The 48,895-nt window shown below is 46.0% G+C and carries 46 protein-coding genes; 34 read left to right on the forward strand and 12 right to left on the reverse strand.

Annotated elements, in window-relative coordinates; all coding sequences use genetic code 11:
- Positions 1-695: 695 nt before the first annotated feature.
- On the reverse strand, positions 696-1,823 hold the full coding sequence (gene queG / locus R7093_RS22120) for a tRNA epoxyqueuosine(34) reductase QueG (RefSeq protein ID WP_005381370.1): 1,128 nt from the start codon (positions 1,821-1,823) through the stop codon (positions 696-698).
- Positions 1,824-2,099: 276 nt separating this feature from the next.
- On the opposite strand from queG, the gene tsaE reads away from it, so the two are divergent.
- From tsaE to hflC, 8 genes are all read left to right on the forward strand, one after another.
- Positions 2,100-2,564 carry a tRNA (adenosine(37)-N6)-threonylcarbamoyltransferase complex ATPase subunit type 1 TsaE gene (tsaE, locus tag R7093_RS22125; RefSeq protein ID WP_005381372.1) on the forward strand — a complete coding sequence of 155 codons (465 nt, stop codon included), beginning with the start codon at positions 2,100-2,102 and terminating at the stop codon, positions 2,562-2,564.
- Positions 2,558-4,267: an N-acetylmuramoyl-L-alanine amidase gene (locus R7093_RS22130; RefSeq protein ID WP_005381374.1), complete on the forward strand. Its 1,710-nt coding sequence runs from the start codon at positions 2,558-2,560 to the stop codon at positions 4,265-4,267. The genes tsaE and R7093_RS22130 overlap by 7 nt, the downstream gene beginning before the upstream one ends.
- Positions 4,268-4,285: 18 nt before the next feature.
- Positions 4,286-6,298: a DNA mismatch repair endonuclease MutL gene (mutL, locus tag R7093_RS22135; protein ID WP_005381376.1), complete on the forward strand. Its 2,013-nt coding sequence runs from the start codon at positions 4,286-4,288 to the stop codon at positions 6,296-6,298.
- On the forward strand, positions 6,295-7,227 hold the full coding sequence (gene miaA / locus R7093_RS22140; protein ID WP_005381378.1) for a tRNA (adenosine(37)-N6)-dimethylallyltransferase MiaA: 933 nt from the start codon (positions 6,295-6,297) through the stop codon (positions 7,225-7,227). The genes mutL and miaA overlap by 4 nt, the downstream gene beginning before the upstream one ends.
- 194 nt (positions 7,228-7,421) lie before the next feature.
- Positions 7,422-7,685, forward strand: coding sequence for an RNA chaperone Hfq (gene hfq / locus R7093_RS22145; RefSeq protein ID WP_005381379.1), 264 nt, complete (start codon positions 7,422-7,424; stop codon positions 7,683-7,685).
- 38 nt (positions 7,686-7,723) lie between these two features.
- Positions 7,724-9,013, forward strand: coding sequence for a ribosome rescue GTPase HflX (hflX, locus tag R7093_RS22150; protein ID WP_005381380.1), 1,290 nt, complete (start codon positions 7,724-7,726; stop codon positions 9,011-9,013).
- Positions 9,014-9,058: 45 nt separating this feature from the next.
- Positions 9,059-10,264 (forward strand): FtsH protease activity modulator HflK, encoded by a 1,206-nt coding sequence (gene hflK / locus R7093_RS22155; RefSeq protein ID WP_005381381.1) that lies wholly within the window; start codon positions 9,059-9,061, stop codon positions 10,262-10,264.
- Between the two features lie 2 nt (positions 10,265-10,266).
- Positions 10,267-11,247, forward strand: a complete 981-nt coding sequence (gene hflC, locus R7093_RS22160; protein WP_005381382.1) for a protease modulator HflC — start codon at positions 10,267-10,269, stop codon at positions 11,245-11,247.
- 63 nt (positions 11,248-11,310) lie between these two features.
- Here hflC and R7093_RS22165 read toward each other — a convergent pair whose 3' ends face one another.
- Complete coding sequence (locus R7093_RS22165; protein ID WP_005381383.1) at positions 11,311-11,496, reverse strand: DUF2065 domain-containing protein; 186 nt, start codon at positions 11,494-11,496, stop codon at positions 11,311-11,313.
- Between the two features lie 172 nt (positions 11,497-11,668).
- Here R7093_RS22165 and R7093_RS22170 point away from each other — a divergent pair, with 172 nt between their 5' ends.
- Complete coding sequence (locus R7093_RS22170; RefSeq protein ID WP_005381385.1) at positions 11,669-12,985, forward strand: adenylosuccinate synthase; 1,317 nt, start codon at positions 11,669-11,671, stop codon at positions 12,983-12,985.
- 216 nt (positions 12,986-13,201) lie between these two features.
- Positions 13,202-13,837: a flagellar protein MotX gene (gene motX / locus R7093_RS22175; RefSeq protein ID WP_005381388.1), complete on the forward strand. Its 636-nt coding sequence runs from the start codon at positions 13,202-13,204 to the stop codon at positions 13,835-13,837.
- Between the two features lie 80 nt (positions 13,838-13,917).
- Here the strand turns inward: motX and hmpA are convergent, their stop codons facing one another.
- Positions 13,918-15,102 carry an NO-inducible flavohemoprotein gene (hmpA, locus tag R7093_RS22180; protein ID WP_005381390.1) on the reverse strand — a complete coding sequence of 395 codons (1,185 nt, stop codon included), beginning with the start codon at positions 15,100-15,102 and terminating at the stop codon, positions 13,918-13,920.
- 157 nt (positions 15,103-15,259) lie between these two features.
- On the opposite strand from hmpA, the gene nsrR reads away from it, so the two are divergent.
- The 5 genes from nsrR (at position 15,260) to trpS (ending at position 21,049) form a co-directional block, all read left to right on the forward strand.
- Positions 15,260-15,685: a nitric oxide-sensing transcriptional repressor NsrR gene (gene nsrR / locus R7093_RS22185; RefSeq protein ID WP_005381392.1), complete on the forward strand. Its 426-nt coding sequence runs from the start codon at positions 15,260-15,262 to the stop codon at positions 15,683-15,685.
- A gap of 115 nt (positions 15,686-15,800) precedes the next feature.
- Entirely contained in the window at positions 15,801-18,308 is a 2,508-nt protein-coding gene (rnr, locus tag R7093_RS22190; RefSeq protein ID WP_318146809.1) for a ribonuclease R, read from the forward strand.
- A 67-nt stretch (positions 18,309-18,375) separates the two neighbouring features.
- Entirely contained in the window at positions 18,376-19,119 is a 744-nt protein-coding gene (rlmB, locus tag R7093_RS22195; protein WP_005381395.1) for a 23S rRNA (guanosine(2251)-2'-O)-methyltransferase RlmB, read from the forward strand.
- A 110-nt stretch (positions 19,120-19,229) separates the two neighbouring features.
- Positions 19,230-19,916 (forward strand): phosphoglycolate phosphatase, encoded by a 687-nt coding sequence (locus R7093_RS22200; RefSeq protein ID WP_005382834.1) that lies wholly within the window; start codon positions 19,230-19,232, stop codon positions 19,914-19,916.
- A gap of 116 nt (positions 19,917-20,032) precedes the next feature.
- Positions 20,033-21,049 carry a tryptophan--tRNA ligase gene (gene trpS / locus R7093_RS22205; RefSeq protein WP_318146810.1) on the forward strand — a complete coding sequence of 339 codons (1,017 nt, stop codon included), beginning with the start codon at positions 20,033-20,035 and terminating at the stop codon, positions 21,047-21,049.
- A 57-nt stretch (positions 21,050-21,106) separates the two neighbouring features.
- Here trpS and R7093_RS22210 read toward each other — a convergent pair whose 3' ends face one another.
- Positions 21,107-21,481 carry a hypothetical protein gene (locus tag R7093_RS22210; protein WP_005381401.1) on the reverse strand — a complete coding sequence of 125 codons (375 nt, stop codon included), beginning with the start codon at positions 21,479-21,481 and terminating at the stop codon, positions 21,107-21,109.
- Positions 21,482-22,023: 542 nt separating this feature from the next.
- Between R7093_RS22210 and R7093_RS22215 the strand changes: the two genes are divergently transcribed.
- The 6 genes from R7093_RS22215 (at position 22,024) to R7093_RS22240 (ending at position 30,983) form a co-directional block, all read left to right on the forward strand.
- Positions 22,024-24,978 carry an ExeM/NucH family extracellular endonuclease gene (locus R7093_RS22215; protein WP_047104035.1) on the forward strand — a complete coding sequence of 985 codons (2,955 nt, stop codon included), beginning with the start codon at positions 22,024-22,026 and terminating at the stop codon, positions 24,976-24,978.
- Positions 24,979-25,167: 189 nt separating this feature from the next.
- Positions 25,168-25,755, forward strand: coding sequence for an aminodeoxychorismate/anthranilate synthase component II (locus R7093_RS22220; protein WP_017821744.1), 588 nt, complete (start codon positions 25,168-25,170; stop codon positions 25,753-25,755).
- Positions 25,756-26,116: 361 nt separating this feature from the next.
- Positions 26,117-27,328 carry an aspartate aminotransferase family protein gene (locus R7093_RS22225; RefSeq protein ID WP_005381420.1) on the forward strand — a complete coding sequence of 404 codons (1,212 nt, stop codon included), beginning with the start codon at positions 26,117-26,119 and terminating at the stop codon, positions 27,326-27,328.
- A gap of 109 nt (positions 27,329-27,437) precedes the next feature.
- A complete protein-coding gene (gene astA / locus R7093_RS22230; RefSeq protein ID WP_005381422.1) occupies positions 27,438-28,457 on the forward strand; it encodes an arginine N-succinyltransferase in 1,020 nt (339 codons plus the stop codon).
- Positions 28,458-28,485: 28 nt separating this feature from the next.
- Positions 28,486-29,943 carry a succinylglutamate-semialdehyde dehydrogenase gene (gene astD / locus R7093_RS22235; RefSeq protein ID WP_005381424.1) on the forward strand — a complete coding sequence of 486 codons (1,458 nt, stop codon included), beginning with the start codon at positions 28,486-28,488 and terminating at the stop codon, positions 29,941-29,943.
- A 248-nt stretch (positions 29,944-30,191) separates the two neighbouring features.
- A complete protein-coding gene (locus R7093_RS22240) occupies positions 30,192-30,983 on the forward strand; it encodes a DUF1338 domain-containing protein (protein WP_005381426.1) in 792 nt (263 codons plus the stop codon).
- Between the two features lie 136 nt (positions 30,984-31,119).
- On the opposite strand, the gene crp is transcribed toward R7093_RS22240, so the two are convergent.
- The 6 genes from crp to R7093_RS22270 form a co-directional block, all read right to left on the reverse strand.
- On the reverse strand, positions 31,120-31,752 hold the full coding sequence (gene crp / locus R7093_RS22245) for a cAMP-activated global transcriptional regulator CRP (protein WP_005381432.1): 633 nt from the start codon (positions 31,750-31,752) through the stop codon (positions 31,120-31,122).
- Between the two features lie 240 nt (positions 31,753-31,992).
- A complete protein-coding gene (locus R7093_RS22250; RefSeq protein ID WP_005381434.1) occupies positions 31,993-32,862 on the reverse strand; it encodes a phosphoribulokinase in 870 nt (289 codons plus the stop codon).
- 125 nt (positions 32,863-32,987) lie between these two features.
- Positions 32,988-33,200 (reverse strand): YheU family protein, encoded by a 213-nt coding sequence (locus R7093_RS22255; protein WP_005381436.1) that lies wholly within the window; start codon positions 33,198-33,200, stop codon positions 32,988-32,990.
- A 33-nt stretch (positions 33,201-33,233) separates the two neighbouring features.
- A complete protein-coding gene (locus tag R7093_RS22260) occupies positions 33,234-34,241 on the reverse strand; it encodes a hydrolase (RefSeq protein WP_005381438.1) in 1,008 nt (335 codons plus the stop codon).
- 87 nt (positions 34,242-34,328) lie between these two features.
- A complete protein-coding gene (locus R7093_RS22265) occupies positions 34,329-34,817 on the reverse strand; it encodes a TIGR02444 family protein (protein ID WP_005381440.1) in 489 nt (162 codons plus the stop codon).
- Positions 34,814-36,733: an ABC transporter ATP-binding protein gene (locus R7093_RS22270; RefSeq protein ID WP_005381442.1), complete on the reverse strand. Its 1,920-nt coding sequence runs from the start codon at positions 36,731-36,733 to the stop codon at positions 34,814-34,816. Before R7093_RS22270 ends, R7093_RS22265 begins: the two co-directional genes overlap by 4 nt.
- Before the next feature lie 208 nt (positions 36,734-36,941).
- Here R7093_RS22270 and kefG point away from each other — a divergent pair, with 208 nt between their 5' ends.
- From kefG to R7093_RS22295, 5 genes are all read left to right on the forward strand, one after another.
- The gene (gene kefG, locus R7093_RS22275) at positions 36,942-37,535 is read left to right on the forward strand and encodes a glutathione-regulated potassium-efflux system ancillary protein KefG (protein WP_047104030.1); all 594 of its coding nucleotides are present in this window, start codon (positions 36,942-36,944) and stop codon (positions 37,533-37,535) included.
- Complete coding sequence (gene kefB / locus R7093_RS22280; RefSeq protein WP_005381447.1) at positions 37,519-39,315, forward strand: glutathione-regulated potassium-efflux system protein KefB; 1,797 nt, start codon at positions 37,519-37,521, stop codon at positions 39,313-39,315. The genes kefG and kefB overlap by 17 nt, the downstream gene beginning before the upstream one ends.
- A gap of 33 nt (positions 39,316-39,348) precedes the next feature.
- Complete coding sequence (locus R7093_RS22285) at positions 39,349-39,549, forward strand: YheV family putative zinc ribbon protein (protein WP_005381449.1); 201 nt, start codon at positions 39,349-39,351, stop codon at positions 39,547-39,549.
- 92 nt (positions 39,550-39,641) lie between these two features.
- Positions 39,642-40,193, forward strand: coding sequence for a peptidylprolyl isomerase (gene slyD / locus R7093_RS22290; protein WP_005381451.1), 552 nt, complete (start codon positions 39,642-39,644; stop codon positions 40,191-40,193).
- Between the two features lie 131 nt (positions 40,194-40,324).
- The gene (locus R7093_RS22295) at positions 40,325-41,266 is read left to right on the forward strand and encodes an isoaspartyl peptidase/L-asparaginase family protein (protein WP_031779066.1); all 942 of its coding nucleotides are present in this window, start codon (positions 40,325-40,327) and stop codon (positions 41,264-41,266) included.
- 83 nt (positions 41,267-41,349) lie between these two features.
- Here R7093_RS22295 and R7093_RS22300 read toward each other — a convergent pair whose 3' ends face one another.
- Positions 41,350-41,577 (reverse strand): SlyX family protein, encoded by a 228-nt coding sequence (locus tag R7093_RS22300; RefSeq protein WP_005381455.1) that lies wholly within the window; start codon positions 41,575-41,577, stop codon positions 41,350-41,352.
- The gene (locus R7093_RS22305; RefSeq protein ID WP_005381457.1) at positions 41,574-42,560 is read right to left on the reverse strand and encodes a WD40 repeat domain-containing protein; all 987 of its coding nucleotides are present in this window, start codon (positions 42,558-42,560) and stop codon (positions 41,574-41,576) included. Before R7093_RS22305 ends, R7093_RS22300 begins: the two co-directional genes overlap by 4 nt.
- Before the next feature lie 128 nt (positions 42,561-42,688).
- On the opposite strand from R7093_RS22305, the gene fkpA reads away from it, so the two are divergent.
- From fkpA to fusA, 8 genes are all read left to right on the forward strand, one after another.
- Positions 42,689-43,471 carry an FKBP-type peptidyl-prolyl cis-trans isomerase gene (fkpA, locus tag R7093_RS22310; protein WP_017821751.1) on the forward strand — a complete coding sequence of 261 codons (783 nt, stop codon included), beginning with the start codon at positions 42,689-42,691 and terminating at the stop codon, positions 43,469-43,471.
- Positions 43,472-43,614: 143 nt separating this feature from the next.
- Positions 43,615-44,337 carry a transcriptional regulator gene (locus tag R7093_RS22315; RefSeq protein WP_005382804.1) on the forward strand — a complete coding sequence of 241 codons (723 nt, stop codon included), beginning with the start codon at positions 43,615-43,617 and terminating at the stop codon, positions 44,335-44,337.
- The gene (gene tusD / locus R7093_RS22320) at positions 44,334-44,729 is read left to right on the forward strand and encodes a sulfurtransferase complex subunit TusD (protein ID WP_047104026.1); all 396 of its coding nucleotides are present in this window, start codon (positions 44,334-44,336) and stop codon (positions 44,727-44,729) included. The genes R7093_RS22315 and tusD overlap by 4 nt, the downstream gene beginning before the upstream one ends.
- Entirely contained in the window at positions 44,726-45,082 is a 357-nt protein-coding gene (gene tusC / locus R7093_RS22325; protein WP_005382801.1) for a sulfurtransferase complex subunit TusC, read from the forward strand. Before tusD ends, tusC begins: the two co-directional genes overlap by 4 nt.
- A 7-nt stretch (positions 45,083-45,089) precedes the next feature.
- A complete protein-coding gene (tusB, locus tag R7093_RS22330; RefSeq protein WP_213907345.1) occupies positions 45,090-45,365 on the forward strand; it encodes a sulfurtransferase complex subunit TusB in 276 nt (91 codons plus the stop codon).
- Positions 45,366-45,542: 177 nt separating this feature from the next.
- Positions 45,543-45,917, forward strand: a complete 375-nt coding sequence (rpsL, locus tag R7093_RS22335; protein ID WP_004399892.1) for a 30S ribosomal protein S12 — start codon at positions 45,543-45,545, stop codon at positions 45,915-45,917.
- 101 nt (positions 45,918-46,018) lie between these two features.
- Complete coding sequence (gene rpsG / locus R7093_RS22340) at positions 46,019-46,489, forward strand: 30S ribosomal protein S7 (protein WP_005382796.1); 471 nt, start codon at positions 46,019-46,021, stop codon at positions 46,487-46,489.
- Between the two features lie 75 nt (positions 46,490-46,564).
- Complete coding sequence (gene fusA / locus R7093_RS22345) at positions 46,565-48,664, forward strand: elongation factor G (protein WP_005382794.1); 2,100 nt, start codon at positions 46,565-46,567, stop codon at positions 48,662-48,664.
- Positions 48,665-48,895: the final 231 nt, after the last annotated feature.

Raw genomic sequence — 48,895 nt, forward strand, 5'->3', positions numbered from 1 at the left:
GCGGGGTGGAGCAGCTTGGTAGCTCGTCGGGCTCATAACCCGAAGGTCGTCGGTTCAAATCCGGCCCCCGCAACCAAATACAAGACGATAGATTGAGTACTTATTTAGTATACAATTGTTAAGTCGTCTACGGATGCGCCGCTTGATTCAACGCCTGCTTCTCGCAACCAATCACATCGCTCTTTTCATAATGCTGCGAAGCATGAATCCCCAAAAGCTAAACTTTTATCCGCATCATATGATGTCGGACGATTTCGTTTGTGTTTAAAACACGATATGAATCGGCTGACGTACAGTATGATGAGGCTTCGCGTGTTTTATCTACTTTAATTAACAGAGTTATCCACATACGTCGTTCTGTGGATAAGTTGGTTGATAAAGTGTTTTTAGCTTGACTTTTTATGATGGGGAAGAAAGATCTTTTCTCTAAAATGAAGTTGAAACAACAAAGAAATACCAATTAAATCTTTGTTATATAAAGAAAAAATAAGTTTTTTGTCGGATCGAGTACGTTAAAATACGATCATTAACTGGTATTTTTTTGATCCTAGTCATTTCTCCGAGCTGTGTTTAACTTTTTTCTGTTAGCTTGTTTTTCTTGAATCTCAAATTTTTTTCCACATTACAAAATTGAGAACAAGGTCATGAATTGAACATGCAAAAGTACTTTCAATCTCTTGCATATAGACTACGCTCTATGCGTCTCTCGGCAGTCCCTTCTCGACTATCCTTATTAAGCGTTGCTTTTTCGTCTCTATAGATGAATTACTCTCAGTGGGGAGTTGATTCAGTTGCTCTGTCAAAGCCCATTTAATGTGCTCATCAAGTAATTTATTTTCACCTTGCCGACTTTCCAGCGCATCTATGATTCGCTGACTATATTCTGCATTACCAAGTGCGACAGCGATGTTACGTAGCCACTGTATATGACCAATACGACGGATAGCGGAGCCTTCCATATTTTTTAGAAAAGTCGCTTCATCCCAGTTAAACATGTCGACGAGGTCAGGGTTTTTGAAACTGTCACGACGGTGGAAATCATCTTGCTCCGTTATGTCGGCGTAGCGGTTCCATGGGCAAACCAATTGACAGTCGTCACAACCATAAATGCGGTTACCCATTGGCTTTCGAAACTCTTCAGGAATCACGCCATCGAACTCGATGGTGAGATAAGAGATACAACGCCTGGCATCGACAACTTTGTCTTCAACGATGGCTTGTGTTGGGCATGATGTAATGCATGCTTTGCATTTACCGCACTGATCAACGCTTGGCTCATCTACGGGTAGTGGTAAGTCGATAAGTAGTTCACCTAAAAAGAACCACGATCCACAGTCTTGATCTAAAATCAGGGAATGTTTCCCGGTCCAACCTAAGCCCGCTTTTTGGGCGAGAGGTCGCTCTAATATTGGCGCGGAATCAACGAAAGGTCGGTAACCATATTGACCAACCTCTTGTTCAATAAGTTTGCCGAGCTTATTTAGCTGCTTTCTGACGAGCTTGTGATAATCACGCCCTAGTGCGTAGCGGCTAATATAGGCATGACTTTTATTCGCGAGGTTTGAAGCGAATTGAGCCTCTGGTGGCAGATAGTCCATCCGGACGCTGATAACACGAACGGTTCCCGGGAGTAGCTCATGGGGTCTAGCACGCATCATGCCGTGACGAGCCATCCAATCCATTGAGCCGTGATAGCCTGCATCAAGCCATTTTTGTAGTGCTGCTTCATGTTCACTCAGATCAACGTCGCAGATCCCAACTTTTTGGAAGCCGAGTTCTTTTCCCCAAACTTTGATTTGTTGTGCGAGTTGTTCGTAGTTCATGTTAACCACCGGAATAAAGGGGGGCGGATCTTAACGGATCTCTGGCTTTGGTGCTACCCAGTTAGGTACGTTTTTGATGTTGTGAATACTGCTTATTGAAGTCATTTGCATATATTCTAAATCTAGGTCGATACTAAGATGATTAAGATACCGTTTATTGGATACTTTTTTCGCACATATGACATTTGAAAGCTTGTCTCTCAAAACCAACACGGTTTACTATTCCTGTTCTTTTGATTTTTATATAGTCAACGATCATTAGTTAGAGAAGCATCAATGAGCACGAAACAATTCAATTTAAAAGATGAGCATGAAACGGTTGCACTAGGCACCGCTCTGGCTCAGCTTTGTTCCCAGCAAACCACAATTTATCTGCATGGTGATTTGGGTGCAGGTAAAACAACCTTTAGTCGTGGTTTTGTCCGTGCTCTTGGTCATCAAGGTAACGTGAAAAGTCCAACTTATACTCTAGTCGAACCGTACCAGTTGGATCAGTGGCAAGTATATCACTTCGACCTTTATCGTCTTGCGGATCCTGAAGAGCTTGAGTTTATGGGGATTCGAGACTATTTCACAGACGATGCGATTTGCTTGGTTGAATGGCCTGAAAAAGGGCATGGCTTACTGCCACAACCGGATCTTGATGTAAACATTCGCTACCAAGGTGAGCAACGTGTAGCCGAACTAACAGCTAATAATGATTATGGTGTGCAGTTACTCAGTCGATTGGAGCTATGTTGAGTTTTTCAAATTTTAGAGTGGTGGCGACGTTTGTCGCCACTTTTCTCCTTCTCATCCCCAATTTAGCATTTGCTAACGTCGTTAAGAGTTTTCGAGTTTGGCCTTCACCTGATGAAACGCGTGTTGTCATCGATTTAGGCTCGGAAGCTGACTATTCCTATTTCTCTTTATCAGGGCCGGATCGCCTTGTCGTGGATTTAAAAAGCACGACGATGCAGGCCAAACTACCTGTTACTGTTACGGATAGCCCTGTTTTAAAACTGGTACGAAAAAGCTCGCCTCCAGAGAAGGGCACTTATCGTTTGGTGTTTGAACTAAAAAAGAGCGTTCAAGCGGAGTTATTTAAATTAAGCCCAACACCAGGTGGGCAGTATGGTCACCGCTTGGTGATTGATTTACCGCACGGTAAGAAGGCATCGACCTCTAAACCGAGTAAGCCAGCTGCGGCCAGCAAAGACATGAGCTCAGTTCAACGAGCTCAAGAAGTGTTAATTGTTATCGACCCTGGTCACGGTGGGGAAGACCCTGGCTCTATTGGCCCTTCACGTCGTAAGTACGAGAAAGATGCGGTATTGAGTATCTCAAGAAAAATTGCTGCTCAGCTCGATGCGACTCCTGGTATTAAAACGCGCATGACTCGTACGGGAGATTACTTTGTAAACTTAAACCGTCGTGTCGCGATTGCTCGTGAAAATGATGCACACTTACTGATCTCCATTCACGCTGATGCGTTTACCTCACCGAAGCCTCGCGGTGGTTCGGTCTTCGTACTAAATACTCGTCGTGCAAATACCGAAATTGCTCGTTGGGTCGAGAACCATGAGAAACAGTCTGAGTTATTGGGCGGCTCGGGTAATGCGTTCTTCACGAAGACAAAAGATCGTAATGTGAACCAAACTTTGCTGGACTTGCAGTTTAGTCACTCACAAAAAGAAGGCTATAAACTGGCAACAGAAATCCTAGGTGAGATGGGACGTGTTGCGCACCTGCATAACACCAAACCGATCAACACCAGCCTTGCGGTTTTACGCTCTCCACAGATTCCGTCTGTGCTAGTGGAAACGGGCTTTATTTCTAACCCAACAGAAGAGCGTTTACTGTTTCAACGAGCGCACCAAGATAAGTTAGCTCAGGCTATCACTAAGGCGGTCGTCAAGTACTTAAAAGATAACCCACCAGAGGGTACGGTGTTCTCGCCTTCAGCGAAGCCAATGGTACATATTGTAAAGCGTGGCGAGTCATTATCGGTGATCGCGAACAAATATGGGCTTAGCTCTAAAGCGCTGATGTCGGCAAACAACTTGAAGTCGACAGGCTTGGCAATTGGTCAGAAGCTCAACATTCCTTCTGCTGGTACGATTAAAGTGCCAAGTAAACCGATTACTGTTGAGACAGAAACCATTACGCACAAGGTTAAGTCTGGTGAGTTCTTAGGTAAGATTGCGAATCACTATAAAGTGAAGGTTTCAGATATCCGCCGAGAGAATAACTTGAAGTCAGATACGTTGTGGGTAGGGCAAAAGTTGAAGATAACGGTCGCGGTAAAAGATAAACCGATTCGTAAGCACAAGGTTTCTCGGGGTGAGTTCCTTGGCAAAATAGCGTCCAAATACGGCGTTAGCGTATCGAGCATTCGTAAAGCGAATAACTTACGCTCTGATCAGCTAGCGGTTGGGCAAGTCCTGATCATTCCAAACAAGTAGGTGAGCTTCTAACTCATTATGACGATTAAAATTTTGCCAGCCAGACTTGCAAACCAAATCGCCGCAGGGGAAGTGGTCGAAAGACCTGCTTCTGTGATTAAAGAGCTGGTTGAAAATAGTCTTGATTCTGGCGCAACTCGAATCGATATCGATATCGAGAAAGGAGGCGCAAAGCTGATTCGTGTTCGTGATAACGGAAAAGGTATCGCGAAAGATGAACTCGGCTTAGCGCTCAGTCGTCATGCGACATCTAAGATACATACCTTAGATGATCTCGAAGCCATTATGAGTCTAGGTTTTCGCGGTGAAGCGTTAGCCAGTATTAGCTCAGTCTCGCGTTTGACGCTCACGTCGCGTCCTGCGGCACAAGAAGAAGCCTGGAGTGCCTACTCCGAAGGGCGTGATATGCAGGTGAAGCTTAAGCCAGCAGCGCACCCGATTGGCACTACCGTTGAGGTGTTGGACTTATTTTTTAATACTCCAGCGCGTCGCAAGTTTCTTCGTACGGAGAAAACCGAATTTGCTCATATTGATGAGTTATTGAAACGCATTGCGTTAAGCCGCTTTGATGTCACCATCAATGTGCGTCATAACGGCAAGATCATCCGTCAATATCGCGCGGCGAAAAATCAGCTTCAAACCGAAAAGCGTATTGCTGCTGTCTGCGGTAATGCGTTTGTGCGGCATATGCTCAGAATCGAGCTTGAGCATCAAGGGTTAAAGCTACATGGGTGGATTACCACACCAGAGGGAGCAAGGCAGCAAAGCGATTTACAATATTGCTATGTGAATGGCCGAATGATGCGTGACAAATTAATCAATCACGCGATTCGTCAAAGCTATGAAATGAGCTTAAAGCCAGATCAGTTTGCTGCGTATGTGCTCTTTATTGAGCTAGATCCGCACCAAGTAGATGTGAATGTTCACCCTGCTAAGCATGAAGTGCGTTTCCACCAAGCTCGTTTGGTGCATGATTTCATCTATCAAGCTTTGACGGATGCACTTTCACAAAGCGCCGTGATTGATAAACCACAGGTGAATGAATCGGCATTTCATCGCGTGGAACCGACTGAATCCGAAGAGATTGAGCATTCGCCAGAGCCTGAAAAAGTACAAGAGCCAGCATCTTCACCAGTACCAGAGCGGGTTTATCAAGCGATAGAGAGTACACCGGCTTATCCTGGACGCAGTGATTATGAAGTGAAGCCTCGTAATAGCGGTCCTAGTGAAACCTCCGTGCGAGAGGCGCGCGTAGTGGAGTCATTCAAACGTAATGATTGGGTGGAATCCAAACCTGCACCAAAGCCAAGTCACAGTAAAGAGCGCCACGTAGAACCAGCGCCAACTAAACAAGAAGTACGCGCTTATCACGAGCTGTTGAAAACGCTAGAGTTTGAGGCTCAGGCAGTCACTCCAATAGCGCCCCAAACGATAACTTCGCACACATCAATGCCATCGATTACTGCATTAGGCAAAGCGCTGATGGTGGTCGATGAACAATTTGTTTTGATGAGCAGTGACAGTGGGGCGGCGTTAGTCTCGTTACCTAGAGCAGAATTTTATCGTGTAAAAGGCCAGCTTTCTCCAAGCGATGGTGCACTCAAGGCACAACCTCTGCTTGTTCCTCTATCTATTAAGTTAGAGGCCGAATTAGTGAGACTGGCCCAAGATTATCAACAAGATTTGGCATTGCTTGGTATTCAATTGAAAGCGAGAAACGAGCACGCCTTAATGGTGATGGGCGTCCCAGCTCCGCTGCGTCAACAAAACTTACAAAATTTAGTACCAGATCTGTTATCTTACGCGCAATCTTGTGTGAACGAAGGTATAGCAGCGGCTCAGATGCTGTCTGAGTTGATAGATTGGCTCGCATTACAGGTCACGACAGTGAAGAGTCACTATACTTTTTCTGAAGCCATTCAAATTATTGCGGAACTTGAACAGCTAAGACATGGTCAATTGCCATTAGAAGATACAAAATTCGTATCCGCTGTTGATTTCTCTGCCACGATAGCCAAATTAAAACCATGACAGATAAACTACCTTTGGCGCTATTTTTAATGGGGCCAACTGCATCAGGCAAAACTGAGCTGGCGATTCGTCTTCGTCAAAAATTTCCGATTGAGATCATCAGTGTTGATTCTGCTTTGATCTACAAAGGGATGGATATCGGTACGGCGAAACCGGATGAAAAAGAGTTAAGTTTGGCGCCTCATCGCTTGATAGATATTTTGGATCCAAGTGAATCTTACTCTGTCGCCGACTTTCGTCGAGATGCATTGAAAGCGATGGATGATATTGTTGCAGAAGGAAAAATTCCACTTCTTGTGGGTGGAACAATGCTGTATTACAAGGCGTTACTTGAAGGTTTATCACCACTTCCTGCTGCAAATCCTGAAATTCGTCAGCAAATTGAACAAGAGGCATTGACTAAAGGTTGGTCAGTGTTGCACGATGAACTCAAAGAGGTTGATCCTGTGTCAGCCGCGAGAATCCATCCCAATGATCCCCAACGTTTATCTCGGGCATTGGAAGTTTTTCGCATTTCAGGTAAAACTTTGACTGAATTGACTCAAACGAAAGGTGAAAGCCTACCATACCGAGTCAAGCAGTTTGCAATAGCTCCCAAGGATAGGGCAGAACTTCACCGTCGGATTGAACTCCGTTTCGAGAAGATGATGGAAGCGGGCTTTGAAGAAGAAATGAAAGCGTTACATTCGCGAAAAGATCTTCACCCCGATCTTCCTTCCATACGATGCGTCGGTTACCGACAGATGTGGGAGTATTTAGATGGGGAGTGTACACGTGACGAAGCGGTATTTCGTGGCGTATGCGCGACTCGTCAATTGGCCAAGCGTCAAATCACCTGGTTACGCAGCTGGGATGATTTAACTTGGTTGGATAGCGAGAACATTGAACAGGCATTAGAAACGATGTCGGAAGCAATAGCATCTGATTGACATAGCTGTGTATAATGTGATCGTTTTTGCGTGAACGCACTCTCAAAGGATCTGTTGTTGGCGGTTTTTATACTATGCTGCTAATTACTTAGAGTGCATTTTTGATTCGTTTAGCTCAGATGCAAAAGCCGTATCTTTTGCATTGCACCACTAGCTAAATAATTACAACTACAAATTAAATAAGGAAAATAAAAATGGCTAAGGGGCAATCTCTACAAGACCCATTTCTAAACGCGCTACGTCGTGAGCGTATCCCGGTATCTATCTACCTTGTGAATGGTATTAAACTACAAGGTCAGATCGAATCATTCGATCAATTTGTGATCCTGCTGAAGAATACTGTTAACCAAATGGTGTACAAGCACGCGATCTCAACAGTTGTGCCGGCTCGTCCAGTGAGCCATCACAGCGGTGAACGTCCACAAGGTGAGCGTCCACAAGAGAAATCTGAAGATTAATTCTTCATCGAGTATTTTTAAAATAAGGAGTTGATTGCTTGTTTGACCGTTATGAATCCGGTGAGCGAGCCGTACTTGTTCATATCAACTTCACGCAAGAAGGTGAATGGGAAGATCTGGCTGAGTTCGAAATGCTGGTTTCTTCTGCTGGGGTAGAGGCGCTACAAGTGGTAACTGGTAGTCGTCAATCCCCACACCCGAAATACTATGTCGGAGAGGGTAAGGCCCAAGAGATTGCTACAGCGGTACAATCAACTGGTGCCGAAATTGTGATTTTTAATCACGCCCTCTCTCCTGCCCAAGAACGTAACCTCGAAGCACTGTGCCAATGTCGAGTTCTCGACCGCACTGGTCTTATTCTCGATATCTTTGCTCAACGAGCTCGAACACACGAAGGTAAGCTACAGGTAGAGCTGGCTCAACTTCGTCATATCTCTACTCGTTTGATTCGTGGTTGGACACACCTTGAAAGGCAGAAAGGTGGTATCGGTTTACGTGGCCCGGGTGAAACCCAGCTGGAAACCGACCGTCGCTTATTGCGTGACAGAATCAAAGCCATCCTGCGACGCTTAGACAAAGTAGCGAAGCAGCGTGAACAAGGGCGCCGCGCCCGAAATCGAGCTGAAATCCCAACGGTTTCACTTGTGGGTTACACCAACGCGGGTAAGTCGACACTCTTCAACCGTATTACAGAAGCTGGCGTGTACGCGGCTGATCAATTATTTGCTACTTTGGACCCGACTTTACGTAAGATAGAGTTAGCAGATGTTGGTCCTGCCATCTTGGCAGACACGGTTGGTTTTATTCGACATTTGCCACACGACTTGGTTGCGGCCTTCAAGGCAACCTTGCAGGAAACGCAAGAAGCTGACATTTTGTTACATGTTGTTGATGCCAGTGATGAGCGTTTTCGTGAGAATATTCAAGCTGTTCATGAAGTACTAGAAGAGATCGACGCGCATGAAGTGCCGACTCTGGTTGTCATGAACAAAATCGACAATCTAGATTCGCAGAAACCACGTATAGAACGAGACGAGGAAGGCGTACCTCGCGCAGTTTGGGTTTCAGCAATGGATGGGTTGGGCATTGATGTCCTGTTTGAGGCGCTGACGGAACGTCTGGCGTCACAAATGGTCGAGCATCAGTTGCGAATTCCTCCACAGTATCAAGGACGATTCCGTAGTACCTTCTTCCAAATGAAGTGTATTCAACGTGAGGAATATGACCAGGATGGTAACTTGTTGATCGATATTCGAATGCAGCAAGTAGATTGGTCTAGACTTGAAAAAAGAGAAGGGGCAGTTTTGACTGGCTTTATAGTCACTTAAAGGACTGCTACAGTATAACGTCATATCAAATGATGGAGCTTTCTAATGGCGTGGAATGAGCCTGGAAATAACAACGGCAACAATGGCCGCGATAATGACCCTTGGGGTAATAATAATCGTGGTGGCCAGCGTCCTGGTGGCCGAGATCAAGGTCCGCCAGATTTAGATGAAGTGTTCAACAAACTGAGTCAAAAGCTGGGCGGCAAGTTTGGTAAAAAAGGCGGCGGTGGTTCTCCAATCGGCGGCGGTGGTGGTAGTGCAATTGGCTTTGGCGTGATTGCTCTGATTGCTGTTGCAGTTTGGTTCTTCGCTGGTTTTTACACCATCGGTGAAGCAGAGCGTGGTGTTGTACTGCGTTTAGGTAAATACGATCGTATCGTAGACCCAGGTCTTAACTGGCGTCCTCGCTTTATTGATGAGTACGAAGCGGTAAACGTACAAGCGATTCGTTCACTACGTGCATCTGGTCTAATGCTGACCAAAGATGAAAACGTTGTAACAGTTGCGATGGATGTGCAGTACCGAGTGACTGACCCATACAAATACTTGTACCGTGTAACCAATGCAGACGACAGCTTGCGTCAAGCAACGGATTCTGCACTACGTGCAGTAATTGGTGACTCATTGATGGATAGCATTCTAACCAGTGGTCGTCAGCAAATTCGTCAAACTACGCAAGAAACACTGAACCAAATCATTGATAGCTATGATATGGGTCTGGTACTTGTTGATGTGAACTTCCAGTCTGCTCGTCCACCAGAGCAAGTGAAAGATGCGTTTGATGATGCAATCGCAGCACGTGAGGATGAAGAGCGTTTCATTCGTGAAGCTGAAGCATACAAGAACGAAATCTTGCCTAAGGCAACGGGTCGAGCAGAGCGTTTGAAGAAAGAAGCACAAGGTTACAATGAGCGTGTCACTAACGAGGCTCTTGGTCAGGTAGCACAGTTCGAAAAACTATTACCAGAATACCAAGCAGCGCCTGGTGTAACGCGTGATCGTCTGTACATTGACGCAATGGAAGAGGTGTACTCAAGTACTTCGAAAGTGTTGATTGACTCGGAATCAAGCGGCAATCTTCTTTACCTTCCAATTGATAAGTTGGCGGGACAAGAGGGCAAAGCAGATACCAAACGTAAATCGAAGTCATCTTCAACCTATGATCAAATTCAACTTGAGTCTGATCGTACACAAGAAGACACTTCGAACTCGCAGTCTCGTTCAACAGGTTCACGTCAAGGGAGATACTAAGAATGCGTAAGTTAATGATCCCTGTACTGGTAATCGCACTGGCATTAATGTTGATGTCTTTGTTTGTGATTCCTGAAGGTGAGCGCGGTATCGTGGTTCGATTTGGTCGTGTCTTGAAAGACAACAACGACATCACTCGAATTTACGAGCCTGGTCTGCATTTCAAGATGCCTTTGTTTGACCGTGTGAAACAACTTGATGCACGTATCCAAACAATGGATGGCCGTGCAGACCGTTTCGTAACGTCTGAGAAAAAAGACGTTATCATTGATACCTACGTGAAGTGGCGTATTGAAGATTTTGGTCGCTACTACCTCGCGACAGGCGGTGGTAACTCGCTAACGGCAGAGGCACTACTTGAGCGTAAAGTGACGGACGTGCTTCGTTCTGAAATCGGTGCTCGTGAAATCAAACAGATCGTATCTGGTCCACGTAACGATGATGTGCTACCAGAAGACGCAAGTGCCGATGTTGTCGCAACTGAAGCGGCTCGTGAGGCGCTTGAGATTGATGGTGAACGCGACCTAATCATGTCTGAAGTATTGAAAGACACGCGTGAAAGCGCAATGAAAGACTTGGGTGTTCGTGTCGTTGATTTCCGAATGAAGAAAATCAACCTGCCTGATGAAATCAGTGAGTCTATCTACCGTCGTATGCGTGCGGAGCGTGAGTCCGTTGCTCGTAAGCACCGTTCTCAAGGTCGTGAAAAAGCGGAAGTTATTCGTGCTCAAGCAGAACTAGAAGTAGCAACTATTCTAGCTGAAGCTGATAAAACTGCGCGTGTGACACGAGGTGAGGCGGATGCTGAAGCTGCGAAGATTTATGCTGAAGCGTACAACAAAGACCCTGAGTTCTTTAGCTTCCTACGCTCGCTACGTGCGTATGAGAAGTCCTTCAGCTCTAAGAGCGATATTCTGGTGCTTGATCCGAAGAGTGAGTTCTTCCAATACATGAACCAGTCGAAGGGCAGCATGGAGAAATAATCTCCGCTTCTCATTGAAATAAAAGGCTCCTTAGGGAGCCTTTTTTGTATCTGATGCTAAGTGCTAGCTCATCATGATGGCGATGACGGCTCCAGCAACTACTAGGCAGCCACCGATGCGTCGTAGCTGATTGTTGGGTTGTTCACTTAATTGAGCCACCATATTCCGCCAACCGTTAGGAGCAATCAGTGGCCCAATGCCTTCCACGATCAAGACGAGCCCAATCGCCAACCATATGGATTCAGACATAGCGCTTTCCAGTCGAATAGAGAAAGCTAAATACTATCAGTGATATGCTGATTTCAAAATGAACAAAGCGGCAAGATGACATTCTGGTAGCAACTCTGTGAACAAAAAATGACTGCAAGAAGCGTGATTCGGTGCTAGAATCCATTTTTAACTAGCAATCAGACTTGGAAAGATGGGAAATAACGTAGTCGTTCTAGGCACCCAATGGGGTGACGAAGGTAAAGGTAAAATCGTAGACCTTTTAACTGAAGATGCAAAATACGTGGTACGCTACCAAGGCGGTCACAACGCAGGTCACACTCTCGTAATTGACGGTGAAAAAACCGTTCTTCACTTAATTCCATCAGGTATCCTTCGCGATAACGTAAAATGTGTTATCGGTAACGGTGTTGTACTATCACCTGAAGCTCTACTTAAAGAAATGAAGCCTCTTGAAGAGCGCGGTATTCCAGTACGCGAGCGTCTTTTCATTTCTGAAGCATGTCCGCTAATTCTTCCTTACCACGTTGCAATGGACCAAGCTCGCGAAATCGCTCGCGGTAAAAAAGCTATCGGTACTACTGGTCGTGGTATCGGTCCAGCATACGAAGATAAAGTTGCTCGTCGCGGTCTACGCGTTGGCGACCTATTCGATATGGCGACTTTCGCAGAGAAGCTAAAAGAAGTCATGGAGTTCCATAACTTCCAACTAGTTAACTTCTACAAAGCGGAACCAGTAAGCTACGAAGAAGTACTTGAGCAAGCGAAAGGCTACGCTGAACTACTAACGTCAATGGTTATCGACGTAACTGACGAACTAGACGCAGCACGTAAGCGCGGCGACAAGATCATGTTCGAAGGTGCACAAGGTACACTACTTGATATCGACCACGGTACTTACCCGTACGTAACGTCTTCTAACACGACTGCTGGTGGTGTTGCTGCAGGTTCTGGTTTTGGTCCTCGTCACATCGGTTACATCTTGGGTATCGCAAAAGCGTACTGTACTCGCGTTGGTGCTGGTCCATTCCCGACTGAACTATACGACGGTTTAGATAAGCAAGATCCAATTGGTAAGCACTTAGGTGAAGTTGGCCACGAGTTCGGTGCGACAACTGGTCGTCTACGTCGTACAGGTTGGTTCGATGCTGTTGCTATGCGTCGTGCAATCCAAATCAACTCTGTATCTGGTTTCTGTCTAACTAAACTAGACGTACTAGATGGTCTAGAAGAGCTAAAAATCTGTACTGGTTACAAGATGGAAGATGGCTCTGTGCTAGAAGTTTCTCCGATGGCTGCTGAAGCATTCGAAAAAGCAACGCCAATCTACGAAACAATGCCTGGTTGGTCTGAGAACACATTTGGTGCTAAGTCACTAGATGCTCTACCACAAGCCGCTCTTGACTACATCAAGCGTATTGAAGAGCTAACTGGCGTTCCAGTAGACATCATCTCTACAGGTCCTGACCGTAACGAAACTATCATCAAAGTTCACCCATTCGAAGCTTAATTGATAGCCGTTAAAGATTGCAAAAGCCGACCTTCTGGTCGGCTTTTTTGTATCTGAACAAAAACAGCGTGACTCTCATATGGCAAGCTTTTGCCGCTGAGCCTAAATCAGAGGCAAAAATTGTCTAAAGCTTAGCTGTTTTTTGCCGATAAGGTTATCAAGCAGAGGAGATCCTTCACCGATCTTTGGTTTCTTAGATACCTTAAGGGTACGTTTATGAAGTTACGAACAGTGGCTGCTTCACTGTTGTTGACCTTGGTTGCTACCACAGTGAAAGCCAATGTTGCTGATGTGGGGGCACCAGTTCCGATCTATACCGAAGCAGAGCTGATAAAGCTTATTGAGCAAAATAAGCACTTACAACGTGTGCGCGCTGATAACTGCCAGCTGGTGGAGGATATCGTAGCTCGTGCGACTCGAATTAACTTACCCGCTTATGAATTTCTGTACGGAGATATGTTGGCTTGGGGGGTGTGTGTCGAGCAAGATGTCGAACTGGGTCTTTACTACATCGAAAATGCAGCGCATCAGGGGTTACCAGCTGCACTAGAGCAGATTGGCCGATACTATTCGCGTGGCACTTTAGTACAGCAAGATAAAGAACGTGCAATTCCATATTTGCGAGAAGCTGCGTCAATGGGAAACCTAAACGCGCGTATTCATCTGGCCGAGTTGCTTTTACGTGATTATGGCAGTCCACTCGATTACGAAGATGCGTATCGTTGGTTATATAACTCTGTCACAGCAGATAAGCGGCAGCATAAGCGCATAACTGTATTGAGAAACGGCCTTGAACAGCGCATGCCACAAAACGTTATTGCTCGAGCTAAACGGCGAGACACCTTTTGGTAACGCTTCAATATTGCAAACAACTTCATACAACAAAGCCCACGTCACGTGGGCTTTGTTGTTTTCCCGATAGTTGGTAGCGCTTAAACCACTTTGTGTGGACCGAAGCATTCGTAATGGAATTGCTCTTCTGGTACGCCAAGTTCTAATAGCTGTTTCGCTACGTGCTGCATAAATCCTACAGGACCACAGAAGTATACCTGCACGTTATCTTGCTTTAATGCAGCTTCAATTTCATACAGATTGACAAAGCCCGTGAAGTGGAAGTCTTCGCCTAGCTTGTCTTCTGCCGTTGGTTGGTTATACCAAACGAGCGCGTTCATATTTTCTTTTTCTGCAACGAGTTGGTTTACGTGTTGCTTGAAAGCATGCTGTTGGCCATTTTCTGTTGCATGAACCCAAGTTACAGGTGCTTGATGTGCTGAGAGACTTTCTAGCATTGACAGCGTTGGAGTAAGTCCCACACCAGCAGAAATTAGAACAACGGGTGTTTGTGGTTCGGCATCCATAAAGAAATCACCGGCAGGGGCCGCAAGCTGCACTTTTTCGCCAATGTTCAGGCTATCGTGCAGGTAGTTCGACACTTTTCCGCCTTCTTCACGTTTTACTGAGATACGGTAGGTGTTCTCTTGGACCGCAGAAGACAGGCTATATTGGCGAATTTCTTGGTTTTCTAACTGGTCACTGTTGATGTAGATACCAAGGTATTGTCCCGGTTTATACGGCGCCACTTTTTGGCCATCGGTTGGCTTGAACACAAAGCTGCAAATGTGTTCGCTCTCAATCTTTTTATCGACTAATTCAAATTCGCGTAGACCGCGCCAGCCGCCTTCCAAAGCTTCATTTTGTTGGTAAATTTGTTCTTCGCGCTGAATAAATACATTCGCAAGTACGCCGTAAGCCTCAGCCCAAGCATCCAACACTTCTTGACCTGGATTAAAAAGCTCATCGATTGTCGCAAGTAAATGCTTACCAACGATTTGGTACTGATCTTCTGTGATCAAAAAGCTCGTGTGCTTATGCGCAATTTTCTCTACTGCGCCAAGCAGAGCTGGCAAATTTTCAATATTGGCAGCATAGGCACAGATAGCGTTGAATAATGCTTCACGCTGATCGCCGTTACGCTGGTTACTCATGTTAAAAATATCTTTCAACTCAGGGTTATGAGTAAACATACGCTCGTAAAAGTGCGCGGTCAGTTTTGGTCCTGTTTCGGCGATGAGTGGTGCGGTCGCTTTGACGATCTCGATAGTTTGATTGCTGAGCATAAGGGCTTCCTACTTTAAGTTGTATTTATAATGCATGTTTAAAGTTGTATCTCAAATGTATCTTTCGATCAAGAAAAGATTTACACTTTTATCGATAGCTCAAGTTTGGGGTTTTAGCATCACCAGCGGGTTATTGAGTCGCACTTTGGGAGAGAATATGCAGTTAACTAGTTTCACTGATTATGCGTTGAGAACCTTAATTTTCTTGGCTTCGTTGCCGGAAGATGAGTTAACCAGCATTACCGAAGTGACGGATTTATTTGGTGTGTCGCGCAACCATATGGTTAAAGTTATCAATCGGTTAGGGCAGTTGGGTTATGTCCATACCGTGCGCGGAAAAAACGGTGGTATCCGGCTGATGAAGCCGGCGTCTGAAATCACAGTCGGTGGTGTTGTGCGCGATTTAGAGCCGTTAGATTTAGTCAACTGTGGTGTGGATTTTTGCCATATTACCCCTGCTTGCCGCCTCAAAGATAAATTGGCGAAAGCAAAAAGTGCCTTTCTGGCGGAGTTGGATGACTGCACGATTGAATCCTTGCTCAGTGACAATTCTGAACTTTTGATCTTGCTGGCTCGTCCTTAACTCATTTGCATGCCTAGAGTCGATCTCGATCATTCTTTTTTCAAAGCAATTCTGTAGCTTATCGAGAGACTCAGATATACTAGCCATATACCTTCCTTGCTAGATAGGCGTGCCTATGTCAGACAATATTCCAAACGATCCTTTTGCAGATCGTGAATCCAAAAATTACGAAAATCCAATTCCAAGCCGAGAGTTTATCATCGAGTTTCTAGAGCAAGCGGGCGTTCCAATGAATCGTAACGACTTGTTTGAGGCACTAAAGCTTGAGGGCGAAGAGCAATACGAAGGGTTGCGTCGTCGGCTACGTGCGATGGAGCGAGATGGCCAACTGGTGTTTACCCGCCGTCAGTGCTATGCATTGCCTGAAAAACTTGAAATGGTGAAAGGTTACGTGATTGGTCATCGTGATGGCCATGGTTGGGTACGTCCAGAAGGCAGCGTCGGCAAGGATGATGATATTCTGTTACCGCACCATCAGATGAAGAACATCATCCACGGTGATTTTGTCTTAGTGCAACCGACAGACAACAGCAAGCGCGGCCGCCGTGAAGGACGTTTGGTGCGTGTGCTAGAGGAGCGCAATGATCAAATCGTTGGTCGTTTCTTCCTTGAATATGGATACTCCTATGTTGTCCCAGATGACTCGCGTATCAGCCAAGATATCCTGATCCCAAATGAGCACAAAGCGGGTGCACGCATGGGTAACGTAGTCGTAATTGAAATTACTGATCGTGGCTCACGCTCACGCGGCATGATGGGTAAAGTGGTTGAAGTCCTTGGTGAAAACATGGCACCAGGTATGGAAACACAAATTGCGATTCGTACACACCAAATCCCTCACGAATGGCCAGAAGCCGTCGATAAACAAATCGAAAACTTAGGCGAAGAAGTACCAGAAGAAGCGAAAGTTGGTCGTGTGGATCTACGTGATTTGCCACTAGTGACCATTGACGGCGAAGACGCACGAGACTTTGATGATGCCGTTTACTGTGAAAAGAACAAAGAAGGTGGTTGGCGTTTATGGGTAGCGATTGCTGACGTCAGTTACTACGTTCGTCCTGACTCTGCGTTGGACAAAGAAGCGATCAATCGTGGTAACTCAGTATATTTCCCGTCGCAAGTTGTGCCGATGTTGCCAGAAGTACTATCGAACGGCCTATGTTCGCTCAACCCGCAAATAGATCGCTTGTGTATGGTGTGCGAAATGACCATTTCTGATACCGGTAAGCTGTCTGGTTACAAGCATTACGAGGCGGTGATGAACTCGCACGCTCGTCTCACATATAGCAAAGTGAGCGCGATTCTAGAAGGGGATGAAGAACTACGTGAGCGCTACCAGCCGCTTGTTTCTCATCTAGAAGAGTTGCACAAGATGTACAAAGTGCTGAAAGAAGCACGAGATCAACGCGGTGCAATCGAATTTGAAACCGTTGAAACCAAATTTATTTTCAATGCGGAACGTAAAATCGAAAGCATTGAGCCAGTAATTCGTAATGACGCGCATAAGATCATCGAAGAATGTATGATTTTAGCCAACATTGCTTCGGCATCGCTGGTAGAAAAAACGAAAGAGCCCGCGCTTTATCGTATCCACGAATCTCCAGGTGAATTACGTCTGCAAGGTTTCCGTGACTTCTTAAGTGAACTTGGTCTTGAGCTAAAAGGTGGTTTAGAGCCTTCACCAACGGACTATGCTGATCTCGCACGTCAAATCTCCGGGCGTCAAGATCAAGAGTTGATTCAGACCATGCTGCTACGCTCAATGAAGCAAGCGGTATACAACGCAGATAACGCGGGGCACTTTGGGTTGGCATTGAAACGCTATGCACACTTTACGTCGCCAATTCGTCGTTACCCTGACTTGTTACTTCACCGTGCAATCAAGTATCTGATTGCTAAAGAAGAAGGTCGTAATCAAGATCGCTGGACACCAACAGGTGGCTATCATTACTCGTTTGACGACATGGATTTTTACGGCGAACAATGTTCGATGACAGAGCGCCGTGCTGATGATGCAACACGTGATGTTGCGGATTGGCTGAAGTGTGAATATATGCAAGACCACGTCGGTGACGAACTAGACGGTGTTATTGCTAATGTCACTAGCTTTGGCTTCTTTGTACGTTTAACGGATTTGCACATCGATGGTTTGGTACATATTTCTACCCTTGCGAACGACTACTATCAATTTGACCCGATTGGTCAACGACTTATTGGTGAAAGTTTCGGTAACATCTACCGCTTAGGTGATGCAGTAAAAGTAAAAGTACTGGCTGTTAACCTCGATGATAAGCAAATTGACTTTGAATTGGTCGAAACAAGTCGTAAGCTACGCGGCGAAGGTAAGACTGCGAAGAAACGCGCAGCGGAAGCAAAACGCAAAGCGAAAGATAAAAAACGCGCTGCGACTCGCTCTTCATCGAAGGAAGGTGGCGCGGCTCGTGCAGTTCCTGCGATAGAGCCAACTAAACGCCCAGAAGAAACGGGCGCAACGAGTAAGCGTAATGGCCCAAAACGTGGTGACGCTGAAGGCAACGAGAAGCCTAAAGTGAAAAAAGCACGTAAAAAGAAGCCGCACAGTAAGCCGAAGAAAACCAAGCGCACTAAAAAAGAAGCGCAGTAGGTTGAAGCGCCAACTTAGTTCAAACTTGGTTGGCGCAGGCAATACGACCAGAACAACAGGTTAAACAATGAGTAACGAATTTATCTACGGCATTCACGCAGTGAAGGCGGTATTGGAGCGCGAACCAGAGCGTTTTATCGAGGCGTACGTTTTAAAAGGTCGTCAAGATGATCGCCTAATGCCAATCCTAAATGATCTTCAGGTTTGTGGTGTTTCTATTCAGCAGATGACACGTAAAACCTTGGATGACAAAGCGCGCGGTGCAAATCACCAAGGCATCATCGCTCGTGTGAAACCAGCGAAGCAGCTGAATGAGAACGATATAGATGACATCCTGGCGCAGCACGAATCACCACTGCTATTAGTGTTAGACGGAGTGACCGATCCACACAATCTTGGTGCGTGTTTACGTAACGCAGATGCGGCAGGTGCTGCGGCGATCATCGTACCGAAAGATCGTTCTGCACCGATGAACGCAACCGTAAGCAAAGTGGCTTGTGGTGCAGCTGAAGTCGTGCCATTGATCCGAGTGACTAACTTGGCTCGTACTATGCGTACATTGCAAGAGAAAGGCATCTGGTTTGTTGGTACTGCGGGCGAAGCAACGCACGACATCTACCAAGCAAAACTGACTGGACCCCTTGCTATCGTAATGGGGGCAGAAGGTGATGGTATGCGTCGTCTGACTCGTGAAACCTGCGACGATTTGATTAAGATCCCAATGGCTGGTAGCGTTTCAAGCTTGAACGTATCTGTGGCATCCGGCATCTGTTTGTTTGAGGCAGTTCGTCAGCGTATTGCTGCAAAGTAACGACGAAACAAACAGTTACTGTAGAATCAGACATAATGATAAAAACAAAGGATGGGGTGCCATCCTTTGTCGTTTTCACCGATTTATAAATAAAAATCCTCAGGGAAGTTATGACTCAACAAGACATTAAATTCATCGCCTTCGATCTAGATGGTACTTTGCTTGATAGCGTGCCAGATCTAGCTGTCGCGGCAGACCAAGCGGTACAGGCGCTTGGCTTTCCATCGGTTTCAGAAGAACAAGTTCGTGATTATGTGGGTAACGGCGCAGACGTGCTTATTGGTCGCTCATTAAGCCAAAGCCTGACCATCAACCCGGAGCTGAGTGAAGAGCTTCGTGCTAAAGCGCGTGTATTGTTTGATGATTACTACGAGCAAAGCGGTCACAAGCTAAGTCATCTTTACCCAACGGTAAAAGAGACACTAGCAGAGCTGCACAAAGCGGGCTTTGTTATGGCGTTGGTGACCAACAAACCTTCAAAGTTTGTGCCTGACGTTTTGGAAAAGCACGACATCGCAAAATACTTCGTTGATGTCCTTGGCGGTGATGCATTCCCAGAGAAAAAACCAAACCCAGTAGCATTGAACTGGCTAATGGAAAAACACCAAATCCAACCAAGTGAAATGCTGATGGTTGGCGACTCGAAAAACGATATTCTCGCAGCAAAGAATGCAGGCTGTGCCTCATTTGGTCTGACATATGGTTACAACCACGGTGAACCTATTTCAGCATCAAATCCAGATTTCGTCGCTGACAGTTTGGCAGAATTATTGGACGTTGTAGCGGTTTCTGCATAACGGCTACAAAAGAGCTTCCAAAATACTCGTTAATGAGTACACTGAGTAAACCGTGCACCTATTACTGCACGGTTTTTTTCATTTAATTAGATTAAGAAGTCAAAGGAATCATTCTAATGAGCAAACCCATTGTATTGAGTGGTGTTCAACCTTCAGGTGAACTAAGTATCGGTAACTACTTGGGTGCTCTACGTCAATGGCAGCAGATGCAAGACGATTATGATTGCCAATATTGTGTGGTAGACCTTCACGCGATTACGGTTCGTCAGGACCCTAAAGCGCTGCATGAAGCAACTCTAGACGCACTGGCAATTTGTCTGGCAGTTGGTGTTGCCCCGAAGAAGAGCACGCTATTTGTTCAGTCACATGTACCAGAGCATGCTCAATTAGGTTGGCTTCTTAACTGCTACACTCAAATGGGTGAGCTGAGCCGTATGACTCAGTTTAAAGACAAATCGGCACGTTACGCGAATGACGTAAACGTCGGTCTATTTGACTACCCGGTGTTGATGGCGGCTGACATTTTGCTTTACGGTGCACACCAAGTACCTGTAGGCAGTGACCAGAAGCAACATCTAGAATTAGCGCGCGATATCGCAACGCGTTTCAACAATATTTACTCGCCAGAGCAGCCAATCTTCCAAGTTCCAGAGCCTTACATTCCGACAGTAAATGCGCGTGTAATGAGCCTTCAAGATGCAACGAAGAAGATGTCTAAATCTGATGACAACCGTAAGAACGTTATCACGCTGCTGGAAGAGCCTAAGTCGATCCTTAAGAAGATCAACAAAGCGCAAACCGATACCGAAACGCCACCAAGTATCCGTCATGATATCGAGAACAAGGCGGGCATTGCTAACCTAATGGGTCTGTACTCCGCGGCGACAGGCATGAGCTTCGAAGAGATTGAAGCGAAGTACCAAGGCGTAGAAATGTATGGCCCATTTAAGAAAGATGTTGGTGAGGCAGTTGTAGCAATGCTTGAGCCAATTCAAGCAGAATATCACCGTATTCGCGCTGATCGTGCTTACATGGACGAGGTAATGCAGCAAGGCGCTGAGAAAGCCTCGGCACGAGCGGCTGAAACGCTTAAGAAAGCATACGAAGCAGTAGGTTTTGTAGCTCGCCCATAGTTGCTAAGAACGAATACGAAAAAGCTCCACTTTGGTGGAGCTTTTTTTATGCCTGTATTACTGAAATGGTGTGTCTTTCATACAGCGTTCCATGTCGTAATATTCAACACGTCCTCGAGCCCCTAGAAAGGCAGACTTCACAACCATGCCTCTATCAATGAAGTAACTAAGCTGTACGCATGATATATCGTAGCTGAGTTCTTTAATTCTCGCTGGAATCCAGTAGGTTCCTGGCGTTCTTAGACGCTGAGTAAAGGTAATAACACCCTCGTCACTGACTTCTAGCTCTTCAATACCATCCAGTTCATTTTTGGCTGATTCGATGATGTCTTGATTCGCCGTAGGTTGAAGTGGCTCACTGGCGGTCAACTGACACCCCGCTATCAAGCCAAGTAGGGAGAGAGCTAGCACACTGCGTTGAATTTTTTTCATTTGTCGTTCCTGGGTTTACAGCTAATGAGATCTTATTGTCTCGCGCGGTGTTATATCTTTTGTGTATGTTTTTGGCTAGTGAGTAATGAAAAGTTATTGAATAAATCATGAAAACTTTGAAGTATGAGGGGCCTGTATAAGAGAGAACGAAGCGAGTAATAGATTCTTGGGCTTGAACAGTGATACAAGTGAAAATTAAAGCATTCTAAATTAGTGACTAATTATATTTTTTATTTGTAACGGAACGGTTGGGTTAATAAGCCACTCAACAAGTGATGTATTTTCTACTCCTTAACATGAAGTGAAAAAGTAAACTGAGTAATCAATCTAAATTCTGACTTGTTTATCAATAGCGCTCTGTATTTATTACAAAAAATGTTTGAATGGGATGCTCTGGCATATTTTCTTATATTCACATGTGATTCATTTCACGGCTTTAATTACTCATTCTTATTTATTTCATAAATAAACCTGATAGTAGACGCAAATGGCAGGCTCTAACCAGAGCTAAGTTTGCATTTACATAAATATCAGGTATGACAATGGACACGTTAATCAAACCCTCAATACTCGCATTAACCATCGCCAGTGCACTTAGTGCAAACGCGAACGCAGAGATTATTATTTCCCAATACGTAGAAGGCGGCGCTTATAATAAAGCGGTAGAGATCGCTAATACGGGTGATACTGCGGTGACACTCACTGGCTACGAGTTGGCGAAATCATCAAACGGTGGTGGTACTTGGGGCAGCACATTCGACCTTAGCCAAGTGACGCTACAAGCTAACCAAGTGTATGTACTGGCGCATGGTGACGCGAGCGATACCATCAAAGCTGTCGCCGATATCACAGATAAAAGCGTTGCGAACTTTAACGGTGACGACCCGATCGCACTGCTGAAAGATGGTGAAGTGCACGACATCATCGGTGTGATGGGTGACGTAGATTTTGGTAAAGACACCACATTAGTTCGTAACAGTGATGCACTAACCCCTTCTGCTACTTATGATGCATCTCAGTGGACGGCATTTGAGAAAGACAACATTGACGGCCTTGGTGAGCTAAATGCGACTGAGCCACCAGCACCATTCGCTTGTGAAGTCGACGGTCAGCAACCTAACTTCACTACCATCCAAGATATTCAAGGTGAAGGCGATACGTCTCCATTCATTGATGGTTACCCATACATTACTGACGAAGATCATTTCGTAACGGGTGTCGTGACTGCTGTTACCACTGGCCTAACCAAAGGTTTCTACCTACAAGCATTAGAAAGCGACAACAACGACAAGACCTCAGAAGGCTTGTTCATTCATACTGACGCGGCAGACACGGCGCTGAAAGCTGGTGACGTTGTTTGTGTGAAAGGTAAAGTTCAAGAGTATTACAGCAATACTCAGCTTGCTTCTGATGCTAACAGCTATGTGAAAACAGGCACCTCTGAAACCTCTCGAGTTACCGATCTTGTTATCAAAGAAGGTGAGACACTACGTGATGCGCTTGAGCGTCATGAAGGGATGCAAGTTGAGTTGACCTCGGCAAGTGACTTGTTTGTAACTCGCAACTTCTCTTACGACTACGATTCACGTCGTAACAATATGATGCTCTCTCATGAAGCGCCATTGTTAAAGCCGACTCAATTACACGCGGCAGAGAGCGATGCAGCCGTTGAGCTAGCAAAAGACAACGCAGCAAACCGCGTATACCTAGAATCAGATGGCAAAGCACCAAACGGCCAAATCCCATACTACCCCGATTTTGCTAAAGATGCAGACCAAGATGGCTCTTCAGAGCAGCACATTCGCCTTGGTTCTCGAGTAGAAGGTCTACAGGGTGTCGTGGCTTACAGCTACAACGAATACCGCCTGATTGCGACGAATGAAGTCAATAACACCAACTTCGTGACTTCAGGTGAAGGCTTCGACGTGGCTCGTAAAGATGCCCCAGCGATTGCGGACTCAGATTTGCGTATTGCAAGCTTCAACGTACTGAACTACTTCAACTCCGTGGCTGACAGTGGTCATGAAAACCCAACCGGACAAAACCGTGGTGCGACTAATCTAGACGAATTCCTGATCCAGCAAGCGAAAATCGTTGCGGCGATGAACAAGATGGACGCAGACGTTATTGGTTTGATGGAAGTGGAAAACAACGGCTTTGGTGATGGCAGTGCTATCCAAAACTTAGTTGATGCCCTAAATGCTGAGATTGATGACGCTGAAGATCATTACACGTATGTCGAAATCGAAGAGCAAGACAAATACCAAGACGAATACTTTGGCAGTGATGCGATCATGGTGGCGATCTTATATCGTGCTAACGCAGTAACGCCAAAAGGCGCTGCAAAAGTGATCATCACGCCAGAGCAGCACATTGCAGAAAACACAATTACTCGTAAAGAGGGCACCGAAAGTAACCCTGCTTACGATAAGTACCAACGACACAGTCTACTTCAGACCTTTACGGTGAAAGAGACGGGTGAAGATTTGTCTATTGTCGTAAACCACTTTAAGTCGAAAGGCTCTGAGTGTATTGAAGAGTGGATTGCCGGTGTAGAAGATTCTGAGCCAGCGGATCTGCAAGGCAACTGTAACAACTTCCGCGTTTCTGCTGCGCACGCAGTGGGTGAAGCGTTGAAAGAGGTGAAAGGCGATGTATTGCTCATGGGCGACCTCAATGCTTATGGCATGGAAGACCCACTTCTGACACTGACTGATTACTCGAAAGAGAAATACGGCCGTGACATTTATACTGCTGCTTACACAACCATTGGTGATGGTGAACTTCAAGTAGAGAAGACCAAAATTGAAAAAGGTTACGGTCTGCACAACTTAAATACGTTGCTGCACGGCACTGATACGTTTTCTTACACCTATTCGGGCGAGCTGGGTAATTTGGACCACGCATTGGCAAGCAGTAGCCTAGCGCAAAAAGTGGTAGCAATTGAAGATTGGCACATCAACTCACTAGAGAGTAACTTGTTCGAATACAGCAGCAAGTACACCGGTGATATGCCGAAGTACAAAGATGCGTTCTCTGCCTCTGACCACGATCCAGTGATCATCGCGATTGATTTACCAGATGATGACATCGATTTACCGAAAGCAGGTGACAACTTAGCCGTCGATGTCCGTTTACCACCAACGGCGGTTGTAGGTGATATTGTTACGGTGAACTTAACGCCATCCACACAAGCGGCTGCGGCGAGCAGCGATACGAAAGCTTACTCGGCTAGCCAAACCTTAGTTCAAGCTGATATTGATGCGCGTAGCGTGAATATTGAGTTTGAACAAACGCCAGAGCAAGGTAATTATCAGTTAGAAGAGAAAGTGACTGACTCGACAGGCAATATCGTGAAGTTTAGCTCTGTTCGTGATGTTTCAATGACGCAAACTGAAACTGGAACAGAAGGGTCGAAGGATTCAGATGGAGGTTCGTTTGGTTTTGGCGCGCTATTTGCGCTGCTAGGTCTCGGTTTATTCCGTCGTCGCCGCTAAGCGAATTTACTTTCTGACAAACAGTTCCTAAATAGCTGTAAAGACCAAAGGCCAGCCTATGCTGGCCTTTTTATTCAGCAAAAACTTGCCTTTCTTGCTTGGTATAGCAAAATACCGCCCTTGATTGTCACGAACGTGGCGATTCACTACGTAAGCATTGCCAAAACGGATTGGAGCAACCGACCCTTTATGTTGTTGATCATCGATAACTACGACTCTTTTACCTACAACCTTTACCAATACTTCTGCGAGCTTGGTGCAGACGTAAAGGTGGTGCGTAACGATGAAATCGATATCCAAGGCATTGAGGCGCTCAACCCAACTCATTTGGTGATCTCGCCAGGGCCATGTACGCCGAACGAAGCAGGTATTTCACTGAAAGCGATAGAACACTTCGCTGGTAAGTTGCCGATCCTAGGAGTTTGTCTTGGTCATCAGGCGATAGCGCAAGTGTTTGGGGGGGAAGTGGTACGTGCACGACAAGTGATGCACGGTAAGACCTCACCGATTCATCACAACGGTCGTAGTGTGTTTAAAAATCTGAATAACCCACTCACGGTAACCCGTTATCACTCTCTTGTGGTGAAAAACGGTACTTTACCCGACGTGTTTGAACTGACTGCATGGACAGAACTGCCTGACGGAAGCATGGATGAAATAATGGGTTACCAACATAAAACCTTGCCAATTGATGCGGTGCAATTCCACCCAGAATCAATCAAAACTGAGCAAGGTCACGAGTTGCTTGCGAACTTTTTAGCACGCAAAGCGATCTGATCGCGATCACTTTTCTTAACAAATCATTCATCTTTTTGCTGAGGTGAGCGGATTGCAAAACTATGCGATTCTCTCGAGTCTCTTTGTCTATTCATGTCTTTTTAAACCTTCTATCCCCTGTATTACATAACATTTATAAAAAATCACTTCTCTATTTTACTTTCTTGATGCATAAATAGTCATAAGCAGTGATTAATGGAAGTTACTTTCGAGAACGAAAAGAATAAATCACTATTGAAATGGTTAATTAAATGTAAATACAATGCCGCAATAGCTTAAATGCAAAACATTATTTGCTGGCAAAGAGAGCCGGTTAAATTCGCTTATCTGCTACGCATGCGGTATCAAGAAGGAATGTGCAATGACAACGGAAATTAAAGTAGAGCGCGGTTTATTCGATGAGGTAATGGTACCTTGCTATAACCCGATGGAAATGATCCCTGTTAAAGGTGAAGGTTCACGTGTTTGGGATCAGGAAGGTAATGAATACATCGACTTTGCTGGTGGTATTGCAGTGAGCTGTCTTGGCCATTGTCATCCAGTAATGGTAAACGCACTAACAGAGCAAGCTAACAAGCTTTGGCACTTAAGTAACGTTATGACGAACGAACCAGCCCTTCGTCTGGCGAAAAAGCTAACAGAAGTGAGTTTTGCTGAGCGAGTGTTCTTTGCTAACTCTGGCGCAGAAGCAAACGAAGCCGCTTTGAAGCTGGCACGTCGTTATGCAGCAGACGTTCATGGCACTGAGAAATCTGAAATCATTGCATTCAAACAAGGTTTCCACGGTCGTACATTCTTTACCGTAACGGTTGGTGGCCAAGCGGCATACTCTGACGGCTTCGGTCCTAAGCCAGGCGACGTGACACACCTTCCTTACAACGATATCGAAGCTTTACAAGCACACATGTCTGATCGTACTTGTGCGGTCATGATGGAGCCACTACAAGGTGAAGGCGGCATCGTGCCACCAACGCCTGAGTTCGCTCAAGCGGTTCGCGAGCTGTGTGACAAACACAACGCCTTACTGATCTTCGATGAAGTGCAAACTGGTAATGGCCGTACAGGTAACTTCTACGCTTACCAAGGTTTAGGTATCACGCCAGATATTCTAAGTACTGCGAAATCACTTGGTGGCGGTTTCCCGATCGGTGCAATGCTAACGACAGCAAAATTGGCAGAGCACATGAAAGTGGGCACTCACGGTTCTACATATGGCGGTAACCCACTAGCGTGTGCGGTTGCAGAAGCGGTTGTAAATGAAGTTACTAAGCCAGAGGTGTTGGCTGGTGTGCTAGAACGCGAAGCAATGTTCCGTGAAGGTCTAGAGAAGATCAACGCGAAGTACAACATCTTCTCAGAAGTGCGCGGTCAAGGCCTATTACTTGGCGCTGCACTAAATGAAGAATGGCAAGGCCGTGCGCGTGACGTGCTGGTTGCTGCAGGTAAACAAGGTCTCATGGTATTGGTTGCGGGTGCCAATGTCGTACGTTTCACACCATCACTCGTTATCACACAACAAGAAATTGAAGAAGGCTTGGCGAAACTGGATAAAGCGATCGCGACTTTAGTTTAAGCGCGATATCAGTTTAAACGTCAACGCAGACACCCCCGTCAAGGATCTCTGATGGGGGAATTGTTCCTACAATATAGTTAGGATCTTCTTGCATCTGGAGGGAGTATTGATGCTAGTAGTTCGCCCTATCGCGATGTCGGATTACGACGCACTGCACACTTGTGCGGTGGAGTCTGGTCACGGATTTACATCTCTACCGGTTAACGAAGAACTGTTAACCAATCGAATCAAACATTCAGAGTACAGCTTTGGTAAGCCAGATGTGGCAGAACCAGGCGATGAAGGCTACCTGATGGTTGGCTTTGACTCTGAAACGGGTGAGGTTGCGGGTACCACCGGAATCGAAGCATCTATCGGCTGGGATGTCCCATTTTACTCATATCACATTAGTAAAGTCGTGCACTCGTCGCCAAAGCTTGGCGTTAACAACGTCGTTAAACTGCTTACTTTTGGTAATAACTACACGGGTAACAGCGAAATTTGTACCTTGTTCTTGCGTGAGAAATTCCGCCAAGGTCTGAATGGTCGTCTAATGTCGAAGTGTCGTTTCCTAATGATGGCAGAGCACCCAGAGCGCTTCTCTGAAACGATCTTTGCGGAGATGCGTGGCGTTTCAGACGACGAGGGTAATTCACCATTCTGGCAATGGCTTCAAGAGCATTTCTTCTCTATCGATTTCACGCTTGCAGATTACCTGACAGGTATCGGCAAGAAAGGCTTTATCGCCGACTTGATGCCGAAACTGCCTATTTACATCAACCTGCTCAGCCCAGAAGCGCAAGCCGTGATTGGTCAAGTACATGACAACACGCGTCCAGCGCTGAAGCTGCTTGAGCGTGAAGGTTTTACCAACCGAGGCTACGTCGACATCTTCGATGGTGGCCCAACGGTTGAGTGTGATCTGCGTAATATTGAGTCGGTACGTCATTCATTCCGTGCGCAAGTCAAAATCTCTGAACATTCCAGCACACAAGACTTCTTGATGTGTAATTCATCTTTCGAGAACTTCCGTGCGACAGTCACTAAAGCGGCGTATGACGCAGAAACACAGAGCGTAATGATCGCACCAGACGTTGCGGATGCACTTTCGGTTGAAGAAGGGGATTTCGTTCGCCTTCTTCCGCAGTAACAGACGACAGAATTTAAGGATAGAAACAATGACACATTGGATTGCAGGTGAATGGGTACAAGGTCAGGGTGAAGCATTTACGTCTCTGTCGCCGTACAACCAAGAAGTGATCTGGCAAGGCAAAGGTGCAACGGCAGAGCAGGTGAACCAGGCGGTATCTGCAGCGCGTGAAGCGTTTATTGACTGGAAAAAGCGCCCATTTTCAGAGCGTGAGGCAATCGTGTTGGCTTTTGCGGAGAAAGTAAAAGAGAACAGCGAAAAAATCGCCGAAGTCATTGCCAAAGAAACTGGTAAGCCAATTTGGGAAACGCGCACTGAAGCAGCGGCAATGGCAGGTAAAATTGCCATTTCGATTCGCGCTTATCATGACCGCACTGGTGAGGCGAGCCGTGAAGCAGCAGGCAACCAAATCGTATTGCGCCACCGCCCATTGGGCGTGATGGCGGTGTTTGGTCCTTACAACTTCCCAGGCCACCTACCAAATGGTCACATTGTGCCTGCGCTACTGGCTGGTAACACGGTAGTCTTCAAACCGTCTGAGCAAACGCCATGGACGGGTGAATTGGCAATGAAGCTATGGGAAGAAGCCGGTCTGCCGAAAGGCGTGATTAACCTTGTTCAGGGCGCGAAAGAAACTGGTATCGCGCTCGCTGACGCAAAAGGCATCGATGGCGTACTGTTTACGGGTAGCGCAAATACGGGGCATGTATTACACCGTCAATTTGCGGGTCAACCGGGCAAGATGCTCGCACTAGAAATGGGTGGTAATAACCCGATGGTGATCTCTGATAAATATGGTGATTTGGATGCCACGGTTTACACCATCATCCAGTCAGCGTTTATCAGTGCTGGGCAGCGTTGTACGTGTGCTCGTCGTTTGTATGTGCCATTGGGTGAAAAAGGCGATGCGCTTATCACCAAACTCGTTGAAGCGACACGCAATATTCGCGTAGACCAACCATTTGCAGAACCTGCGCCATTTATGGGACCGCAAATTTCGGTCGCGGCAGCCAAGTTTATTCTTGATGCACAAGCTAATCTACAGTCTCTTGGCGGTGAAAGCTTGATTGAAGCGAAAGCAGGAGAGGCGGCGTTTGTTTCTCCTGGCATCATTGATGTAACGAACATTGCTGAGTTACCAGATGAAGAATACTTCGGCCCACTTCTGCAAGTGGTGCGTTACGAAGGGTTAGACAAAGCCGTGGCGCTAGCAAACGATACGCGCTTTGGCTTATCTGCTGGTTTGGTCTCAACCGACGACCAAGAATGGGAATACTTCGTTGACCACATTCGTGCAGGTATCGTGAACCGTAACCGCCAGCTCACTGGTGCAAGCGGTGATGCGCCATTTGGTGGTCCGGGGGCGTCGGGTAACTTGCGCCCAAGCGCTTACTACGCAGCAGATTACTGTGCGTACCCAATGGCATCAATGGAAGGTCAAGAGACTGTCTTGCCTGCAACATTGAGTCCAGGTGTAGCGCTATAAGTTTTAATAATAGAGTCGCAACTATGCATTGCGGCTCACCTTGCCGGCGCATCATTTAGGTATGGGTTGTAGTGATCGTTGGCAGAACACGAAAAGTGAGCAAAGACTCGGAAAAGCGTGTTGACTGACTGGCATTTACCGTCACAGGTTGATGGTTGCTCGTTCATTATTCTGGACAACTTTTGTTGTGAACGAGCAGCCAACTTCCGCTTACCTTTAAACTCTACATCTCGTAACAAGGAGTCGTTATGACGCCCGATGTGTTATTTGAATCGCTATGGCAAGATTACATTCAACGTCTTTGCCCTTCGGCTGCTAAAGTGCATCAGCTGCTTCAAGAAGATGAGCCTCTGATTAATGATCATATAGCTTTACGTACCTTCAATATCGCGCCTCTTGGTATTGAAACTCTAGCTAAGCCATTTGTAGCTATTGGTTACAAGGCGTGTGGTGATTACGTTTTCGAAAGCAAAAAGCTGGTTGCTAAGCACTATGAGCACCCAGATCCGAAGCAACCTAAAGTATTTATTAGTGAGCTAAAAGTTGAAGAGTGCTCGTCTGAGCTACAAGAGATTGTGAAAAATTTGGTGGCACAAGTCGATGCTGACAAGCTGAACGATAGCGCATTCTTACATGGTGGACGCTTGTGGGATTTAAGCTTTGCTGATTACCAAACGTTGGCTAAAGAAAGTGAGTACGCATCTTGGCTTGCGGCGCATGGTTACGGAGCAAACCACTTCACGGTGAGCGTTAACCAGCTCAATGAATATGAAGAAGTGAAGCAGGTAAACGATCATCTGCGTACCGCTGGGTTTACCATTAATGAAAATGGTGGTGAAGTGAAGGGCACTCCTGAGGTGTTGCTAGAGCAGTCATCGACCATGGCAGATAAAGTAGCGGTTCGTTTTAGCGAAGGCACTGAAATTATCCCTGGCGGGTTTTATGAATTTGCTAAGCGCTATCCGATGGAAAATGGTGATTTGTACCCAGGTTTCGTGGCCGCTTCAGCTGACAAAATCTTTGAAAGTACGAATGGCTAAGTTTTAGGGTTAACCTGTTAAGCTTACTCATTAGTGTTCGCTGCACCCTATCTCATTTGGTCATGAGTAAATAAAAAGCCACCAATGTTGCCATTGGTGGCTTTTATAATTTTGTTCGTGTCACTCTAGTTCGAGATTAACGAGTACCGTAAACCACGATGGTTTTACCGTGAGCAGAGATTAGGTTCTGCTCTTCTAGCATCTTCAAGATACGACCTACTGTCTCACGAGAACAGCCAACAATTTGACCGATTTCTTGACGAGTGATCTTGATTTGCATGCCGTCTGGGTGAGTCATTGCGTCTGGTTGTTTTGCAAGGTTCAGAAGCGTCTGAGCGATACGACCAGTTACGTCTAGGAACGCCAGGTCACCCACTTTTTGGCTAGTTACTTGAAGACGACGAGCCATCTGCGCAGAAAGACGCATTAGGATGTCTGGGTTTACTTGGATAAGCTGACGGAACTTCTTGAAAGAAATTTCAGCAACTTCACAAGGAGATTTAGCACGAACCCAAGCTGTGCGCTCTTGGTCTTCCTCGAATAGACCAAGTTCACCAATAAAGTCTCCTTGGTTTAGGTAAGAAAGGATCATCTCCTTACCTTCTTCGTCTTTGATAAGAACCGCAACAGAACCTTTAACGATGTAGTACAAAGTTTCTGCCTTTTCGCCCGCGTGAATTAGCGTGCTCTTTGAAGGGTACTTATGAATATGACAGTGTGAAAGAAACCACTCTAATGTTGGGTCGGTTTGAGGTTTACCTAGAACCATAATATCTCACTTCCTCTGCAGGGTACGCTTGCGCTATCCATATTTTAGCTAAGCCTGAATTAGGCCTACTAGAATAAGAGCACTTTTTATATGCTGCAAGCTCTCTTGTGTTTCGGTAAGAAATAGTATCCTTTTTCGAAAACGATTTCTTGATTTTAATCGTGCCATGATTGAGATTTTGTAAGCAAAACTGTGCACATGATCACGGTATGAAAAGTAAACATCTTCGCAGGCAGGTTTTTAGCCAATTTTCCCTGTTTCGATGAGCTGTTGTAGGATAGGCCGAACTATGAGCTCCATTGCAAAGCTCATCTTACCGCCGGGTACGACAATCGTGTTGTGGCGTGACATGAATGAGCCATCAATCATGGCCAGCAGATATGGGAAGTCGACATTCTTGATACCGCGTAGGCGAATCACCACAAAACTCTCATCCAAACTAGGGATGCCTTTTGCATTAAGTGGGTTGGAAGTGTCAACGGTCGGTACGCGCTGGAAGTTGATGTGAGTACGAGAAAACTGCGGAGTGATATAGTTGAGGTAATCGTCCATGGATCGCACGATTGAGTCCATTACCGCTTCACGCGAATGGCCGCGATCGCGAGTGTCACGTACGAATTTTTGTATCCACTCTAAGTTCACAATCGGCACCATGCCGATTAAGAAATCCACATGTTGAGCAACATTAACATCTCCATCGACCACGCCACCATGTAACCCTTCATAAAACAGCACGTCGCTGTTTTCGGGTAAGTCTTGCCACGGTGTAAACGTGCCTGGCATTTGATTGTAGGGAACCGCTTCGTCAAACGTGTGCAGATAACGGCGCACGCTGCCAGTGCCGTCATGCCCGAACTTACGGAAAAACTCTTCTAATCCCGGGAAGTCATTAGCTTGTGGGCCAAAGTAGCTAATGTGTCGACCTTGCTCGCGGGCTTTGCGAATTTCGATGTCCATTTCTGGGCGAGTAAAGCGATGGAAGCTATCGCCTTCAACCCATGCGGGTTTAACGTTCATCATATTGAACATTTTACGGAAGGCTTCAGATGTAGTGGTCGTGCCGGCACCGGACGAACCAGTAACCGCAATAATTGGGTGTTTAGCTGACATGACAAACCTTGTCGAAAATTACTTACCTGTAATGTGCAGTAGAGTTACTACTGCACGGTCGATATCCCACTATAGCACGTAACAATACCTTGTCATCGAGTGGGATACGGTAAAATGTGAAGGGTCTAAAATTTTGTTTTATGCTGAATATCGACGGTTTCGTGTAGCTCAGAGAACACGATAACCGCTTCACCTTTTTCCAATTGAGCTTTAACTTGATCAATTTTGTCATGCAAAGAAACCTCGACGGTTCCGTAATCCGTTCCTTCGCGTAAGACGAATTCACGAATTAAGTTTTCCAATGTTTCCGGCGCAATGTCTTGCCATGGAATGATCATAAATACCTCTAACTTTTATGATGAGCGGCTAGTTTACTGCGTTCGTTGCTTGGATACAGCAGAAAGGTAATCTGCGGCGATACTTTCGTAATACGCGGGCAGCGCTTCCTCCAACCAAAACTTAGGTTTTAACGCCGTTCCTGTTAGGAAGCCAACATGGCCACCGTGTTCAAAGAGACGGTAATCAATGTTATCTGGCAAAACAAACTTCGGTATCACATCATCGGTCATGAACGGATCGTCTTTGGCATGGATGATCAGTGTGGGTAGCGTGATTTGCTGTAGTTTACTTAAGCCAGAACATTGATCGTAATAATCTTGTGCGTCTTTAAAGCCGTGCAGTGGTGCCGTGATCAAATCATCGAATTCATACAATCGTGTGACACGTTTTATTGAGTTGTAGGACAAAGCGAGCTCGCCATGCAATAGATGATGCTTTTGTAACGCGTTACGTTTCAGTGAAGAAAGCAGATAACGGCGATACACTTTCGAAAAGCCTTGTTCAATACGGTTTGCACACGCCGCTAGGTCTAAAGGCGCTGAGATAATAGTCGCTGCATTCAAAAAAGGGTGGTCTTTATATTGGGCTAAATAATTCGCCAACATGTTACCGCCAAGAGAAATACCAACCGCAACTTTGGGGTTATCAGGAAAACGTTGTTCAAGGTGCTCTAGGAAGTAACGAGCATCCGTCACTTCACCCGAGTGGTAAGCTCGTGCTTTTTTGTTTGGTTTACCGCTGCAGCCACGAAAATGCATCATCACCGACAGCCATCCAGATTGAGCAAATGCATTCATTAACCCATTGGCATAAGGGCTATAGAAGCACCCCTCTAACCCATGAAATAAAACAAAAATCGGCTTTTTTTGTGCAGGCTCTTGGGTTGGGTCCTCGCTCCACGCGAGATCGAGAAAGTCGCCATCGGATGTATCGAGGGTTTGCCAAATCGGCGTAAATAACGCTTTTTTGCGAATAAAACGCGGCAAAAGCGTTTGGAGATGCGGGTTTTTGATCCCGGCGGCTGCGAAAAATTGTGTCATACCTAACTGCTCTTATGCGGTCCTTCGGTGTCCGTTGAAGAACTTATTAATATAATCCTTTATAAAGATTATAGGTATTCTACAGATTTATGGGCGTTTTGGTGGTTGAATGTTTGGCACCGGAATAGCAAAGGCTTGCTGCAAATGCTCCCCACCGAGTTGACGACAGTATCTCAACGTCAGTGGGTCACCATCATTTTTGAGTAGTGTAAGTGAGTTAATGCAGTCCACCAAATCCGCTTGTTGCTGCTTTTCTAGTTGCAGCTCAAACTGCAAGGTCTCACGATACAAAGCGTCATTGACTTGAGACTTAAGGTGGCGACGAAGGTCGCGAAAGGAGTGAAGTAAAGTTTCGCTTCTACCTAGACAGTCTTGCACCAAGGGCCAGTCTTTTTCTTGGAAAATGAGTTGCTGCTCATCGAGCCATCTGAGCAGCAGGAGTAGGTTCACGTTACCGTGGTAGTTGTTCTGTAATGATAAACACGCCTCTTTCACTTCTCGCACACCATAAAATTGCAGACTAAACTGCCAAAGGTGTTCTAGGGTGAGTGTGTATTCAGCGTGTTGATTACTCATTGATTAAACTCTAGCTCCATCTGCTCCAATGTTTCTTGAGCAGACATCCATTCCATTTCAATTTCTTCGAGCTCAGCCTTACTAGAAGCTTGAAGTGCCAGCACTTGGTTAAGTTTAGCTTTATTTTCGGCCGCATACAGTGAGTTCTCCGCCAATTGTTCTTCAGCTTCGGCCAGTGCAGCACCTAACTTATCCATTTTATTTTCTAGTTGTGTCAGCGTTTTGCGAATTGGCGCTGTCTGTTTTCGAAATTCTGCATCGCGACGTTTCTGCTCTTTTTTCGCTGCCGCGCTGTTGGCGCTATCTTTGGCTGGCTGTGCGGCTTGTGCTTCTTTGCGTTCCGCTCTTTGTTGCTCGGTTAACCACTTGTAGTAGTCGTTTAAGTCACCATCGAACGGCGCAACTTGACGATCATGCACCAAGTACAAGTCATCGGTTGTAGCACGCAATAGGTAACGGTCGTGCGAAACAATCACCATTGCACCTTCGAACGTTTGCAGTGCCATCGTCAATGCTTGGCGCATGTCCAAGTCTAAGTGGTTGGTCGGTTCATCAAGTAGCAACAGGTTTGGCTTTTGCCACACAATTAAAGCCAATACCAAACGGGCTTTTTCGCCACCAGAAAACGGCGCAACTTTTTCTAGTGCTTTGTCACCTTGGAAGCCAAAGCTACCTAGGTAATCACGTAGCTGCTGTTCGGTTTGATCGGGTGCGATTTGCATCATGTGTTGCAGCGGCGTTTCTTCAGGGTGAAGCGTTTCTAACTGGTGCTGAGCGAAGTAACCAATTTTCACGCCTTGTGAGTAAGTTAGGTCACCACCTTGCGCGTTAAGTTCACCAGAGAGCAGCTTGATTAAGGTCGATTTACCCGCACCATTACGGCCGAGTAGACCAATACGACTGCCAGGAACCAAGTTCAAGCGGATCTTCTCTAAGATCAGGTTGTCACCGTAACCTGCAGATACTTCATCCATCATCATGATTGGGTTTGGCAGCGCAGCTGGCTCACGGAATTGGAAGCTAAATGGGTTATCGAATTGAGCTGGCAGTACTTTTTCCATGCGCTCCAAAGCTTTGATACGGCTTTGGGCTTGGCGTGCTTTTGATGCTTTGTAACGGAAGCGGTCGATGTAGCTTTGCATGTGCGACATCTGCTTCTGTTGCTTTTCAAACATCGCTTGTTGTAACACCATCTTTTGTGCGCGTTGGTTTTCGAATGACGAGTAGTTACCCGTGTATTCGTTCAGCTGCTGATTCTCGATGTGAATGATGCGACCAACAATTGGATCAAGGAAGTCTCGGTCGTGCGAGATCAGAATCAGCGTGCCAGGGTAGTTTTGTAGCCAACGCTCTAACCACATTACCGCGTCCAAATCCAAGTGGTTGGTTGGTTCGTCGAGTAGCAGTAGATCAGAACGACACAATAGCGCTTGAGCCAAGTTAAGACGCATACGCCAACCACCCGAGAATTGGGTCAAACTCCAACTCATTTGCTCTTGGCTGAACCCTAAACCATCGAGCAGTTCTGCCGCGCGAGCGCGAATGCTGTAACCACCAATGGTTTCAATTTTACCGTGTATCTCGGCAACTAGGGTTCCGTTGTCTTGTGTTTCTGCTTCAGCTAACTGCTTTTCGAGAGCGCGGTATTCGCGATCACCATCAATGACGTATTCCAGTGCAGTGCGCTCTAGCGCAGGCGTTTCCTGTGCGACCCAGGCCAACTCCCAATGTTGAGGTTGGCTAAATGAGCCAGCATCAATTGACAGTTCATCTTTCAGTAGGGCAAACAGCGTTGATTTACCGCAGCCGTTTTTGCCCACAAGACCGACTTTATCGCCAGGGTGAATAGTCGCAGAAGCTTGGTCTAAAAGAGGTTTACCGCCACGCAGTAACTGAATATCAGAGAAGGTAATCATAAAGTTTTAATTCACTTTGCGCAGTGCGCGTTGCTTGGTTACATAGCGAAGTGGTTTCAATCGTTTTAAAGCCACTTGGGTATATATCTAGCGGTGAATAGTAGGGGTATTGACCGGAAAAGTCGATTGATTCGCTTTAATTGCATTATGCTGTACAAAAAAGTATAACAATTTGATAACGGATAAAAATAACCACAAGGACGACCATTTGGCTGTTGCACCGTCTATTCTCCCAAAAGTTCTGGTCATTTATGCTCATCCAGAGCCACATAACTCGATTGCCAATCAAGTGATGATAAAAAAAGCTCAGTCGCTTGATCACGTCACTGTGCACGACCTTTACGGTGTTTACCCTGATTTCTTTATTGATGTGAATTACGAACATGAGTTGTTGCTCGCTCACGATGTGATCGTATTTCACCACCCACTTTATATGTATTCATGTCCAGCTCTATTAAAAGAGTGGCTAGACCGAGTGTTAGGTAAAGGCTTTGCGTTTGGCGGAGGTGCGGCGCTAGAAGGAAAATACTGGCGCAGTGTCATTACAACGGGTGGTAAAGAAGAAGCCTTCAGCGCGAAGGGGTACAACAAATACCCACTTGAGCAAATCTTGCAACCGTTTGAACTGACGGCAGCCCTATGCCAAATGCACTGGATTGAACCTCTGGTGTTGTATTGGTCAAGAAATGTTTCGGATATTGAACGCTACGAACATGCCGAGTTATACCGTGGATGGCTGAGTAACCCACTTGAAAACTGGCAAGCGGCAGATCAAGGAGGTCAGTATGGCGATCACCAGTGAGTTTCTTCAAAGCAGTGTGGTCTTTCTTTCGGCTGCGGTTATTGCGGTGCCGATTGCTCAGCGCCTTGGGCTTGGCTCGGTTTTAGGTTATTTACTCGCTGGTGTGTTGATTGGCCCATGGGGGCTTGGCTTAATTAGCGACGTTGATGCCATTTTGCATTTTGCCGAGCTTGGGGTTGTGTTGTTACTGTTTTTGATAGGGCTGGAATTAAACCCTAAAAAATTGTGGCAGATGCGAGGGCCGATTTTAGGTTTAGGCGGTGCGCAGGTTGTGGTCACGACCGCCGTGATTGGTAGTGTCGTCAGTATGTTTGGCGTAAGCATGCAAGTGAGTTTAGTTATCGGGATGGGGTTGGCGCTGTCCTCGACGGCGATTGCGCTTAAAGTCATTGAAGAGCAAGGGCTTAATGGTACCGAAACGGGGCAATCTGGTTTTGCGGTGCTGCTCTTTCAAGATATTGCAGTGATCCCGATGCTGGCGATGTTGCCCTTGCTAGCAGGCGGGCATAGCGGTGGAAGTTGGTTGGATGTCTTCACTATTTTAGGCAGTGTGGTAGCACTGTTGATTGGAGGTCACTTTTTACTACGTCCGCTATTTCGTTTTGTCGTGATGAGCGGTGTTCGTGAGCTCTTTACCGTTGCTGCACTTTTAGTCGTGCTTGGCATTTCGGTCGTGATGCAAAAGCTCGGCCTTTCGATGGCATTGGGGACTTTTTTAGCAGGCGTTTTGCTGGCAGAGAGTGAGTATCGCCATGAGCTGGAAATCGCGATCGAGCCATTTAAAGGTCTGTTGTTGGGGTTATTCTTTATTGCGGTGGGCATGGCGGTAAACTTGGGCTTATTAGCACTTCAACCGTTTGCGATTATTAGTGCCGTGATTGCCCTTGTTGTAGTCAAAGGTTTGGTGCTGTATGTCTTGGCTCGCACTGCTCGAGTTCGTGCTAAGTCGCGCAGTCGTATGGCAGCGATTTTGAGCCAAGGTGGTGAGTTTGCGTTTGTGATTTTCACCGCGGCAAGCCAAGAAGGTATCTTAACCAAAGAACAAGTTGCTTTCTTGTTGGTGGTGGTGAGCTTGTCGATGGTGACCACGCCGCTGTTGCTCATGGGGCAGAAGAAGTGGTTTGCGCACACACTTAACCAAGAAGAAGAGAGCGTGACGACCAATGTGGTGGATCGTCGACCACGAGTGATCATCGCGGGCTTTGGTCGTTTTGGTCAGATTGTCGGCCGCTTGATGTACGCCAATAAGATCAAAGTAACAGTACTAGAAAGTGACGCGAGCCAAATCCACTTGCTGCGTAAATACGGTTATAAGGTGTTTTATGGTGATGCGACTCAGATTGATTTGTTACGTGCCGCGGGGGCAGATAAAGCAGAAGCTTTAGTGATCTGTACCGACTCACCTGATGAGGTGATGGCCATCGTGGACATTTGTCGCGTGCACTTCCCGAAACTTAAGTTGTTAGCCCGAGCAAGAAGCCGTGTCGAGGCTTACCAGTTAATGAGTCATGGTGTAGAGAATTACTCTCGTGAAACATTTTTAGGGGCACTAGATCTCGGTCGCCAAGCGCTCGTAGAACTGGGCATGCATCCTTATCAAGCAAAGCGGGCAGAAGCACATTTTCGCAAGTTAGATAATGCTATGCTTAAGGACTTATTGCCTCAACACAATGAAGATAAGAAATTAGCCCAAAGAGCGAAAGAGGCCCGCAAAGAGCTAGAAGAAATATTTGGTCGTGAAATGGAGAGCGACCATCAGTCACCTAATCATTGGAAGTAGTACTTGAGCCAAGACTCAAGCTAAGGAAATAGCGTGAAAATCAAGAAACGTTTTATTGCCGGCGCTAGCTGCCCAAATTGCAGCCAGCAAGATACCCTGCGCTGGTGGATTGAAAATAACATCGAGTTAGTTGAGTGTGTCGAGTGTGAGTTTACAGAGCAGCGTAAACCACAATCTGTAGAGAAAAATAAACACTCAGATCAGGAAATGATCGGAATTTTTAAGCCGGAGTAATTGAACTTCGATAATTGATCCCCATAATACACCCAGATATCTCAGTACTTAACCCCATTCAGGTTAAGTCAATTAATCTCCCTGGAGTTAGTATGAAAATTGAAAAGAACGTTGTTGCAAGCCTTGCATACAAAGTAATGATGGAAGACGGTGTCGTTGTTGATCAATCAACAGCAGAAGCACCTCTAGATTACCTTCACGGTCACAACAACCTAATCACAGGTCTTGAAAAAGAACTTGAAGGTAAAGTGGCTGGCGACAAGTTCTCAGTAACGGTAGCTCCTGAAGAAGCTTACGGTGAGCACAACGATGCGCTAGTACAGCGCGTTCCTGCGGACGTGTTCCAAGGCGTTGAGCAAATCGAAGTGGGCATGCGCTTCCTAGCTGACACTGACCAAGGTCCAATCCCTGTTGAAGTAACAGAAGTTGACGGCAACGAAGTGGTTGTTGACGGTAACCATATGTTAGCTGGTCAAACACTAACTTTCGAAGTAGAAGTTATGTCTACACGTGAAGCAACAGCAGAAGAGATCGAACACGGTCACATCCACCAAGGTGGTGGCTGTTGTGGTGGTCACGATCATGACCACGATCACGAAGAAGAAGGCGGCTGCTGTGGCGGCGGTAGCTGTGGTTCTCACTAATCATAAGCGCCTTCACTAGATAATCTTATCTAGCAAAGCTTTGAAAAGCGCAAGTTGAGTTTTCAACTTGCGCTTTTTGTTTATCTAAGGTGTAGTGCCAACCATACAAGGAATAACAGTTGGACAAAGTGATGACGAAACCTTTCTCGATTGCCATTCATGGTGGTGCGGGCACCATCTTGCGTGAACAGATGAGCGATGAGCTGCAACAATCCATCTTGGCGGATTTAGAAGCTGCGGTAAAAGCGGGACATCAAATTCTAGAAACGGGCGGTGAAGCCTTAGATGCCGTCGTAGCGGCAGTGAAAGTATTGGAAGACTCTCCTAACTTTAATGCGGGTAAAGGCTCAGTGCTGACCAACAACGAAATGGTCGAAATGGACGCTTCTGTAATGGATGGTAGAAACCAAGCGGCAGGTGCTGTTGCCGGTGTTCGTCATATCAGAAACCCAATTGAGCTCGCTCGTGACGTGATGCGAAACAGCAATCATGTGCTGTTGGTGGGTGAGGGCGCAGAGAAGTTTGCTTTTGAGCAAGGCCATGAGTATACCGAGCAAGATTACTTCTTTACTGATCGCCGTTATGAGCAGTTGCTGTCTATGCGTGAGAAAGGACTGTTTGCTTTGTCGGAATCTCGTTACCCAGATGACCGTAAGCACGGTACGGTTGGTGCGGTGGCATTGGACCAACAAGGCAACTTAGCCGCTGCCACCAGTACGGGTGGCGTGACGAATAAGAAATACAACCGAGTCGGAGATTCTGCTCTTATTGGTTGTGGTACGGTGGCCGAAAATGGCGTCGTGGCAGTTTCCACTACGGGTGTCGGCGAGTTCTTTATTCGTAAACGTGTTGCGGAAGACGTTGCAGCACGTATGCGTTACTTACAAGAAGATATTCATACGGCTTGTGAACACATTATCCAAGGTGATCTCAAACAGATGGGCGGAGAGGGCGGTTTGATTGCCATTGATGCTAAAGGTGAGATGCACTTTGCGATGAACAGTTCTGGCATGTACCGAGCAGGCATTAATACGCAAGGCGAGCTGAGCGTTAAAATCTACGCCGACGAATAGCTTCCTCTTGAGTACCTTCTTAAGTAATTAATACAACAAAGCCCAGAACATGTTCTGGGCTTTATGCTATTTGAGCCTGCATTTTAATAATGCGGTGGTGGGGTTTCTTCTGACGGATCGGCTAAATTCGACGAGTCCATATTTTTTACTTTACCTACCACATATTTCATCTGATCGAGCATCTTGGTAATTTGCAGTTGTTGCTGCGATAAAGCGCCGTTCAGATCTTCAATAGTCTGTTCTTGGAACGCAAGCTGACATTCTAAGTCATTAATGCGTGCTTCCAATTGCTGAATGATTTTTTCTGTCATGATCCGTTCTCTAACTGCCAAGCTTGGGCAATACCTGCTGAAGTAGCAGTAATTACGCGTTGTTTTGAATCAAAAGCTGCATCATACACGACCGCACGGGGAGGGCGAGTGTCTTTTTTGGGCTCCACTTCAAATCCACTCATTCGTTTTCCGGTTTGAGTATCCCATATCGACACACGGCCAGAAGGGCTTCCTGTGACTAGTTGAGTCCCGTCGTCAGAAAATCGTGCGGTAGAGAAAATTAATTGGCGTGACCAACTGCTCAACTGTGTGACTTCTTGTCCAGTTTTTAAATCCCAAACAATCGCTTGGTTTCCGCCATCAGATGTCATTGCTAATTTTCCATCTCTTTGCAGGGCCACGCGAACAATTCGTTGTTCATGTTCGAAGGTTCGTAGTACTTGTCCGGTTTCGGTGTCCCACAGATACGCTTTATAGTCATTACCTCCGGTTAGGGCGAAGCGCCCATTAGGAGAAATGGCCACGGAATTGACTTTTTCACGATGCGCAAGGAACTCCATGCGACGCCCGGTGACTAAGTTGACATAAATTGCTTTACCGTTGGATAACCCAAGCAGAACTTGTTCACCATTACTGGTGATATCAACGTCGCGAATGAGCGCATCAGAGATAGACCAAAGGCCTTCGGATTGCGTCCAGCCTAGGTCCCAAACTGCGAAGTTCATTTGGCTTGCTGTAATTGCGTAGCGACCATTGTCAGATATGCGGATATGGGAAACCACATTGGCATCGGCATCGAGTTCACCCAGATTGGCTAGTTGTTCATTTTGCTCTAGGTCCCACAACATCAAATGACGTTGTTGAGAATAGAGCAGAGCAAACCGTCCATCTCTGCTAAGTGCGAAGCTCGTCGCACCTTGAGGTTCTATCGGCCAACGCTGCACTTCACGCTCGGCGAAAAAGCAACCATTTAACGTGGTGATGACAATTAAATATAGGAATAAATGAAAAATTCTTTGCATCACATCTAATAATCCGGTTTGTGTCTTAAGACATATAGCTAGTATATTGGTATAACGATTGTCTTCACTAGTCTCATAGAAGATTTGTGCACAACAACCAATGGCAGAGCCATTATTGGGAGAATTTAATGAAATCAGTTTTAAAAGTGTCGCTACTTGCTGCAACAGTTATGCTAGCGGTAGGTTGTCAGAAAGAAGAAACTAAAACAGAAACCGCACCTCAAGCAGAACAAGTTCAAGCAGAAACCGGTAAAGCGGTTCACTTTAAAACCGACGACGACAAAGCGGCATACGCAATCGGTGTTTCATTTGCTAACTACCTAAGCACAAGCATCGACAAGCCAAGCGAAATCGGCATTAATCTTAACAAAGATTTGGTACTAAAAGGTATCGAAGACGTCTTCAAAGGCAATGCTGAATTGAATGAAGAAGAAACACGTGCAGCACTAGAATCTCTAGACAAGCGTGTTGCAGAAAAGATGCAAGCACAAGCGGCTGAGAAAGCAGCTGAAGCGAAAAAAGCTGGCGATGATTTCCGTGCTGAGTTTGAGAAGCAAGAAGGCGTAGTGAAGACAGATACAGGTCTTCTATACCAAGTAATGACACCAGCTGAAGGTGAGAAGCCAAAAGACACTGATACGGTTCAAGTACACTACAAAGGTACTCTGATCGACGGTACTCAGTTCGACAGCTCATACGATCGTGGTGAACCTGCAACGTTCCCACTTAACCGTGTAATCCCAGGTTGGACAGAGGGTGTTCAGCTAATGCCTGTGGGTTCTAAATTCAAATTCGTTATCCCGCCAGAGCTAGCATACGGTGACCAAGACACACCAAGCATTCCTGCTAACTCAACGCTAGTATTTGAAGTTGAGCTGCTAAAAGTTGAGAACGACAACGCAGAGCAATAACAATAAGCTGCGATAAGTTATTGAAAAAGGTCCGTTTAACGGGCCTTTTTTGTTCTAGGTCACTAGTTGGTGAGTTTGCTAGGTTGCTTTTCAAATTTTCTGATAAACTTACACCAATTTGTTGATTTTTCGCTCGAAGGCTTATGACAACTACAGAAACAATAAACGCGGAGATGTTGCTCGAAATGGAATCCGTTAACGTGATGCCGTTTACCGAGCACGACAAAATCATTTTAAGATCTTATGAGGCGGTCGTGGATGGTATCGCCAGCCTGATAGGTCCATTTTGTGAAATCGTTCTTCACTCTCTAGAAGACTTAAATACCTCTGCAATTAAAATCGCTAACGGTGAAAACACGGGGCGCCAAGTCGGCTCACCAATCACTGATTTAGCGCTTAAGATGCTAAAAGACATCGAAGGCTCGGAGCGCAACTTCTCACGTTCGTACTTTACCCGTGCAAAAGGTGGCGTGTTGATGAAGTCGATTACTGTCGCCATTCGTAATGGCGAAAATCGCGTGATTGGTTTGTTGTGTATCAACGTCAACTTGGATGCGCCTTTCTCGCAAGTCCTTCAGTCTTTCATGCCGACGCAAGAAGCGAAAGAAGCGGCTTCCTCGGTCAACTTTGCTAGTGACGTAGAAGAGCTGGTGGACCAAACTGTTGAACGCACCATCGAAGAGATCAATGCGGATAAATCCGTGTCTAACAACACCAAAAATCGCCAGATCGTGATGGAGTTGTACGACAAAGGTATCTTCGATATTAAAGATGCCATCAACCGTGTCGCGGATCGCCTTAATATTTCAAAACACACCGTTTACTTGTACATTCGTCAACGTAAAACCGAGGATGATGAAAGGTGAGTAAACTGACTTACACGTTAGTGGTGAATGGTCCCGTTTATGGCAGCCAGTCAGCGCGCAGTGCTTATCAGTTCGCCAAAGTGGTGATAGAGCAAGGCCATCAGCTAGTGAGCGTCTTCTTTTATCAAGATGGTGTGACTAATGGTACTGCTTTGAGTGTGCCAGCCAACGATGAATTTGATCTCAATAAGGCGTGGCAGTCTTTGGCTAAAGAGCATGGTGTTCGCCTAGAAACTTGTGTCGCGGCCGCTTTGCGTCGCGGGATTGTAAGTGAAGAAGAAGCGAATCAACATGGTTTGGTTCAGAACAATCTAGCCGATGGTTTTGAACAAGCAGGCTTAGGTAGCCTAGCTGAAGCGATGTTAACCCAAGACAGAGTGGTACAGTTTTGAGTCAGTTAACTTATCTATTTCGTAGTGCGCCACATGGCAGTGCAGCTGGTCGTGAAGGTGTGGATGCACTGTTAGCCGCGTCGGCTTACTGTGAAGATATCAGCGTCATTTTCATGGGTGACGGGGTATACCAGCTTCTACTCGGACAAGACCCCAACAATATTTTGAGTAAAGATTACGCGCCGATGTTAAAGCTTTTCGATTTATACGACATCGAACAAGTCTTTGTGTGTTCAGAGTCGTTAACCCAGCGAGGTTTGGCGCAAGCGGATTTAGTCATTGAAGCCCAAGCGTTAAGCTCAGAACAGCTCAAAGATAAGTTACAACACGCTGGCAAGCTACTGTCTTTTTGAGGAAGTTATGTTACACATCATAAAAACAGTCTCTGCTCTAGAAGACGCCATGCCCTTATGCAGTGAACAGGATGACATCTTACTTATAGAAGATGCAGTGTACGCTGCTAACTCGCAACATAAAGCATGTTCCCACCTAAAAAACCGCAGCGTATTTGTGTTAGAGAGCGATGCGCAAGCTCGCGGTATTGCAAATCGTATCAGTCCATCGCTGACGATTGTGAATTACTCAGGCTTCGTTGAACTAACAGCAAAACAGGATAAATCCCTAACTTGGGATTGAACAAGATTTGCTGTCGACAAAGCTTTACGGATGAATTGTTCTAATTGAACAAAAAAGATCCGTATATTTCTTGACACACCTCTCACTGCTGCATAGAATTTTGCGTCCCTAACTGCATTGGCAGTTGGGGATAGATTTTTCACAAAGCTTACTTTCAAGTAAATCAGGAGCTAGTTAATGGCAACTATTAACCAGTTGGTACGTAAGCCACGTGCAAAGCAAGTTGTTAAAAGCAACGTGCCTGCACTAGAAGCGTGCCCACAAAAACGTGGTGTATGTACTCGTGTTTACACTACTACACCTAAAAAACCTAACTCAGCACTTCGTAAAGTTTGTCGTGTACGTCTGACAAACGGCTTCGAAGTTACATCGTACATCGGCGGTGAAGGTCACAACCTTCAAGAGCACTCAGTTGTTCTAATCCGTGGTGGTCGTGTTAAAGACCTTCCAGGTGTGCGTTACCACACTGTTCGCGGCGCACTAGACTGTGCTGGCGTAAATGACCGTAAACAAGGTCGTTCTAAGTACGGTGTGAAGCGTCCTAAGTCTTAATGGATTCCGTTAAGTAAGGCCAAACACTAAATTATTTTTAATTTTTTGAAAAAACTGAAAAGTTTTGGATAAAACCTGAAGAAGACAACGGAGATAAATCCATGCCACGTCGTCGCGTCATTGGTCAGCGTAAGATCCTTCCAGATCCAAAATTCAAATCTGAATTGCTGGCAAAATTCGTTAACATCCTAATGGTTGACGGTAAAAAATCTACTGCAGAGAAAATCGTTTACACTGCACTAGATGCTATGGCTGAAAAGTCTGGTAAAGACCACTTAGCTATTTTTGAAGAAGCTCTTGAAAACGTTCGCCCAGCGGTAGAGGTTAAATCTCGCCGTGTTGGTGGTTCAACTTACCAAGTACCTGTAGAAGTACGTCCGGTTCGCCGTAACGCACTTGCTATGCGTTGGTTGGTTGAAGCTGCGCGCAAGCGTGGTGAAAAATCTATGGCTCAACGCCTAGCTGCTGAAATGCTAGACGCGTCTGAGAACAAAGGTACTGCGGTTAAGAAACGTGAAGACGTTCACCGCATGGCTGACGCAAACAAAGCGTTCGCTCATTACCGTTGGTAATACCTTCTGTGCTGCGAGGTTCTCTCGCAGCACTTTTCTACACTCTAAGGTACACCTTAGTAAGAGGATACAATCGTGGCTCGTAAAACTCCTATTGAGCTATACCGTAATATCGGTATCTGTGCTCACGTAGATGCAGGAAAAACAACCACAACTGAGCGTATTCTGTTCTACACTGGCCTTTCTCACAAAATCGGCGAAGTTCACGATGGTGCAGCAACCATGGACTGGATGGAGCAGGAGCAGGAGCGTGGTATCACTATCACATCCGCTGCGACTACTACATTCTGGCGTGGTATGGAAGCACAGTTCCCTGAGCATCGCGTAAACATCATTGATACCCCTGGACACGTTGACTTTACTATCGAAGTAGAGCGTTCTCTTCGTGTACTTGATGGTGCTGTGGTTGTGTTCTGTGGCTCATCTGGTGTTGAACCTCAGTCTGAAACTGTATGGCGTCAAGCAGACAAATACCACGTTCCACGTTTGGTATTTGTAAACAAGATGGACCGTGCGGGCGCAGACTTCCTACGCGTTGTGAACCAAATTAAGAATCGTCTTGGTGCGACTCCTGTTCCAATCCAGCTGAACGTTGGTGCGGAAGATGAGTTCAGAGGTGTCATCGACCTTATCAAGATGAAAATGATCAACTGGAATGATGCCGATCAAGGCACTTCGTTTACTTACGAAGACATCCCAGCTGACATGATTGAACTTGCTGAAGAGTGGCGCAACCACATGGTTGAATCCGCTGCTGAAGCTAGCGAAGAGCTGATGGACAAGTACCTTGAAGAAGGTGAATTGACTGAAGCTGAGCTCAAACAAGCTCTACGTACTCGCACACTAAATAACGAAATCGTACTGGCTACTTGTGGTAGTGCGTTTAAGAACAAAGGTGTTCAAGCGGTACTGGATGCAGTAGTTGAGTTCTTGCCATCGCCTGTTGACGTACCTGCAATTAAAGGTGTCGACGAAAGAGAAAATGAAGTTGAGCGTCATGCTGACGACAATGAACCTTTCTCAGCGCTAGCGTTTAAGATTGCGACTGACCCATTCGTGGGCACGTTAACTTTCATGCGTGTTTACTCCGGTGTTGTAAACTCGGGTGACGCTGTTTACAACTCAGTAAAAGAGAAGAAAGAGCGTTTCGGTCGTATCGTTCAGATGCATGCGAATAAGCGTGAAGAAGTGAAAGAAGTTCGCGCTGGTGATATTGCAGCTGCTATCGGTCTGAAAGACGTAACCACAGGTGACACGCTGTGTGATCAGAACCACAAAGTGATTCTAGAGCGCATGGAGTTCCCTGAACCAGTTATTCAGATTGCTGTAGAGCCTCGTTCTAAGGCAGACCAAGAGAAAATGGCTATCGCGCTAGGTAAACTAGCAGCGGAAGATCCATCATTCCGCGTGGAAACGGACGACGAATCAGGTCAGACTCTGATCTCAGGTATGGGTGAACTTCACCTAGACATTATCGTTGATCGTATGAAGCGTGAATTCAGCGTTGATTGTAACGTTGGTAAACCTCAGGTTGCTTACCGTGAAACCATTCGTGGTAAAGCGGAAGTTGAAGGTAAGTTTGTTCGTCAATCAGGTGGTCGTGGTCAATACGGTCATGTTTGGGTCAAACTTGAGCCTTCAGAGCCTGGTGAAGGTTTCGTATTCGTAGACGAAATCGTGGGCGGTGTGATTCCTAAGGAATACATCAGTTCGGTATCGAAAGGTATCGAAGAGCAAATGAATAGTGGTGTTCTAGCGGGTTACCCTGTACTAGATATTAAAGCTACACTATTTGATGGTTCTTACCACGATGTAGACTCAAGCGAGATGGCGTTTAAGATCGCTGGCTCGATGGCATTCAAGAAAGGTGCACTAGAAGCACAACCTGTGATTCTAGAACCTATGATGAATGTCGAAGTAACCACTCCGGAAGACTGGATGGGTGACGTTGTTGGTGACCTAAACCGTCGTCGCGGTATCATTGAAGGCATGGACGAAGGTGTGGCTGGTCTTAAGATCATCCGTGCTCAAGTACCACTATCCGAAATGTTCGGTTACGCAACTGATCTACGTTCTGCAACTCAAGGCCGTGCGTCTTACTCTATGGAGTTTCACGAGTACGCTGAAGTGCCGAAAAACTTCGCAGATAAAATTATTGCAGAGCGTGGTTACTAATTGACGATTGAACTGCAAAAAGTTTACGACTTTTTGCGAGATCAGGGCGTCCAAATATTGCGCTAACGGGCGTTGGCGCATAAAATAACAATTTCTGGCGCGTCGTCGATCAATAATGATCACGACGAATCATAACTAGGAAGGAACACGATCGTGTCTAAAGAAAAATTTGAACGTACGAAACCGCACGTTAACGTTGGTACTATCGGCCACGTTGACCACGGTAAAACA

It is taken from the genome of Vibrio sp. 1580 (assembly GCF_033340055.1).

Bases quoted from the DNA above. Each gene is read 5' to 3' on its own strand.
- queG (WP_005381370.1), bottom strand. From the start codon at position 1,823: ATGAACTACGAACAACTCGCACAACAAATCAAAGTTTGGGGAAAAGAA.
- tsaE (WP_005381372.1), top strand. From the start codon at position 2,100: ATGAGCACGAAACAATTCAATTTAAAAGATGAGCATGAAACGGTTGCA.
- R7093_RS22130 (WP_005381374.1), top strand. From the start codon at position 2,558: ATGTTGAGTTTTTCAAATTTTAGAGTGGTGGCGACGTTTGTCGCCACT.
- mutL (WP_005381376.1), top strand. From the start codon at position 4,286: ATGACGATTAAAATTTTGCCAGCCAGACTTGCAAACCAAATCGCCGCA.
- miaA (WP_005381378.1), top strand. From the start codon at position 6,295: ATGACAGATAAACTACCTTTGGCGCTATTTTTAATGGGGCCAACTGCA.
- hfq (WP_005381379.1), top strand. From the start codon at position 7,422: ATGGCTAAGGGGCAATCTCTACAAGACCCATTTCTAAACGCGCTACGT.
- hflK (WP_005381381.1), top strand. From the start codon at position 9,059: ATGGCGTGGAATGAGCCTGGAAATAACAACGGCAACAATGGCCGCGAT.
- hflC (WP_005381382.1), top strand. From the start codon at position 10,267: ATGCGTAAGTTAATGATCCCTGTACTGGTAATCGCACTGGCATTAATG.
- R7093_RS22165 (WP_005381383.1), bottom strand. From the start codon at position 11,496: ATGTCTGAATCCATATGGTTGGCGATTGGGCTCGTCTTGATCGTGGAA.
- R7093_RS22170 (WP_005381385.1), top strand. From the start codon at position 11,669: ATGGGAAATAACGTAGTCGTTCTAGGCACCCAATGGGGTGACGAAGGT.
- motX (WP_005381388.1), top strand. From the start codon at position 13,202: ATGAAGTTACGAACAGTGGCTGCTTCACTGTTGTTGACCTTGGTTGCT.
- hmpA (WP_005381390.1), bottom strand. From the start codon at position 15,102: ATGCTCAGCAATCAAACTATCGAGATCGTCAAAGCGACCGCACCACTC.
- nsrR (WP_005381392.1), top strand. From the start codon at position 15,260: ATGCAGTTAACTAGTTTCACTGATTATGCGTTGAGAACCTTAATTTTC.
- rnr (WP_318146809.1), top strand. From the start codon at position 15,801: ATGTCAGACAATATTCCAAACGATCCTTTTGCAGATCGTGAATCCAAA.
- rlmB (WP_005381395.1), top strand. From the start codon at position 18,376: ATGAGTAACGAATTTATCTACGGCATTCACGCAGTGAAGGCGGTATTG.
- R7093_RS22200 (WP_005382834.1), top strand. From the start codon at position 19,230: ATGACTCAACAAGACATTAAATTCATCGCCTTCGATCTAGATGGTACT.
- trpS (WP_318146810.1), top strand. From the start codon at position 20,033: ATGAGCAAACCCATTGTATTGAGTGGTGTTCAACCTTCAGGTGAACTA.
- R7093_RS22210 (WP_005381401.1), bottom strand. From the start codon at position 21,481: ATGAAAAAAATTCAACGCAGTGTGCTAGCTCTCTCCCTACTTGGCTTG.
- R7093_RS22215 (WP_047104035.1), top strand. From the start codon at position 22,024: ATGGACACGTTAATCAAACCCTCAATACTCGCATTAACCATCGCCAGT.
- R7093_RS22220 (WP_017821744.1), top strand. From the start codon at position 25,168: ATGTTGTTGATCATCGATAACTACGACTCTTTTACCTACAACCTTTAC.
- R7093_RS22225 (WP_005381420.1), top strand. From the start codon at position 26,117: ATGACAACGGAAATTAAAGTAGAGCGCGGTTTATTCGATGAGGTAATG.
- astA (WP_005381422.1), top strand. From the start codon at position 27,438: ATGCTAGTAGTTCGCCCTATCGCGATGTCGGATTACGACGCACTGCAC.
- astD (WP_005381424.1), top strand. From the start codon at position 28,486: ATGACACATTGGATTGCAGGTGAATGGGTACAAGGTCAGGGTGAAGCA.
- R7093_RS22240 (WP_005381426.1), top strand. From the start codon at position 30,192: ATGACGCCCGATGTGTTATTTGAATCGCTATGGCAAGATTACATTCAA.
- crp (WP_005381432.1), bottom strand. From the start codon at position 31,752: ATGGTTCTAGGTAAACCTCAAACCGACCCAACATTAGAGTGGTTTCTT.
- R7093_RS22250 (WP_005381434.1), bottom strand. From the start codon at position 32,862: ATGTCAGCTAAACACCCAATTATTGCGGTTACTGGTTCGTCCGGTGCC.
- R7093_RS22255 (WP_005381436.1), bottom strand. From the start codon at position 33,200: ATGATCATTCCATGGCAAGACATTGCGCCGGAAACATTGGAAAACTTA.
- R7093_RS22260 (WP_005381438.1), bottom strand. From the start codon at position 34,241: ATGACACAATTTTTCGCAGCCGCCGGGATCAAAAACCCGCATCTCCAA.
- R7093_RS22265 (WP_005381440.1), bottom strand. From the start codon at position 34,817: ATGAGTAATCAACACGCTGAATACACACTCACCCTAGAACACCTTTGG.
- R7093_RS22270 (WP_005381442.1), bottom strand. From the start codon at position 36,733: ATGATTACCTTCTCTGATATTCAGTTACTGCGTGGCGGTAAACCTCTT.
- kefB (WP_005381447.1), top strand. From the start codon at position 37,519: ATGGCGATCACCAGTGAGTTTCTTCAAAGCAGTGTGGTCTTTCTTTCG.
- slyD (WP_005381451.1), top strand. From the start codon at position 39,642: ATGAAAATTGAAAAGAACGTTGTTGCAAGCCTTGCATACAAAGTAATG.
- R7093_RS22295 (WP_031779066.1), top strand. From the start codon at position 40,325: ATGACGAAACCTTTCTCGATTGCCATTCATGGTGGTGCGGGCACCATC.
- R7093_RS22300 (WP_005381455.1), bottom strand. From the start codon at position 41,577: ATGACAGAAAAAATCATTCAGCAATTGGAAGCACGCATTAATGACTTA.
- R7093_RS22305 (WP_005381457.1), bottom strand. From the start codon at position 42,560: ATGCAAAGAATTTTTCATTTATTCCTATATTTAATTGTCATCACCACG.
- fkpA (WP_017821751.1), top strand. From the start codon at position 42,689: ATGAAATCAGTTTTAAAAGTGTCGCTACTTGCTGCAACAGTTATGCTA.
- R7093_RS22315 (WP_005382804.1), top strand. From the start codon at position 43,615: ATGACAACTACAGAAACAATAAACGCGGAGATGTTGCTCGAAATGGAA.
- tusB (WP_213907345.1), top strand. From the start codon at position 45,090: ATGTTACACATCATAAAAACAGTCTCTGCTCTAGAAGACGCCATGCCC.
- rpsL (WP_004399892.1), top strand. From the start codon at position 45,543: ATGGCAACTATTAACCAGTTGGTACGTAAGCCACGTGCAAAGCAAGTT.
- rpsG (WP_005382796.1), top strand. From the start codon at position 46,019: ATGCCACGTCGTCGCGTCATTGGTCAGCGTAAGATCCTTCCAGATCCA.